Here is a 57,671-nt window from a genome sequence, read left to right as displayed (position 1 = left end):
TTCATTACTGGTTAAATCCACCACGCCGCCTGTTTTATGCCATGTTTTGGCTGCATGGTTGGCAAGCTTTGATAGGGTTTTAGTCGGCGCTATGCCAACACAAACAGTTATGCCTATACACTTTTGAATAGTCTGTCGTATCGTGAGGCCAAAGTCGGTTAGACCTTTGTGATAACTGACACCAGTCAAGTCCAGAAACGCTTCGTCTATTGAGTATACTTCAACACGGGGAGCCAGATTTTCTAGGGTACTCATGACCCGCTGTGACATATCAGCGTATAAGGCGTAGTTAGAAGAAAACGCCTTGATGCCGTGTTTTTTCATTAGCTCTCGCACCTGAAACAACGGCACTCCCATCTTGATACCGAGCTTTTTGGCTTCTCTTGAGCGAGCGACTACGCAGCCATCATTATTGGAGAGTACAACTACGGGGGTGTTTACTAAGTCTGGCCGGAATAATTTTTCACAGCTAGCATAGAAGTTATTGCAGTCCACCAGTGCGAACACATCAGGATTCATTTGCGTTTTAATTGCCGGACAATGTTAGTCACCACACCGAAAATATTTAGCTCATCACCATCACGTAACTTTATGGGTTGGTACGCCGGATTGCGAGGTAACAGCAGAAACTTTGGATGGGTGCATAGCTCTTTCACCGTAAATTCACTGCCAATGGCAGCTACTACTATGTCGCCATGTTCAGCATCTATTGAACGGTCTACTACAAGTACATCACCATCATAAATACCGGCCTCAATCATCGAGTCGCCTTCCACACGAACAAAGAAAGTCGCATTCGGATGGCGAATACACAGCTCGTTTAGATCGAGTGTGCGTTCAACATAGTCCTGGGCAGGAGATGGGAAACCAGCTTTAACAGGGTCACTATAAAACGGGATCGGGCGCTTTGGCCAGTTATCGGCATTGCCTATAAATACTGCTGACATACAAACCTCAAAACTGTATATAAATACAGTATATCAGTCGTGCAGAAATTGGCAATTTACGTTATGACATAAATTACTTCCGATTTTGAGCGCTAACTTGTCAGGTGGTAAAACAATTTGAAGATGGCTAAGGATAAGGGGTTGAGCTACTTGCACTTGCTTTGGCAAATATATAGCTGTTGGATAGGTGTTCATATCAGCTACACACCATCATTCGTTATTTATTTCAGAAGAGATTATGCGTGTTTACTAGTAGTCTAGTTTTGCTGGATTGGAGTGTGATGGTGACTTCTCAGGATGTTTTAACCACCAATTATGCGATTTTTAAAGCAATCCGTGCTCGTTAGTGAACTATCTCCGTTTTAATTTAATTTTGTATTTTCCCCATCGATTTTTATCTGCGGGTAATCCTTTTTGTCCGATGAGAGAACTGTTGACAGGATGAGCCTGAAGATATGAGTGTATTGCTGTGGGAAAATTATCTTCTGTTAAATGCTCATAGTTCAACTTTTGCACGTTCTGCTTTGGCGGCATACCCTTTGACAACTTTCCCAAGGGAATTTCTGCCCAATGCACAGCTTGGGCTTTTGATAGTAACCACCTTCCTTGTTCGTAGTTTACAAGTCTTCCTTTTTTGTTATTCCACTTTAATTTCCCGAAGACTTCAAACCACTCGATTATGAAATTTGGCTCGAGCATTTCGGATTTGATTACTAGCTCCACAAGTTGGTTTGCATACTGAATATTGCCCATGCGTCCTTGCTCTAACGCAAAGACAGCCAACTCTTGTATGTCATCAGTAAATTTCTGAATATCGTTAAATACTTCTTCAACTGACTGTCTAAAGTTTTTCGACATATTTTCAACTTTGATAAAATTAACGTCCGGTTTTTGACAGACTTGGAGCAGCACAAGGAAAAAAGGTGTCTCAGCCCTGAGAGGTAACAATACACCACTCAGGTACTTTTTAGCATGGTACGAATTGCAAAATTTTAATTTTCAAAGTTGCTTTTACTTGCCCTAAAGTAAGAGAAAATAAGCCTCATAAGTTTGTTAACTAAACCCTGTTAAAGATTCATCCTGCATCTCAATTGCCTCTACCTCTCATACAAATGCCGCTGAAAACCAATAAACGTTTCGCGGATAGCGGCCGTGGTACCTAACTCTTTTACTGCGTCGCCAATGGTATGGTATTTCAGTTCAATTAAGCTGCGCATTTTGCTGGTAGAAAGCTCTGCTACACCGTCTTCAACGTACTTACTCAGGACAAAATCGATAAATTGTTGCTGTTTATCGTTACTAAACGCAGCCTTAATTCCGGGTTTAGCCACCGCAGCACGCTGGTCACGGCTCATTGCTTCCCTGTTATAGGCCACATAGCGCAGCACGTCGTAAACGTCGCTGTCTTTGGCATCTATCAGATCTTTCATGCCTTCTAGCTTTTCTTCGTCGTAGCCGGCTTCTGAGAGGCTATTGAGAAGCTTTTCTCTGGTGGCCGGGTCACTCCAGATTTCACGTAGCTGATCTTCGTTCTCGAAATACTGTGGCAAGTCTGAAAACAGCCGTTCAACAAATTCTTTCGCGGTAATCGGTTTATCGCCAAACCAATACATTACCGATGAGATATGTTTTATTTGCCGGGTTTTGCCATCACTCAGTTCGATGGTGATTTTCTCGGTTTTTTGGCAAATACAAGGTGTGCTGTTACATACCTGGCATTCGATCGGCTCACAACTACAGGGCGCGCTACCACAAACAGTACAGGCCGGCGGTTCACACAGACAAGGCTCGCTTTCACATTCGGCACAAGGCGCTTTTGGACAACCGCATGGGCTAAAGCCACAAATGCTACACGGTACTTTTTCGCAGCTACAAGGCGTATTACCACATACTTCACAAACATTTTCTGGTGGCAGGGGCTCGCCGTCCCATTCCGGATCAGCAAAGTTATGGTGTGCTTTTACAAAATCATAAATGGTGAAGTAGTCCTTACCTTCATACATGCGTGTGCCGCGACCAACAATTTGCTTAAACTCGATCATGTTGTTACAGGGGCGCATCAGTACGATGTTACGCACATTACGGGCATCCACACCGGTAGAAAGCTTACGCGACGTGGTTAAAACGGTCGGAATAGTTTTCTCGTTATCCTGAAATATTTTCAGGTCGTTTTCACCGGCGGCACCGTCGTTAGCGGTAACGCGAACACAATAGTTGGTGTTAGTTGTCCAACCTTTTTGTTTGGCGTACTGGTTGATGAAATCACGAACCATACCGGCATGTTCCTGAGTGGCGCAGAACACGATGGTTTTTTCATGGGGTTTAAACAAATCCATCCAGTAGTGAACACGTTTCTCTTCGCGCGCCGGGATAGTAATAATACGGTTAAAGTCACCTTCTTTGTATAACCTACCTGGCTCTGGTTCACCTCGTACTACAACACCATCGCCCGGGGTATAGACATATTCGTCCATCGTTCCCACAATGGGATAAACCTTAAATGGGGTTAAGAAGCCGTCGTTAATGCCTTGCTTTAGCGTATAGCTGTATACCGGCTCACCAAAATAGTGGTAGGTGTCTACGTTGTCTGTGCGTTTTGGCGTGGCGGTTAAGCCCAGTTGTACCGCAGGCGAGAAATGCTTAAGAATATTGCGCCAATTACCTTCATCATTTGCACCGCCGCGGTGACATTCATCAATAATAATCAGGTCGAAAAAATCAGCAGGATATTGCTTGTAATAGGCATTTTCATCTTGAATTACTTCATCTTCTTCACTTTCTTCGACGTCTTGATTTGGGCCGCTCATAAAAGTTTGGAAAATGGTAAAAAACACACTGGCATTTTTAGGCACTGAGCCTTTTTTGCGTATTTCATCCGGGTTAATACGCACTAAAGCGTCTTCACCAAAGGGGCCGAAGTCATTAAATGCCTGATTGGCTAATATGTTGCGGTCGGCTAAAAACAAAATGCGTGGACGGCGCTTGGCTAACTCCGGGTTTTTCTGGGCGGTTAAGCTCCAACGGCTTTGAAATAACTTCCAGGCGGTTTGAAAAGCAATACAGGTTTTGCCGGTGCCAGTAGCTAAGGTAAGCAGTATTCTTTGCTTGCCACCTGCAATGGCTTCCAGAGCATTATTAATGGCGTTTTCCTGATAATAACGCGGCTGCCAGTCACCCTTTAACTCAAAAGGAATGGCGGTAAAGCGTTCGCGCCATACTTTTTTGTAATCGGGTGCATTTTCATCTTTTGCGCTAAAGGTAAGCGACCACAATTCATCTGGCGACAAGTACCGTTCTACCAGCTGCTCGTCACCAGTAACCATATCAATCTGGTAAATGTCGTGGCCGTTAGTGGCATAGGCCAATCGGCATTGCAGGCGCTCGGCATAATCTTTCGCCTGGCGCACGCCTTCGGTGTAACTTAAGGTTTCTTTCTTCGCTTCAATCGCCGCTAGTTTGCGGCCTTTATACACCAGCACGTAATCGCTGTTTACCGGTTGGCTGCGTTTACCACCAGTAAGAATACGCCCCGGGCAAATTACTTCCCGTCGAATAAAGCTCGCCGCTGTCAGGCCCCAACCATCATGTTTTAATTGCGGGTCAATTAAATCAGCGCGGGTATCGGCTTCGTTACGGTTTGCTTTGTTCTTCGGGATAAGTGTCATGCAGCAATTCCTTTGCTTTTAGTTAGCTCGCCAGTAAAGGCTTTATGCAGGATAGATTTTTTGAGTTCATCTAAAGACGAGAGCTTTTTTTGATATATCTCTGTTAGCTGTAAAACGTTATTTGCTAATTTATTTAATGTATCAACTACTAATTTTTGATGCCTGCTATCTGGTTTTTTAAACCTGAAACTCTGTATCTGCTTACCGCTGATATGAGGCACTCCAAGACCAGTTTGAATTGAAATAACGTAACTCTCGAAAAGCTTACTGCCAACCAGATGATAAAGATAATCTGAATTGAGAGACTTTAAACAGCGCAACCTTGCCACCCGTTGAACCAACAATGCAGGTAAGTCATCCTCAGTTATTCTAGAATATTTCATACCGGCTTTAACCCATGTGCGATCCATCGCTAAAACAATATCGCTTTCCGCAAGCAAATATTTTTCAAACTCTGACACTTTATCCTTGGGCCACAATTTAACTCCATCCCATCGCAACTTGCCTTGAACAATATTGTCACCACGAATCAAAGGCACGCTATCAGTATGTTCCACATATTCTCTACTTTTGAAAGCATATCCTGTCAGCAAGTCAGTTTCATCACCAATAGTTGTGTCTATCCAACCCTCACCACGCTGACTAAACACTTGCTGCAAGTAGCTTTCAAACAACTCACGGGCGTTTTTCAGGTTTGTTTCAGCGGTAGCGCGCGCTTGGTCAATATCGGCAAAGGCTTGGTCGAGAATGGCGACTATGCGTTTTTGTTCGGAGACCGACAGTATCGGGACAATTAGACTCTGAAGTTTTGAAATAGTTAACGTGTCGACTGTTGCACCATTTCCTACTTCAAGCTGCTCTCTCATTAAAGTCGATTTGAACCAGTAGTTTATATACTCGCTAACCACATCAGAAGTTCTTTTCAGCCATAAAACACTGGCGTCTTTAAAGTAGAACTTATCATTGTCTTTTACGATATATGTGTTACCAATGGTTCCAATCGCAGTTATGACGATATCGCCTTGTGTTGGAACGCCATATTTTTTTAAAAGCTGTTCGTACAAATCTTCATCGATAAACAAATCATTTTCGACACAACCATCTTGAGATAGCTTTGTTACTTCCCTTCCTCGATAAAAGGGAACGCCAGAATCACGCCACTGGGACTTCAAGACACGCTTGCTGGAGCCAATCTGAAAAAGAGCGCTAAGAGTGACCTTTGGAATCATCACAGCAGCTCCTGAATACTGGCCAAAATCGCTTCACTCTCTTTATCGAGCGCAATAATTTCTTGGATAATGTCTCTGGGGTCACGCAGAGCTGTTTCTTCTTTGGCATTAGGGTTTTTAACCGATAAGTCCCAGGTGCTGCTATCCAACTTACAGGTGGCTAATGACCAGGAGTTATCAGAATCAGCAAAACTGGCCTGCAACTGCACAAACTCTTTTAAGTCATTGTCATTTAGCGGGTTGGTTTTGCCCATATTACGGCCCACATTAAGCTGATAAAACCAAGTGCTTTGGGTCGGTTCGCCTTTGGTGAAAAACAACACTACTGTTTTAACACCGGCACCAATAAAGGTACCACCGGGGCAGTCGAGAATAGTATGTAAGTTGCAGTTTTCCAGTAGCTCTTTGCGAAGGGCTACAGCAGCATTATCGGTATTAGATAAAAAAGTGTTTTTAATCACGATAGCTGCGCGGCCACCCGGCTTGAGTGCCTTAATAAAGTGCTGCAAAAACAGGAATGCGGTTTCACCGGTTTTGATCGGGAAGTTTTGCTGTACTTCTGGTCGCTCTTTACCACCAAAGGGCGGGTTAGCCAGGATAATGTCATGCTGCTTGTTAGGCGTGATGTCCTGCAGGCTCTCCGCCAAAGTATTGGTGTGAACCACGTTTGGCGCTTCAATACCATGCAAAATCATATTCATAATGGCGATAACATAAGCCAGCGACTTCTTTTCTTTAGCGTAGAAAGTGCTTTCTTGCAGTACCGTTAAGTCGCTGGATTTAAGCTGGCGTTTTTCTGCGCCGCCTTTGCGTAAATAGTCAAAAGCTTCGCACAAAAAACCGGCCGAGCCTGCTGCCGGGTCATAAATGGTTTCACCAATTTTTGGCTTTATCACGTCAATCATGGCGCGAATTAATGGGCGGGGTGTATAATATTCGCCACCGTTACGCCCGGCATTACCCATGTTTTTAATTTTTACTTCGTACAGATGCGACAGCTCGTGCTTGGCTTCTTGTGAGCGAAATTGCAGCTCATCTACTTTTTCCAGTGCATCACGCAGCGAGTAGCCGCTTTGAATTTTGTTTTTTATCTCACCGAATATCTCGCCAATTTTATACTCAATGGTATTGGGGTGTTCAGCCCGTTGCTTAAAACCTTTCAGGTAGGGGAATAGTTCACCATCTACGTACTCCATTAAGTCTTTGCCGGTCCGGGCCAAGTCGTGATCAAAACTACCGTCGGCTTTTTTAGGGGCAGCCCATTCGCTCCACCGGTGTGCTTCATCAATGATGTAGCTGTATTCCTGCTCCATCAATTCCGCTTCCTGCGATTTTGCAAACTCCAGGTCATCCAAATACTTTAAAAATAGCATCCAGGAGGTTTGTTCGGTGTAGTCCAGTTCACTGGAGCAGCCAGCGTCTTTATGCAGTATGTCGTCGATATTCTTAAAGGTTTGTTCAAACATTGGTGGTTAATTCCTGATAGGCCTTAGCCTACAAATTCATCTCAAATCTGTAATCGCGTTTGCGCTGCTCAGCATGCCGCAGTGCGGTTCGGCGCATTTGGAATAGCATCATAACCCTTAAACGGAGTTCGCTTTTCTATATAAATGAATTTACGGTGTATTAAACATAGGGGCAAGTAGATTTATGGCGGTTAATTAACAGCCAGCATCTTTGTGCAGTATGTCGTCGATATTCTTAAAGGTTTGTTCAAACATTGGTGATTAGTCCCTGATAGGCCTTAGCCTGTAAATTCTTTTTTAAATCCGTCATCGCGTGAACGCAATAATGCTTTAATTGCTGATAATTAAAGGCAATTTAGCAACAATATGAGCATCGAAATGGTTAAATAGCGCAAAGTTTTTTATAGGTACGAATTTACGGCGTATTTAGCAGCGGCGCAAGAAGATACTATCTTTGTGCAGGCACCGCACCAGCTAATTGGTAATTGTGACAGCACACGGAGGGCTCGATATTTATTTGCTCAATAGCTGAGCTAATGTTTTATAAGTCGAATATTCACGAGTGATTAACTTATCTTCAGGATTAAGGGCGTTAGGGTTATATCTGGATGGCTTTACAACTTCTGAAATTAATACTTTATCTAATGGCACTGTAAACGGGTTGCTTGATTCCTCGTTACTACTTTTATATTTAAAAATAACATCGTAGGCTTCACTTAAGTGCTGTTTTTCGAATGTATTCGCCCCTGCGTTCAGTGCTATTTTTAACGATTCTACAAGTATATGTTTTAGCATCCTATTTTCACCTTTGCATGCTGCAAACAATGGAATTGCAAAATTTTTATCTTCTAGCTTTGGCGCTGAGTTAAAAGGCATGAATCTAGCCAGACTCATCAAGTATTGGCGAAAAAGCTTGCTGTCATTTTGGAGACTAAAATATTCAAGTTTTCTTCTTCGAACTAAACGCGACGACCATTGTGGCTCTTCAGCTATTTGCTCAGCCCAGGGCATTCCAACAAGAACAATTGGTACTTTTGCTTCTTCGCTTATATATTTCAGTCCATTGGCAATGTGTTGCCGTTCTAAACCGGTTTTAAACTCAATCAATTCCTGAAACTCGTTAATTACGAGAAGTTCGACTTGGGCTCTTGTTAAATTATCAACCAGCTTTTTCCTTAAATCTGTCCTGTAACCACGCCTTTTCTGTTGATGGCCACCAAAGCGATCTAAATCTGCGAGCATTTGAGTTAGAGTGGCGTCTAAACCCTTGCCGCTTGATATCCGGCTTACCAAGACTGGCATAGTCTCTCTGCCATAATTTTGGCTGGCTAAAGTACGCCTCCGGTATTCGTTTATTAAGTGACTTTTACCAACGCCTGTATCCCCGGTAAGTAACATACATTGCTGATCAGATTGAAATTTTCGATTAAACCTTAATTCATCAAAATCATTAAAAATATCTTTGACCAGAGGATATGCAACAAAGCAGTCGCTGAATATCTTTAACTGCTCAATTTGGTGAGGGGTCAAAACGTTCACTCAAAAGCCTCTAAATCATCATCCCAGCTTTCTAAAATGTTGCCAAATTCAGGGTGAGGTTGCTCAGCGGCTAAATTAATTGAAGCATCTTTTTTAACGTGAATGGTACCTTTACCAGTATTGCTAATATCTGCGAGTTGAGCTTGCTTTTTGGCCCCAGAAATTTTTACTTGTGCTTTGGATGCCATAAAAGCTTCTTGTTCTTGCTTTACTCGTGCGTGAATTGCCATACGAGCTTTTGCTAATCCCAAGTTGTCTCTTCCTTCGCGTATCTCTTCACGATTAAACTGCTTAATGACTTTGTGTTCATGCAGACTTAAGCCTTCGGTGTAGCCGCTTTTATCAGTACATGGGACTTTAAGATAGCCATCTAATTCTGCAAGGTAGACATGGATACTTGATAAATCATCAGGATCAACTTTAATGATTTTTTTTATTGAGTCAGGGGTTTGCGGATAGTGTTTTCTGTAATCTGATAGCGCAGTTGAGTCATACATCAACTCTTCAAATTTGATCCCATTTCTAGTAAGCGTTCTTTCATCAGAGGTGAACATAAGTACTTTAAAGCGTTCTTCCTCATCGGAACTCATTTCAAGTGGTGGAAAAACATCAAAACCTTGTTGCCACCGCTTTATTGGAATGCGAGTTTCTCTTGAATTTGTATCCTGATGATAGACATCGACAATCCAACGATGGAACTCTTCGACAAAAGTAGAAAAACGCATAATCGCGTCTTTTTCGGGCTTGTAGTCTTCTTTGGCGAGAATATTTGAAAAGGTTTTTCCTGGCATTTCAGTTAAAAAGGTTTCGTTAATCATTCCGAAAAAACGCTCTACAAACGGTTTCAGCCAAGGCTTACGAACGGAATTATATTGAATGTTTATTCCTGCCTCCCTACAGGCATGTTCCAGGCTTTTCGACCAAAACTCAGCGCCGTTATCTACAACCAAATTTTCAATTTTGCCAAAACATGGCCAATCATTTTGGAGTTCTATCTCCATACTTTTTAATGATTTAGGTTTTATTGCGTGTACGATTGCCTTGGCAGCTGAAACATATGAAGGTGACCGATAACTCAAGTGGAACCCCAAAACACAACCACTAAAAACATCAACCATTAAGGTTAAATAGGGCCGGCCAAGTGGGATAGATAATTCATCGTCAAGCAGGATTAAATCAAGAGGAGTATGGTCGATTTCTACCCGCTCTAATATTCGCGTTGGGGGTATATGAGACGAGCAGTATGCAAACCACTGATCTGCTATGAATTTACCGTGTCTTGCGACAGCCAGCGGATAAGGAGGCAAAGATTTTATTCTTTGATTAAAAGCCGTGTAAGAAATGAGCGGGATTTGGCCATCAATAATGCTTTGATTTTCTATAGTTATGGCATCTTTATAGTATTTGTAAGCAGTTGACACCGACGGCCGCTTTGCATCAAGAAAACGAGATAATGCAGCCTCAAAAAAAGCTTCGTCACCTTGAGTTCGACTCTTTCTGTTACCCATTTTGTGTCGTTTAGCAACCAATGACACAAGATCACCGTTACTATCGATGTAACTTTTACGCCAGCGGACTACCGTTCGCCAATTTGGCCGCTTGTCTGTGGTGTCATTAAAAAACTCATCGAGAATTGGATCTAAGTTTTTTTGCGTCCATCCACCTGTTACTCTTTTCTCCAATAAGGAGATAAGCTGATACTTATCGAGCGCACTTTCTTTTAAAGAATCAGCAAAGGTATCTAAATCTCGATTGAGTATTCTTGCATCATCTAACTTCACATATTCAATAGGTGTGTCAGGTTTGTTAGTTAGTGCTGACTCTATAAATTCATCTTCAAAACTCATCAAGTTAAACACCATACTGAGGGATTACAAACTAGATCATCATGGTTTAAGTTGGTTTTAATCAGCCCTCTATTTATTAGGGAATATAAGTGTGAGCGAGTTTCACCCACTGTCAATGAATGCTTGCTTGCAACATCATTAACACTGATCCTGCCCGCTTTCTTAATGAGATTAATCAGTTCAATTTGAATTGTATTCAAACCGTAAATTCCAGAGTACCTATGCAAAATTTTAAGATTGTTTAGAAGAGGATTTACACGAATCTGGCGTTCCGTTATCAACAAAAGGTCAATACCCAAGGACTGGGCAGCTATTTTTTTGGCTAAAAATTTAGCTCTAAAGATGGGATCGAAAGTTTTGCTGTAAGGTTTGTACTCATGGAGTTTTACAGACCCATCATAAAAGAAAATTATGGCATCGGGTGTATAGGGTAGTTTTTTCTCTTCAAAATCGTAATAAAACCCTTCAGGCTGGCTACCGAATGCTTTTATTTTTTCATTGTACTCGTGGTGAAAGCAAGCATCAAACTCCAATGAGCTCTCACACATAATGGTTTCACCAACTTTGGCGCTAGCGAATTTAAATACGTTTTTATTGGGTGAGGGTTTACGCAGGCTTCTAATGTACATGAGTAAAACTCAAGTAATTTAAGTTTATCTATAGTACTTGATGCTGGAAAATTGTCAAATTTGTCAGACTATGCTTATATTTTCAGGTAAGTCAATGATATTAATGCATATTAATTATGTTGTAAAGTTACAGAAGTCTATTTTATGTCAAGCTATGCTTTAAATTTGTCAGACTATGGTTATATTATGTCAAAGTATGGTTTCAGCGACACTTGCTCTGCTCTGGTAGCAGCATAACATGGCAAAAGTGACTTTGCTGCTACAACCAGCCTTTCTGCCGCGCAATACGGGCGGCGTCTATGCGGTTGGCAGCATTAAGTTTGCTGATGGCGTCGGATAAATAATTGCGCGCTGTGCCCTCGGCAATATACAGCGCGCCGGCAATCTCGCTGGTGCTTTTGCCTTCGCTTGCCAGGCGCAGTGCCTGGCGCTCTTTGTCGCTGAGCGGGTCTTGTTCACCCAGCGAGTTAAGTAACAATTCACTGTCTACCACCCGCTTACCGGCCATTACCTGCTGAATAGCCTGTACCAGTTGCTCTACCGGGGCATCTTTTAATAAAAAGCCGCCCACACCGGCATCCATTGCCCGTTTCACGTAGCCTGCGCGGCCAAAGGTGGTAACAATAACGACTTTGGTCGCCAATTTGTGCTGCTGGATATACTGTGCCAACTCAATACCACTTTTGCCCGGCATTTCAATATCGCTTAGCAGCAAATCAAAGCTTTGTTGCTTTAGCAGCGTAAGTGCCGCATTGCCATCGGCCGCTTCTGTTACCGTAAACCCCCCCTCCAGACGCAACAGGCTGGCCAGTGCGGTGCGGATCATGGCCTGATCTTCAGCCAGTAAAATGTTCATTGCGTAGCTTCCTGTCATAGTGCGTTGTCTTGCAGTGGCAGTTGAATACGGGCTGTTACGCCATCATGTTGCTGCAGCGCCAGGCTGGCACCGATAGCGGCTAAACGCTCGCGTAAGCCAGCAATGCCATTACCTTCTTTAATCTCAATGGCCTGGCCGTTATCGCTCAGGCAAATGGTAAACTCATTAGCTTGCTGCAAAAAGCTCAGGCTACAACTGTCGCCTTTGCTGTGCCGAATCACATTGGTAACCAATTCTGTTAGTGCCAAAATCAGTGCCGTTTCCCGCCTGGCATCTAACTGCGGTATGTCGCCCTTTAGCACTGCCTGAAAACCGGCATCACGCAAACGGCTGAGCAATTTAGTGACTTCGGCGGCCAACCCCTGATGTTTATAACCCGACACACTTTGCCGCACCTGGCTCAGTGCTTCACGTGCTATCTGGCTCAGTTCGCTCAGCTGTTGTTGCGCAGCATCTGTATGCTGGCGTGCCAGCAGTTTTTCCGCTAAATCGGCCTTTAAAATAATGCTGGATAAGGTATGGCCAAGAATATCGTGTAAATCGCGGGCAATGCGTTCGCGCTCTACCATGGTTGCCAGTTGTTTAATTTCATCTTCGCTTTGCAGCTCTGCCAGGCGGTGCAGCTGCTTTGACTGTTCGGCACGGCCCAGCCAACTGACACTTAGTACAATCGGCACACCCATGATCAGAAACAGGTTCCAGTGAATGGTCAGTGTCAGCTCCAATACTACCAACAAGGCGATAAGTAGCGTCATCAATACTAAAAAGCGTCGTACCGGATAGGCATAGCCGATAAAAAAACCGGCATAGGCGAACATTGAGATAGCGCCGGGGTTTACCGGGGTGATCAACGTTGCCACCGCTATTATACCGGCTATCGGCCAGTGCATGTCGCGGCGACTGCAGCGATAGGCCCAAAAGTAGCAAAACAGAAACAACAACAAGGCCGCCGCCATACTTAAATACTGCCATAGCGCAAAGCGCACGGTAAATAGCGGAATAATATAGAAAACAAGGTTTATCAGATAAACCCAGCTCAGTTTACTTTCCAGTCTATCGTATGGCGTCATTGCTCGCTCCCGCTATCGGCAGGCGGTCAGTGTAATCAGTATCACGCCGTTAGCGCCAGTGACAAAGGTCATATTACGCGGTGGCATTTGTCATGGCCAACTGATGACAAGCGTTAGCTGTGCCAGCTGCCGCCACAACCTAAACTGGCCCTATCAACATTGCAGACATAACAACACTGACGGGGCTTTTAACATGAAAACACTTAACACCTCTATCCGCACTTTGGTTCTGGCACTGGGTTTAACCGGCAGCGTAGTTAGCCTGACAGCCACAGCAGCGCAAACGCCAGAGCCGGTGGCAGCAACACAGCAGCAACAAAGTTGCGCCTGCTTTGACGTTAAAGTGCTCGGCCAGGGGCCGGCAGTTATTTTAATTCCCGGCGTGGCGTCGTCCGGTGACGTTTGGCAAAGCACTGTCGAGACACTACAGGGCGCTTATCAGCTGCATATTTTTACTTTGGCTGGTTTTGCCGGTGTTAAGCCTATACCCATGCAAAGCTGGGGCGAGGGCTACCTGGCAACACAGCAACAGGCCATTCTGCGTTATATCAGTGAACAACAGCTGGACAAACCGGTGGTAATTGGCCACTCGCTGGGCGGTTATCTGGCACTGGCATTAGCCGCTGGGGCACCAGAGCAAATTGGCGGCGCGATTAACGTCGATGGCTTACCGGCGTTGGGTGCACTGTTTGCGCAAAACCGCGCCGGACAAGACGCCGCCCCGTCTGGCAACGCAGCTACCGCAGACAAACCAAGCCAGCCACAGCGTGGCAGTTTCGACCCTATGGGTATGGCGAAAAGCATGGCAAACAATGAGCAATGGCAACAGCGTATAGTGGCCGATATGTACCGCTCAGACGGTGCTACGTCCGGCCGGGTAATGGGCGAGCTGATGCGGGCTGATTTACGGCCTCAGCTTGGCAAGATCCGCGTACCGGTGCTAACCCTGGGTGCACTGCAACATGGCGCGCCTTACAGCACGCCAGAACAGGTGCAAAAAAACTATGAAAATCAGTTAACTAATGCACCGACACAATATCACAGCTTTGCGTTTGCCCGTGAGTCTAAGCATTTCATTATGGCTGATGCGCCAGAGTGGTTAAACCAGCACATTCAGCAGTTTCTGAAAAACAACCGCAGAGGAGCTTTGTAATGAATACGCTGCCACTGCAGGTAACCGGGCTAACCAAATGTTATGCCAACGCGACGGTGCTGGCCGGTCTGGATATGACAATGGCTGCCGGTGAGGTGCTGTGTATTCTGGGGCCGAACGGCGCCGGTAAAACCACGCTGATATCCATTATTTTAGGCCTGGTAAAGGCAGACAGCGGTGAGGTCAGGCTATTTGAGCAGTTGCAAGCCGGTAGCAACCGCAGCACTGCGTTGCGGCAAAAATTGGGGGTGATGATGCAAATCGGCAGCTTAAGCGCCAATTTAACCGTTTTTGAGCAATGCGATTTATTCAGCAGTTACTATACCAACGGCTACAGCGCGGCAGAGCTGGTTGCGCTGGCCGGGCTGGAGCAACACAGCCAGCAGCGTTTTGGCCGTTTATCAGGTGGCCAGAAACAACGGCTGTTATTCGCGCTGGCACTGGCCGCCAAACCACAGCTGGTGTTTCTGGACGAGCCTACGCTGGGCATGGACGTAGCCGCACGGCAAAGTTTATGGCAGCAAATACGCCAACTAAAACAGCAAGGTGTCGCCGTAGTACTGACCACCCACTATCTGGAAGAAGCCGAACAACTGGCCGACCGCATTATGGTGCTACATCATGGTCAGATTATTGCTCAGGGTAGCCCAGCTGAACTGAAAGCCTTAACCGCTTATAAGCTGATCCAGTGCCAAAGCCGCTTAACAGATGAAGCTCTGGCTGCTCTGCCAGGTGTGCAGCAGCTTAAGCACGACAAAAACCTGGTTATTTTGCATAGCAACCAGGCTGAGCACACTGTTAAAGCGCTGCTGCTGGCTGACGACAGCGTAACTCAGCTGGAAGTGCGGCCGGTCGCGCTGGAACAGGCGTTCTTGCAGCTTACTCAAGCTAGCCAAACAACAGAGGAGCAAGCCGCATGAACACAGCCGCAATCTATCGCAAAGAAGCCTGGTACGACTTAATCAGTGTTTGGCGCACACCCGGCTTTGTTATACCGTCGCTGGCTTTTCCAGCGGTATTTTATCTGTTTTTTGGCGTGGTATTTAACAGCGGTGCCGCCAGTGGCTATATGTTAGTAACCTATGGCTGTTTTGGCATTATGGGCCCGGCCATGTTTAATTTTGCCATCAATATTGCCAGTGACCGCGCCCACGGCTGGTTAACCTTAAAGCGGCTATCGCCGATGCCTGCCGCGGCTTACTTACTGGCTAAGTTCACCACATCGCTGGTGTTTGCTCTGCTGATCATAGTGGCATTATTCAGCATCGCCGCAGTGTTTGCCGATGTGCGGTTACACAGCAGCCAGTGGCTACTGCTGGCGCTGGTATTATTGCTGGGCACGACACCTTTTGCGCTTATTGGCCTAACTTTGGGTTTAACACTCAGCGATAAAGCCGCGCCGGGTGTGGTTAACCTGATTTACCTGCCAATGGCGCTGTTATCCGGTCTCTGGTTGCCCATTCATATAATGCCCACGCTATTGCAGCAAGCCAGCTGGATCTGGCCCAGCTACCACTTGTCACAAATTGGCCTGAAAATTATTAATATGGGCCAGGGCCATGCATTGTGGCTGCATTTACTGTTTCTGCTGGTCAGCAGCCTGTTATTGGCGGTACTGGCGGCGTGGTCGTTTAAACGTATGACAGGAGCCAAAGTATGAAGCTGTTGATTAGCCTATGTATTGCAGCATCGCTGGCACTGTTTTTTTATCTGCTACCGCAGCCTGAATTCAAGCCGGAACAACCGTCAGGACCAGCAAACAGTTTTGTTATAGGCCCGGTACAGTTATTTGACGGTGACAGCTGGCATGCCAACCACTATCTGGAAGTTCGGGATGGTTGGATAGCGCAGTGGCATAAAGCGGCGCCCAACAACGACATGACCGTGATCGATGGCAAAGGCTATTGGCTGGTGCCGGGGCTTATTGACGCGCACGTGCATATCATGGCGTTTAGCAACGATTTGCAGCAAAATCTGCAGTTTGGTGTCAGCACTGTGCTGGATCAATTTAGCCCGCTTGATTTGCTTACAGCACAGCAAGCGCAGCACTTAAGCACCGCCAAGACAGCCAACGCGGACATGTTTGGCGCCGGCTTGCTGGCTACCGTTGCCGGTGGTCACGGTACCCAGTATGGCATCGCAGTACCTGTGCTGGCGGGGCCCGAGGACGCAGAGCCATTTGTGTTAGCACGTAAAACCGAAGGCTCCAACTGGATTAAAGTTGTCTACCGTAGTGAAAAAGCCCGTAAGGCCGGACAGGCATCACTTGATTTAGCCACTGTGACCGCCATTATTCAGGCAGCAAAGCAACATGGCTTGCTTGCCTTGGTGCATATTGAAGACCAGCAATCGGCATTGGAGGCCATTAAAGCCGGTGCCAACGGTTTGGTGCATGGCTTTTATGATGCGCCGGTTTCAGATGAGTTGATTGCCGCAATGCAAGCCAATGACAGCTTTATTATTCCAACCATGGTGGTAATGGAAGGCTTTTTACAGCAAAAAATTAATCAGCAGCTGATCTTCGAAAAACCAGCGGATTGGTTAACCCCGGGTATAAAAAGCCAGCTGCAACAGCAGTTTAATTTTGGTGCTAAAAACCCGCGCGGCTTTGCTCAGTTACAACACAATGTGAAGCGCTTGTATGATGCCGGTATTCCTATCCTGGCCGGCACTGATGCACCTAATCCAAACACCGCCCATGGCGTGAGTATGGTGGTAGAAATGGAATTACTGCGACAGGCTGGTCTTCCTGTGGATGCGGTGTTGCACAGTGCCACTGGTCAGACTGCCAAAGCTTTTAACTTGCCTGCGCATGGCCACTTAAGGGCCGGTGCAAAAGCGGATTTCCTGCTACTGGCAACTGATCCAAAGGAAGACTTAACCACACTGTGGCACCCCATCGGTATCTGGAAACATGGCTGGCGTCAGTCTGAGAGAGTGGCTAACACAGCTGACGCTATGCTGCCTGGCACGATTGCAGATTTTCGCCATAGCGAGCAACCACGCCAGGGCAGCTTTTTAGCCAGTGATGACAGAGTCATGTTGGGTAACTCCTTTGCAAAATTACACTGGCAACCCCGGCAAGCCATGCATGTGCAAGGCACTGTGCAGGCGGGCTTCACTCACCCTTGGGCAGGTTTTAGCTGGCAGCTTGCTAGAGCAATGGGGCAAGGAAGCGATCTAAGCGCATTACAACAACTGCGCTTTCGTATTCGTGGCACGCCCGGACAATATCGGCTGGATGCCTTTAGCACAGGCAGCTGGATGCCAGCCACTCAGGTTTTTCCCGTTACAAGTGATTGGCAATGGGTGACGCTACCTCTGAGTGGCTTTACCGGGCTCGATACCGCCAACGTCAGCATGTTTAGCTGGATTGGCCCTCAGGGCAGCTTTGCTTTTGAATTGGAAATAATAAAGCTGGAACAGCAATAGACTGCCGCGCCAAGCACGGCAGTCTTTAATGCAATTAAGCCCGCATTATTAGCGGCCAAACTCAGGCAGCAAACTGCAGGCCGTATTGGTTGCCTTTTTTCCACACGCATTGGGCACTGTGTTTGCCTAATTGCTCGCATTCAATACTCAGGCTGTCACCTTTGTTTAATTCGCCATTGTACTGAATACGGGCACCACCGCCGTGGCTGAAATCCAATAACTGACACTGTGCGGCAAATTCTTTTATTGTTAGCTGCACCAGCGGTGTATCACTGGCAATATAGCGGTTCCGGGCGCGCCGGTCGGTCGGTTTATCCGTTGATAGCGCAGCCGGAGCGTTGCGCTTATTTAGCGCTCCAGCTTTATCAATTGAGGGGAAGTCTGGATTACTTGGCTGGTAATTGCCAATAGCAATGCGCTGATACACACTGTCGTGAATACTGACATTGAGCGGCGGGTTGGCAGGGTCACCGTACAGGCGGCGAACCACTTCTTTGCTACCCAGTTTTTTCATTATTTTATAGCCCAGCCCAAAAGAATCATGTGGTTGCATCTGCATATCCGGCTTGAAGTGCTTATCCAGGTACTCCTGATTAAAATCCAGCCCCAAACTACGTGCCTTACCCGCCATCCACTGCAGAGTAATATCTGATAAACCGCATTGCTGATAACCGCCACCGATATCTGAGTGAGCACCAACAAACCAGCACTGCTCCATATGTTGATCGTCATTTAAACTGCCGGTCCATAAATCCGGCGCAAAAGGGCCGCGCCGCTCGTCCAGTGCTAAAGCATGGTAAGCATGCTTAACCAGCGGGCTGATATGGGTATTATAAAACCCCACCCAATGCCGGGTTAGTTTACCCAGCAACGGGGTAGGCGCGCCCAAAGCCCCGACAGTGTCAAACACGCCAACCATGTGAATGTCTGGCCGGTAATTGTTGTCAAACTCTAAAGCGGGCCTTTTGTCTGGTGGTGTGCGGTAAAATTTGTAGGCATGTTTCAACTGGTCTAGCTGGTGTTTTTCAATAAGGCCTATGCTATGTATCAGGCCAACCAGGGCACGGGCGGTAAACGCGCCGCGGCTAAAGCCAAAAAAGTACAGCTGATCACCCAGTTGGTAGTTATGTACCAAAAAACGGTAGCCCTCCAGCACATTGTGCTCCATACCGTAGCCAAAGGCACCACCGATGTATTTGTCTATCATATCGCCGGTGCCGATACCCTTATCGTAAAATACCACCTGATGCATACCATCAGCCGCCTGTGGTCTGATACTACGCACTAGTTTGGTTACGTTGGTTGGATCTTCATCCGGCTCATTCCAGGTGCCATCACAACATATAATAATCCGTTTTGCCGCTGCCATAGCAGTGCTCCTAAGCAAAGTAGCGCCGTATCACAAAGCGACTATGGCGCAGGTTCAAAGCTCCAGTATAGCTTATGGTTGAGCAAAAAACGTACGGAAGAAGACGTGGAGGCTTATCGTACTGTTACCACGGTAACACGCTGCCGTCCCAGTGCAATAGCTGCCCGGTTTGAGTCGCTGTCAACTGAGCTGCAACTAAAGCTAACCGTTCTGCCGTCATAGCTGGCGTTTGCAATTGCCCTTCGGGCAGGTTAGTTTGAAATGGCGCAGACAACCTGGTGTCAGTGGTGCCGGGGTGCACGCTGACAATAGCTGCGGTTTTATTGAGTCGGCCTACTTCAATACTCAGGTTTTTAATCAGCATATTCAGCGCGGCCTTGCTGATACGGTAACTGTACCAGCCGCCCAGGGCGTTGTCGCTGATACTGCCAACTTTAGCACTGAGCGCCAGCAGTTTTACTGCTGGCTGCTTGCATAAGTAGCTAAATAGCAGCTTAAGATACAGCGCAGGCACCTGCACATTGCTAGCCAGACGCGCTGCCAGTATGTCGATATCCAACTGGCGGATAGTTTTTTCCGGCATGGCTTTGTCATCATGCAGCACGCCATTACAGATAAAAATAGTATCGGGCTTCTGCTCTAATGCCTGCGCTACTATCGCTGCGCTATGCTTTTCAGCGGTTAAAGGGTCATGCAACCATTCAACCCCCGAAATAGCAGTTAAATGCTGCCGGCTGATTAGGGTTACTTTCGCTCCACTATTAAGGTAATGCTGTGCCAGCGCCAAACCAATACCACTGCCGCCGCCAATAATTAACACTGCCTGGCTCATAACATCAGCTCCTGCGCCAGTTGCCTGCCGCTTAGCCAGGCATTTTCTACCCGGCCACCATTTAACCAGTCGCCGGCAAACCCCAATGCCAAATCTGGGCGGTAAAGCATACCGTGCACCGGGAAATTCGGGTTTTGTTGGGCATAACGCCAACGATGGCAGTGACTTACCCGGCCATTAAGTTGCCTACCAGTCAGTTGTTGCAGCGCCAGCATAGCTTGCTGGCCGATCCAGGCTGAATCTGCTTCGAGATATTGCTGTGAGAACGACGGTGTAAAATGCAACAACCAATTCTCGCCGTGACAACGGCCCGGCTTGGCACTTTGCCGCGCTAACCAGTTAACACACTGATCACCTTTTACGAAAACACCATCATAAGGCCAGGGGTCTTGCTCAAGCTGCAGATTAACCGCCCAACAAGGTAACAAAGCCGGCATGGCAAATAGCGGGTTAAATTCAGTACCAACGCTAATAGCGGTGCTGAGCAGTTGCTCTGCTTGTTGTTGCGGTAATGCCAGAACAAGCTGGCTAAATTGCCCCAGTGCAGCGCCAGCACTAAATAACGTCCACTGTTTACCATCGAACGCCAGCTGCTCTACCTGGCAGCGGGTATGTACAGTTTGCGAATCGAGCATAGCCACAACCGGCGCCTGCATTGACGGCACACCAACATAACGCACAGTATCATCAGGTGATGCGGTGACTGTGCCGGCTTCAGCCACAGCTAAACGGCACTGCCATTGTGTTATCAGCCCACCGTGCAGCCAGCGCTGACACTGCGCAGCAAAAGCCGCGTCGCGGGCAGTAAAATACTGCGCACCCAAGTCAAGATAGCCGGGCTCTATGCGCTTACTGCTCATACGGCCACCGGCACTTCGGCCTTTGTCAAACAGCACAACCTGCCGGCCTTGCCGGGTCAGTTGCATGGCGCAGGCCGCGCCAGCCATACCGGCACCGATAATTGCAATGGTCACGCTGAGTTTCCTTACATAATGTCGAATATCAGCAAGGGTTACGTTGGTGCAACACAGCGCGATCAGCCTGACGTTAGTTTTGCTGCAACAACGTTGCCGGTAAGTCCCAGCTGGTAATCAGTAGTTCGCCCTGCCAGGTTTGCAGCGTTAGCCAGACTTTATCGCCGGCAGAAAAAGCTACCGGTGCTATGGCATGCACATGCTGGCTATGACGGCTGCCATGCATTATACCCTCTTCGCCTTGTTGCAACTGCGCCAGCGGCAAAGCCGTAGGGCCGATATTTAAATAGCCCTGACGTATAGCGCTGATGTCGCCTTTGTTAAACATCAGCATAAAGTCTTTAACGTATTCGTCGTGGTGAGCATAAGGCGGCTCCAGATTAAGCGGCATAGGGGCTATTTCAAATTCACCGGCCTGCTTTACTGGCCAGGCAGCTGGAAATTCTGGCGTCAGTGATTGGTATAAAAACCAAAATGGTAATAGTAACACCAGGCCATTTAGTTTGTATTTGTGGCGTTGCCAAAAACTGTTGTTACGCGCCATGGTTAACCTCCTGTAACGCAGCAGCGCTATTGCTCTCACGCACGGCCTTAACAGTACGGCTGCCCCAAATCATAAAACCGGTAATGGACATGCCGGATAGCAGCAGGCCAAACAAAAACCAGATAGCTTTAGTCCAGATGCCGCCTATCGTACCGTAGTGTAACGGGTCGGCAATATGCGCTATCGTTTGCAAAGTGGTCATGGTTTCAGGCGATTTTTCGTGGGCTATGTCGCCCGTCCAGGGGTTAATGCTCAGATTGTACGAGTACTTATCGTAAAAGATATGCTCGCCGCCGCCTATCAGGTTATACATGCCGCGATTATGCTCGGGTAACATTAAATAGCTGGGCTGAAAGTCTGGGAAGCGCTGCTGCACAATCTGCATAGCATCGGCAAAACTAACCGGAGGGGCGCTTTGCTGCGCCGGTATATCTGTTACCGCTACCAATGGTGCATGCGGTTCTATATCAATATCGGCATGCCACATCACAGCCTGCACCAGATACCACAGACCGGTCGCGCTCATCACCATCAAAAACCAGATAGACCAAACGCCTGCTAAGCGGTGTAAATCGGTAAGGATGGTTTTTTTGCCTTGATTAAAGCGGATCTTTGGCTGAGTAAAGCTGCGCCAGAAGTTTTTGTAGATGATAAGGCCGGTAACCAGCGCGCCCAGCATCACCAACGCCATCGCAGATACCAGGTAATAGCCGACGCTATAGCTGCTCTGCCACGGAAACAGCAACCAGCCATGCAGGCTGCGCATAAAACCGATAAATGTAATGCCTTGATTTATTTGCTGGATCTCGCCGCTGTATTGGTTCACATAAGCAATCGCTTGTGGCTTGTCGTGATCGGAAAAAATAACCGCATTCACCAGATAGGGTTCAAGCACCATAACGCTGCCGACATCTGCCGTCGGATGAGCACGCTCAACTGCGGCGACCAGTTCGGCCACTGGTTTTGCTGGCAGGTTGTCCGGGTTACTAGCGCGCGAGGCCGGGTTGGTGAGCCAGGTTAACTCATGACTAAACACGGCGATAGTACCGGTTACACAAACAAAGCAGAAAATCAGCCAAATGGGCAGTGAAAACCAACCATGTAACTGAAACCAAAAACGATTGCTGAGTTTTGCCATTATTGCCATGCCTAGTGAGAAATTAATGTACTTTAACCAATGCCAAACATACTAATGTTAACAAGAACAATTATCAACACGTATTGCAATTGATATATATTCTCATTTATGATGTTGCGCCATTATTCTCCCTAGCCACAGGATCTGCCTATTATGAAGTACTCGCTGCTCGCTGCCGGTATCGCCGTCGCGCTGACATCTCCGCTGTATGCCCAGCAACAAACTGCCACCACTGAAGATGCGGTTGAAGTGATCACGATAAAAAGCTCACGCGGTTTAATTTCTTATGTTAGTGCTTCAGGCGCAAAATCCGATACACCGATTATTGAAACGCCGCTGTCGGTGTCGGTACTGACTGAAGAGCGTATTGCCGATCTGGGCGCCTTAACGGTGCAAGATGCTTTGGGTTATGTTTCTGGTTTGTACAACGGCCCTTATGGCCTGGATACCCGTGGTGATTGGGCACAAATTCGCGGTGTGTCTCCGGTGCAGTATCTGGATGGCTTAAAATCGCTGTTTGGTTTTTACAATAATGTGCGTATTGCGCCCTATGCGCTGCAGCAAATTGAAATCTTAAAAGGCCCAAGCTCAGTGCTGTATGGCCAGGGATCGATTGGCGGTATTGTTAATCTGGTCAGCAAAAAGCCAGAACCGGTCACCAGTGGCCAATTATGGGCGCAATTGGGTAACTATTCACGTAAGCAGTTAGCCGGTGACATTACCGGCGCGTTAAATGACGATGCCTCACTGCAGGGCCGCATGGTGGCGCTGTGGCGTGACAGCGATACTCAAACAGACTACGTGCCGGATAACAGTGTGGTACTGGCACCTTCAGTTAGCTGGCAGGCCAGCGACGCCACTAAAATTACGATTCTGGCCAATTATCAGCAAAATGAATCCGGCTCCAGCACACAGTTTTTCCCACACAAAGGCACTATATTGGCCAACGAATTTGGCCAGATCCCCAGTAACCGCTTTGTCTCTGAGCCAGGCTTTGACAAATACGACACTGAGCAAACAGCCTTAACCGCGATTATTGAACACGACCTAACCGCTGATTGGCAGTTACGTTTAGCCAGTCGCTACAGCGACAGCCACGCCGATTACCATACTATGTACGGCTGGCCACCAAGGCTCCAGGATGACAACCGCAGCGTAAACCGGGTGGTGTATCTAAGTGACGCAGACGCACGCGCCCTGACCAGCGATTTACAGCTGCACGGCAAGCTGCAAACCGGTATGGTAGAACATACGCTGGTTGCCGGTTTTGATTACCAGCATGCTTATACTGACAACGACAGTTTCTATGCGGCAACAGGTGGTTTACTGGACTTGTATAACCCGGTTTATGGTCAGGTAGACAACCTGCCAACCGAAGCGAATATCGCCGATAACCCCTCCAGTACCACTTATCAGGCTGGCGTATATCTGCAAAACAATATGAAAATCGCCGATAAGTGGCTGGTATCTGCTGCTTTGCGCCGCGACCGTGCAACCACTAACCCGCAAATTGCCGCCAGCACCACGCAGTATGCGACTACTGGCCGCCTGGGCTTAATGTACTTATTCGACAGCGGTATTTCGCCTTACTTCAGTTTCAGCGAATCGTTTGAACCCCTGCTGGGCACCGATGCGTTTGGTAAGGCATTTGCGCCGAAAAAAGGCCAACAGTTGGAGGCTGGCATAAAGTATCAACCCAAGGGTACTGAGCACTTAATAACCGCTGCGGTATTTGATATTACCGAGCAAAATCGCACTACGACCTTATCGGCGGCGCAGGCTAACGATCCGGCGGTGATTAACCCCAACGGTCAGGTGCAGGATGGCGAAGTTACCTCTAAAGGTGTCGAGCTTGAAGCCCAACTGGCCTGGGACCAGCTGGATATTTACGCTAGCTACGCCTATATCGATGCCTATGTCAGCCACAGTAACCGGCTGGGCGAGTTGGGGGCAACCCTGTCAGCACAGCCAGCGCATTTAGCCTCTATATGGGCCACCTGGCGCCCGGCAGTGTTGCAAAACTGGCAGTTTGGTGCCGGCGTGCGTTATGTCGGTGAAACCTCAGACGGTACGGCTTTTGTTGAACAAAATGACGTGGTGTTAAACCAACCACTAACCACCGACAGCTATACGCTGGTTGATGCGATGGTTGGCTACAACTTCGGTGATTACAGTTTAAGCCTGCAGGCACAGAACATCACTGATAAAACCGTGATTACCTCCTGCCTGGCACGCGGAGATTGCTTCTACGGCCAGCGCCGGGCTATCAGTGCAAACCTGCGATATAACTTCTGATATCAGATACGAGGGCGGCGCTAGTCGCCCTCTGTCCTACGCCGGTGATAATCGCTGATTCAGTTCATCTTTATAACGACGTGATAGCGCTACTTTAACGCCATTTTTCTGGCTAATTTCACCATCACCACTGCTTTGAAACTGCATACTGGCAATCTGGTGTTAGCTCCCAACTTGCCGGCTCCCACCATAAAATGTCGGCTACATTACTGCGCTGTAAGTCAGCCCAAACAGAACTGGCATTCACCGCGGCGTTTATCAGCAAAAACAGCGCGAACAGTGAGTATGCGTAACGCCGCAGATGCTGTATCAACCGCACAGTCAGGTTACTAGTTGTTTGTTTTGTCACGCTTGTGCCACCTGTCGTCCCTGAACGCCACCGCTGGGCTATTCTGCGCTGCCGTCAGTCATTGCAGAACAGCATACTAGAACACACTGATTCAACTCAACTATTCACCAGCGGTTATGGAGATCACATGTTCGAAACAGATTGGATAATTTGGCTACAGCAGGGCCCGCAATGGTTACTGCCGCTGATGCAAGCTATCAGCTTTATGGGTAATGATGTTATTTATATGCCGGTTATTGTGCTGCTTATTTTTGCTGTTCGGGTTAAACCCGGCTTACAGGTAATGCTGGCTCTGGTCGTGGTCGGCGCAATGGTGGTAACAACCAAGGAAGGGTTTGCCCTGCCCAGACCGGCTGATATTGACGCTGGGGTGCTCAATAAAGGCGAGCCTAACCAACCGCTGGTTGCAGATGGCGCAGCTAAATCCTTCTTCGCATTGCCTGACGCCGATGCTATTGCCACAATAAGATCAGTCAAACCCGACAGCTATGGCTTTATTAGCGGCCATACGGCGAATGCCGCTGCGCTGGTGCTGGCTATGTTGTACTTTTATGGCATACGCTCTTATCAGATTTGGCTGTTTGCTCTAAGCTGGCCATTGCTGATGCTAATGTCACGTATGTATCTGGGTCGCCATTTTCTGGCTGATGTCTTAGCTGGCCTGGTCGCGGCGATAGCGGCAGTTGTGATAACTATCATATTAAGCAGGCAGTTGCTGCGTCCCAAGCCACAGTATTTTTCCGCTTATCTTCTCGTGCTGCTTTGTCTTGCTGCCATTAGCCTGTCACCTTATTTACCCTGGTTGTCTGCTGCAGTATTCGGCTCTGTTATAGGCGCATTGCTCTGCCTTCTTGCTATATACAGATTTAATTTTCATACAGATACGATAAGGCTTTGGCAACGTCCGGTGCGGTTTGTGTTGGCCCTTATCTGGGCAGCCAGTATTGATGCCCTGCTTGCCAGCCTGTACCAGGCGACAGGCCTGGCTGACAAGAATATGCTGGCAGCAATATTTGCCATTGTCGGTTACCCGTTGGCGATTGTGGGCGCGCTATGGCTGTGCCGGCACTGTAGGTTATCGCAGCAGGTGGAGCAAACAAGGTGATGGCTCAAGCAATTCCTGTGCAAACGACATCGCGACGCTATGATTTAGACTGGCTAAGGGTGCTGGCGTTTGGTCTGCTGATTTTTTACCACACCGGCATGTTGTATGTAGAGCACTGGGGCTTTCATTATAAAAGTCAGTACCTATCCTCCACGCTGGAGTATCTGATGCTGCTGTCGTCACCCTGGCGCATGTTACTGATCTGGTTTATTTCCGGCTATGCGCTCGGGGTGGTGCTGCAGCGTATAGCTGGCCTGCGTCAGTTTGCTCTGTTCGCTGCAAGGCGCAGTGTACTGTTACTGTTGCCACTCATGACCGGTTTATGGCTGATAGTGCCGCCACAGCTGTACGCTGAAATGCTGCAGGATGGCGTGCACAACCTTAGCTACTGGCAGTTTTATCAGGCGTTTTTTGACCTGCAGCACCCGCTATTTACGAATTACCAAAGCGGTGTCTGGCCGCATGTTGATGTGAATCACCTGTGGTATTTACGCAGCCTGTGGCAGTTTACCCTGCTGTTGTTGTTGTTATTACCGCTGCTAAATCTCCGCCTGGTACAGCGCGTTGCCGGGCGCTTATTGCAACTGGCTTTACCATGGCAACTGCTGTTACTAACACTACTGTTGTTACTAATCTATGCCCGTACCGAAGGCGATAGCAGCCGCGAGCTGGCCGGATTTTGCTTTTTACTGCTGGGTTTACTCAATGTACGCCATGTTGGGTTATGGCAACAACTTAGCCGGTCGGTAAACTGGCTTGGTGTGCTTTGTCTGCTAAATTACCTGCTATTGGTGGCCAGTTATTTTCTCAATCGGCAAGAACTGCCCGCGCCCTGGCAAACGCTAAACCAGCAACTACTGCACCTAAGCTATGCCTTACAAGCGGCAGCAATGACCTTCTGGTTGCTGGCAATAGCACAGCGCTATTTAAACCGGCCGCAGCGTTATTTAGCGCTGGCAAACCGCGCTGTTTTTCCAGTGTATCTGCTGCATCAGAGCCTGATTATTATAGTGGCACTGTATCTGACCCCCTTCGCATTAGGTGGCCCAGCCGAAGCCTTACTGGTCGTGCTGTTTACATTGCTGGGCAGTGCGGTGTTGCTGCTGATGCTGTGGCGGCTACCACTGCTGGCGCCATTTTTTGGCCTGAAGGTAGAACAATATTACAGTTCACGCTGGAGGCTGACCGGTTTAGCTATTGCCTTGTTGATAGTGCTGCCATTAGCGATGGAGTTGTTGCTGTAGTGGTGGAAAACCAGCGGGTGCATTGCACCCGCTAACAAGCTTACACTTAGAACGCCCAGGTCGCGCCCAGACTAAGATTACGTGGCGCACCGTAGTTGTACTGTTGGGTTAAACCGTTGTAGTAGGTTTTATCCAGCAGGTTGTGTACGTTCAGTTGTAGCGCAAACTGCTTATTGATCTGATAACGTGCCATCAGGCTGGCCAGTGCAAAGCTGTCTTGCTTTATCTGATAGCGTTGTCCGCTCAACTGCAGTGGCAACTCATCGCTGTACGACTCGCTCTCCCAACTTAAGCCGCCGCCCACGGTCAACCCGGCGAGCCTATTGGAGAACTCATAAGTTGAAAACAGGTTCAGCTTTTTACGTGGATGGTTAACGTTAATATCAACGCCATTGCGGTCTTGTGCACTAAACTGCGAATAGCCGGCGCTAATATTCCAGCTGTCATCTACACGACCAATTACTTCCACTTCAAAGCCTTTGCTTTCTGAACCACGGGCAGCAAACGACGGGAAGAAGTTGTCGCCCGGTCTCTTATAAGCGGCATCAGCCTGAGCCAGGTTATCCTGCTCGATACGAAACACTGCAACCGCCGTTTGCACAGCGCCATCGAGAAAGCTGCTTTTTATGCCGATTTCCTGGTTGCTACCCACAATGGCATCAAGGAAGTTGCCGTTACGATCGTAAGCATTTTGCGGCGTAAAAATTTCGGTATGGCTGGCATACAGCATATGGTTGCCGGCAACCTGATAGGTTAAACCAACATAGGGCACAAACTTGTCATCACCAAAATCCAGGGCGGCACCATAGTTTAAACCGGCGCGTTGCCATTCAGTATAACGGCCGCCGGCGATCAGCTTAAGCTGCTCAGTAACGGCAAAGCGGGTAGCGGCGTAGAACCCTTTTTGATCGGTATTCAGGTCAACCGCCTGCTCTGGCGAAGTGGCCCAGGCCGGCTCGGCCACACTGCCATCCCATTGATAAAAGTTACCGGTGGATGGCCATGCCATCGCAGCATAAGTTTGCACTTCTGATTGCTGGCGGCTTTGCAACGCGCCAACAACAAACTCATGCTCGCGGCCCAGCAGGCCGTAACTGCCCTGCAGCTGAATATCAACGCTGGTTTGTTTGCTGAAACCATCACTATTGTACGGCCAGGCGAATAAACCAGTACCACTGTCTTTATCGGCCGCGCCATAGATATATAGCAAGCGGGTGTCGGCGGTGTTTTTATTGTGGTTCAGGTTTATTTTCAGCTGCCAGCCGTTATTAAACTGCTGGGTTAAGCTGACAAAGTGATTTTTCGCTGTTGAGTCCCAGCGCGTCCAGTTAGCGGCAGTAGTAGTGCTGATGTCCCAATTAGTTGGTGTATCATCAGTAAACAATGGTGGCAGTGCTCCCCAGGTAGAGGCCGTAGGGTTATTGTCCTGATAACTGCTGCCAACGCTTAACGTCATACTGTTGCTTAAATCAGCATCCAACACACCGTACAGTACTGTTTTATCGTCTTGCGCCAAATCACGGAAGCTGTCGCTAAGCTCCTTTTTTGCCACGATACGGGCACGCACATTGCCGTCGGCTGTCAGCGGGGTGGTCACATCGGTGGTGACGAAGCGTTTATTCCAGCTGCCGATACCGCCATTGATACTGCCACTTAGTTCACGCGCATTAGCATGCTTGCGTACTAAGTTAATTGATGCAGACGGCTCACCGACGCCGGTTAACAGGCCGGTAGCGCCGCGCACTACTTCAATGCGCTCGAAAATGGCAACATCAGTAATGGTTTCACCCGAGTCACCAGCTAAACTCCAGGCCATAGGTACGCCGTCGAGCTGAAATTTATCAATATCGAAACCACGTGCGCTGAACGTATTACGGGTGCTGTCGAAGGATTTTGACGTCAGCCCAGGCGTTTGCGTTACCGCATCAGCAATAGAGCTGATGTCTAAATCTTTAATACGTTGGGCCGTAATTACACTAACCGACTGTGGCGTTTCCAGTAGGGTTAACCCTAAACCGGTGGCAGTATCGATGGTTTCATTAACCGTGTATTGGCCGCGTACGGTAATGGTTTCCACGGCTTTTTCGCCACTTTTCTGCGTATCAGCCGCATTAGCGGCGACCGGTAAACACGCCAGCTGCACTGCCAGCGCCAGTTTTAGTTTTTTCATCGAATACTGCATGACCACCTCCAAAAAGTTCCGACGATCATACATTAATGATAACCATTATCAATAGCATTAAGTTTGGCTTGCGATAAGCAGCTCCTGTTGACCGTTAGTTTTGCTGCCGGCAGAAAATAATGGTGGACAGCTTTGTCGGTGAACAATGCTACTAACCTGAGGGCAAAGTTTCGTTTAGCCTCAGTTAGCCGCAGTTAATATTTACTTGTATCAGTTAAGGCTGCTTTGCCGTTTTTCTGTGTTTGTTGTTTGTCATACTGCTTAGCAGTGTTAACAGTGCTGCAACTGATACTGCTTTAGTGGTTGTCGGTGCCGGTTGCAAAACAAGGAACCTTAAACCGGAGTGCAAGACATGAGCCAAAATAACCACCTGAGCCGCCAACCGCTGCGCCAGCCCCAGCCACGCAACATACTAAAATATTTCTGTGTATCGGCAACAACATTGCTGCTGACAGCCTGCATATCTACCAGCCCGCAAATGGGCAATTCTAAGGGTAATGTGGTCAGTGGCGGTGCCGGCGGAGCTAACAGTGCCGGCGCCAACAGCGCGCTGGAAAGTTGCGACGCTGCACTGGGCACCCTAGCGGTGTTTGAAGATACCAGCCTGCCCTGGTGGCAAGAGTATCGTGGTCGTTACCCTACGCTGGGTAGCACCCTGCCAGTGATCCGCTTAATGATCCAGCAGTCGAACTGCTTTGTGGTGGTTGAGCGTGGCAAGGCCATGAATGCGATGAACCGCGAACGTGAGCTGATGCAATCCGGCCAGTTGCGCCAGCAAAGTAATATTGGTGGCGGCCAGATGGTAGCCGCCGATTATACGCTAAGCCCGGAAATTCAGTTTGCCGCTAAAGGTACTCAGGGTGCTAAGGCACTGGGCGGTGCTTTTTTAGGTTCTATCGGCGCTTTAGTCGGTGGTGGCGTTAGCAAGAACGAAGCTGCAACTACCCTGCTGCTGGTAGATAACCGCTCCGGCGTACAGGTATCTGCTGCCGTAGGTAATGCCGGCAACTACGATTTTAATATTCTTGGCGGCTTGTTTGGCGGCGGTATGGCCGGTGGTGCCAGCGGTTTTTCTAACACGCCGGAAGGTAAAGTTATTACTGCGGCCTTTGCTGATTCATATAATCAAATGGTGAAGGCGTTGCGTAATTATAAAGCGCAGCAGGTAGACGGTGGCTTAGGCAAAGGTGGCAAGCTGACGGTTGGCGGTGCAGAAGATGCTACACCCCAGGCAACCACTAACTATACTGTCACTGCGGCACCACAAGCTGTCAGGCCGGTAATGGTCACACAAAGCCAGACCAAGGTTACAGTATCAGATCGCGATGAGTACAATTTCAGAGTCAATCAATATGATGAAAGAGCTTTGGAGAAATACTATGACCACCTGAAAAACGCCGCCAGTTGGATGTCAGGTTTAGCCACAGCCGCTACGCTGGATGATAAAACCCGCACTGGCATGGTGATGGCAATTAACATGTTTACCGGCCAGTTGGAATCCCACCGCATTGAGCTGGAATCCTGGCCGATGCCTGCCAAACAAAAAGCCTGGGCAACCCTGGGTAAACGCATAGAGCAACACAACTCGTTGTTTGAACGCCACCGTCAGGCGGCATTGAAAAACACAGATCTGGGTAACGATTTGTCCTCCCTGCTCAGTACTATTCAGTTGGTAACCAAAGCCAGTTTACTCGGCGAGTAACTGCAGGTTGTGGTCTTTAAACACCAGGCTAGCCAGCGTTAGCATGGTGTTTTGTTACGCGCTGATAAAATGTTTTGAACAATTCCCTGTTTTTACGCTACTCTGCTAACCTGATTGTCTCTCGTTGTATGCATAGACAGCATTCCGTCTCTCAAGAGGATGTGTTGATGGAACCGGTTGCAGACAAAAACAACGGCCATGGCAAACGCGCGCGCGGGGTACAGGCATCCGCTGCCAAACTCAGAGCGGCACAACTTTCTGCCGGCATAAAGTCACAGGCCGAACTGGCCAAACGCATACAACAACTCGAAGGCCTTGATAAGCCGCCACGTTCTTTAGTTAACCGTGTCTGTAGTGGCGAGCAGGTTGATTTACTCAGCCTGGAACGGGTGGCAAAAGCGTTGAACACCGAAGCCTGGACGCTGTATTTAAGTTCTGACGATCAACAAATCGTAACAGCTGGCACAGCTCAGCCTTCAGCCCCTACCGTAACAAAAAACACCAGGCAAATACCTCTACTGTATGTACTGGCCGCCTTAACACTGCTGGTCATAATCGTTAGCCGATACTGGCCTGCAGCCGAAACAGACCTGCCCCAACTTGCGGCAACACCACCGGCACTGCAGTTAGAACGCAAAGTGATCACGGTATTGCCATTTCAGGGCGACTACAGTTCGTTATTGACTCCAGCGCTGGAGCTGGCATTAACCAACTACAGCAGCAGCTTGCCCGGCAGCGCTGCCCGTTTTGCCAGTGCCAATCCGCTGCAATTATTGGCTGACAAGCAAGCAGACATCGTATTTACCGGTGAAAGCCGGCAATTTGGCCGCCATTTGGCGATAAGATTATTCGTTTATCAGCGCCACGGTATGCAGCAAATTTGGGCCGGTACTGTTGCTGCGTCTTCATCCCACACTCTGCTGCTAAGTTACTTTAGCCGCACCATTGCTCAGAGCAGACAAAATTTAGCATTGATTAGCAATCCGGACTGGGATCTGGTACTGCGTTACACCGACAGTCTGAACTATTTTGAGCTTGACCGCACTGAGCAAAATTTACTACGCCTGAACAATGAATTATCAGCCATAGTCCGGCTGGATGCAGGTTACACTGATGCGCATGCAGCCTTGTGCTCGGCCCTGGTGCAGCAAAGTATTCTCAGTGGTAGCACTGACACACTGCAAGAAGCCCGGCTGGCTTGCGACCAAGCCGCTGCGCTAAGCCCTGATGCCATTAGTGTATTGCAGGCGCAGGCTAATCTGGCGAGAAAACAGGGCGATACGGCGCTCGCTGCTCAGCTACTGCAGCAAATTCTGAGCCGCGACAGTGACAACGTTACCGCTAAATTTGTGCTGGCTGAAGTGCTGCTGCAACAATACCGCAAAACCGGCGATAGCAGCCATATTAGCCAGGCAGTAAGCTTACTAAACCAGGCTGCCACTACCGAGCCGGATAACTGGAAATTGCCCTACACGCTTGGCCGGGCTTATTATTTTAGTGGCGATGTGGATAACGCTATCACCTGGTCTGCCAGGGCGACAGAGTTAAGGCCGGAGTTTCAAACGTATAACAACCTCGGCACGCTGCACTTTTGTAAAGGTGATCTGCTGGCCGCTAAACAACATTATCTGGCCGCGCTGCAGTATCAACCTGGCCAGGAGATTGTTATCGCCAATGTTGCCACTGTGCACTATTACCTACAGGAATATCAGCAAGCTATAGATATTTTTACCCAGCGTATACAAACACTTGAGCAGCAAGGAGCAGATCAGCAGTACATTATCTGGATGAACCTGGCCAATGCTTATCGCCATGCCGGTGAAGCAGACAAAGCCATAGCGGCTTATCAAAAATCTTTGCACTATATCGAACATACCATTGCCAAAGGCGAAGCCAACCACTTACAACGGGCTATAAGGTTAGCGATTTATCTGGATTTAGCCCTGTTGCAGCCAGAGCTGGTTTCCGCGCAATTGCATTTATCACTGCGCGGGGAGGCTGAGGCGCTGGATAGTGCGGCAGAACCTGCTTCGTTGCATATTATGGCGCTGGTGTGGATGTATCTGGGCGATATGGACAAGGCCGCGCAGCTAAAGCAACGGCTGGCCGGTAACTGCCCGGGCTTTGTCGCCTCGCCGGATTTTGCGCCGTTAAATGCTTATCTAAATGCAGTAAAAAAATGACACAAATTTGTTTGACTAAAAAACATGCGCTATCCTCTAAGGACAAATAAGACAAGCTTAATAATTAAGGTAGGAAATGCTATGCCAGCAAAGCGTGTTATGTGTGTCGATGATTCGCCTATCATGCTGGCGAAGTTAAAACAGCTTATCGAATCTCTGGGGTATGAAGTTTGTGCGACGGTTCAGTCAGGCACAGATGCTATTAAACGTTACCCCGAGCTTTTACCAGATGCAGTGACCATGGACATTACCATGATGGGTTTAGATGGTATAGAAACCGTTAAACATTTGCTGGCCAGCTATACTGATGCGCGCATAGTGATGGTAACGTCACATGGCCAGGAAAACATGGTGGTTAAAGCACTTAAAGCTGGCGCGCGCGGTTACGTTATGAAACCGCTTGACGCAGAAAAGTTAAGGGAACATTTAGCCTTAGCAATACAGTGAGGATTAACCAATGACCAACACTACGCATTTTGATCCTGAGCAAGTGTTTACGCCGTTATTGAAGGTGTCTTTTTCGCAGTTTATTCAGCCCCACGTCAATTTTAGCGCCTTTGAAACGGTTAAGACTATCTCGCCAGTCCGTGATGTGACATCAATGATTAACCTTACCGGCCCAGTAAGCGTCATGCTGCTGCTGGTATTAGACCATAGCCTGGCATGGCAGGTGATGCAAAGCGAAGTACTGGCTCTGGGACTAGAAGAAAATGAAGAAATGCTGGATGCAGTATTGGGTGAAATTACCAATATTATTGGCGGAAACGCTACCGCCAGCCTCACTTTTAATGGGCAGGCTGTTCATCTGTCGCTACCTATGATAATTCGTGCAGCAAGCCTGCGCCCTGGCGTTTCGCAGGTGTCTATTCAAAAATCCAGCCTGTCGCATCCGGGAGGCATATTAGATGTGTACTGTGTGATGCCGGCAATACCGGGCATCATAGGCTCAGACGAGAGCACCGGGACTTGATTCAACCTTACCTGAAACGCTGGCTTAAGCTGTCTCAAGCGCTAAGACGGTTTTACTGCGCACTATGGCTTTTTATTGCAGCTTTATCAGGAACAGCTTTGCATGCTGCACAAACAAACACTAACCTGGCATTTAATTTATCTGTTTTCGAGGATACATCAGCCCAGCGTTCCGCAGACGAAATAGCCAAAACTGTTCTTCAACAGCAATTCAGGCTTTTACCGTCGTCCCATTTAAGCGCTGGCTATAGCCGTTCGGCGTTTTGGCTACGCATTGAAATAGCGCCTGCGCCGACAGCGCTGCCTGACAAGCTCTTCATCGAGCTGGATTATCCGCTACTGCAATACATTGAGCTGTATCAGGTGTCAGGCTCTGATGACAGCCCATCAATTGTGTATCTGGGCAGCGGAGGAAGTGCAATCCCCATACAACAACGGGTGTTGCCCGGTACAGTGCATTACTTCCCCATCACGCCAACTGACTCAGTCGGGTATTACTTACTTCGCGTTGTCAGCAAGACCAGTATTTCTATACCAGTTGAAATCATTACAGCTCAGCAGCGAGAGGACAAGATACAAAAAAAATACCTGTGGTCAGGCTTTGTCATTGGCGTACTGCTATTGTTGATCCTGTACAATGCTTTTGTCGCTCTGCTAGCTCGCCAAAAAGGCAACGCCATTTACCTGTGTTTCCTGGCAGCAATATTAGCGATTTTTATCTCAATAACCGGTATTGGCAACATGTATTTTTGGCCAGATAACGGGCCCAATATGCTATGGATCATGCCGGTATCACTGCATATCATCAGCATCTCCAGTTATTTTTTTGCTTTGGCCTATTTTCACAAACACACTTTACCCCCTACGTTAGTGAACGGGCTGAAATATCTCGCTGTCTTGTCTGTATTGCTGCTGTCGCTAACAGGCCTGCTAGGCTATAAAACGGCAGTGTTACTGGCTGTGCTTAATACCTTATGTATGGTATTTATTTTGTTTGGCGTAGCACTATGGGCGTATGCGCGAACAAGCTTCAGTGATGGCTTATTCCTACTTGGCCGTACTTTTGTACTTACAGGTGGCTGCATTCAGTTTTTAAAAACCTATGGCTATATTCCCGCCTATCCGGCAACTGAATACATTTTGTTCTTTGGTGCCATTCTAGAAGGCCTGGTGTTATCTACCGGGCTAGCGCTAAAAACCGGAAGACTAGAAGAAGAAAAAGAGTTAGCCCAACGCAACCTGCTAGTAAGCAAGGAAGCTTCTCTTACTGCCCTGACGGCAGCAAATAGTCAGCTTGCCCGTGAAATAGCTGAACGGGTACAAGCAGAGCGGGTGCAAAAAACACTATTTAACATCAGCGAATTATCGACCGGCGATGCTGATATGCATCTATTTCTGAAAGAAGTACACCAATCACTATCAGCCTTGATGTTTGCCCGAAACTTCTATGTCGCTTTTTACAACAAACAGCAGCGAGTAATTCAATTCCCTTACATCGCGGATGAAATGGATACTGATCTGCCAGCCCCTGATGACATAATTTCCGAAGACACGCTGCAGGGTAGCTGGACACTGTGGATTTTACAGCATGGTGACGCTTTGTTTGGCGATGTTGAGCATATAGTGTCTAAAACAGGCTTACCACCCAGGTTTGGCAGTGTCGCGAAATATTGGCTTGGCTTACCCTTGTTTAACGAACAGCAGGTTTACGGTGTACTTTGCCTGCAAATTTACGATGATCAGCCAAGTTACACTGATGAGGAAATTCGCCTGCTGGAATATGTTTCCAGACATATATCTCAGGCGCTACAACGCAAGCAGTATCGGGCACAGCTCGAAGCTCAGGTGCAGCAGAGAACTCAAGCATATCGTGATAGCTTAAAACAGCTGGAAGCCGTAAACGAGCAGCTTAGTCTTACAGATCAACAAAGACAGCAGCACTTAGAGCAAGTTAAAGCACTGTTGGACAATGCGGGCCAGGGGTTTCTTACTTGTAACGAGTTACTGCAACTGGAGCCTGATTACAGTAAAGAATGCCTGAATATATTCAACCAAACCCAACTCAGTGGTGCAATTGTCCGGTTACTTGTTCCCGACAACATCCCTCTTCAGGAACTTTATACTGAAGTATTTTCTGAGGTATTCAATCCAGAACAACCTGCAGGCATGGTGAGTACCTACTTAAGCTTACTGCCCAAAGAACTTACAATTAACGAACAAAGCTGTCAGGTGCAATACAAAAAAATATCTGACAAACAGATCATGGTCATATTAAGTGACATTAGCGAACACAAAAAGCTACAACAAGCCCTTTTAAAGCAGCAAGAGCAATCAAATTTTATTGTATATGCACTAATGCATGCTTCAGAAGTCCGTGATACCTTACTGGCGCTACAACAGTTCTTGGATAAACAATGTGTCGCAAATGCTGATTTGAGCAAGCCATCTCAGTCCACTATAAATTGGGTAGAGCGATATAGGGACGTTCACACATTTAAAGGAATACTGGCTCAAATTAACTGCCCCAGCCTGCCTGAGCTCTTACACAAACTGGAAGACCAATTACAGTTGATAATCCGGCAAGATACTCATCTTACAACGCCCCCACGCTACGACTTTAATTTCAATGAAGTGGCCGACAAATTGGCAGAAGTCATCGACTTGCTGAAACAACATTTGGGCGCGCATTTTTTCAAGCAAGAAAAAACTTTGCCTGTATCTTTGAGTTTAATAAAACAATTACATACAGCTTTGGCCGGGCAAGGTAATACCGTACTGGCTCATGCCTTGTTGCAACTGCAGTTCAAAACACTTAAAGAAGCACTTTCAACGCACTTCTCAACAACGGAAAGGCTTGCCGGCCAGCAAGGAAAAATACTGCACAATGTTGTTTACCAGGGCGATGAAATTTTCCTAGACACACACCTCTACCAGCCTTTATTTAATGTATTGGTGCATTTATTTCGCAACGCTGTTGACCATGGTATCGAAACGCCAGAAGAGCGTATAGCATCAGGTAAGCCTGCCGAAGCAAAAATACTTTGCACCGCTAACATCGACGCTAATCAGCTCAGCATCAGCATCTGCGATGACGGCAGGGGTATTGCCGTGGATAATGTAAAAGAGCAAGCTCTGCGAAGAGGTATATTGGATGATAGTAGTCTGGACAGCCTGAGTAACGAAGAGGCTCTGCAGCTCATTTTCAATGATGATCTTTCAACAAAATCAGAAGTGACAGAGTTGTCTGGCAGAGGTATGGGTTTGGCGGCAGTAAAAGACCAGTGCAACCAGTTTTCGGCCAGCATTCGTGTGTCCTCGGTATTAGGTGAAGGAGCAAGATTTGACATTAGCCTTCCGCTACAACAAGGGGCTTATTTTATGCGTACATCCGATATTTAACCGATAAGCAGCGCTGCTTGTTAACTCAGGCAAAACTCAGCACCAGGCTGATAATTACTCTGGTTATCGCCAGTTGCACCAAACAAAAACCCATATTATCTTTGGCTTTTTATGCTGCCGTTTCAGCGCTTAACACTGGTCGGCTGGCAGCAACTGGGGCAAGTTTTACTGGATGACAACATAGCTATGTTTTGCCCCCCGGGGAGGCGAGCTGGCGCTGGAGCTGCTGCCGGTGTTTGCCGGCAGCTTGTTATTGGGATGTCGGCTATAAGCTAACACTATCGCCTTCATTTAATATCAGCAGCGGCACCTGGCTATCCAGTTGCTGCTGCATATGTAACAACCGCAGTAATGGCGAGTGCGAGCTAATATCGCCCATCTGCCAACTGGCATTGCCATAACCCCAGGGGATCATGACCTTGCAGCCCAACTCTGCTGCAGCCACTAACGCATCTTCCGGCGTGGTATGTACATAGCGATACCAGTCGCCGTCTTTTTCATGATGATAAGACGCTATCGGCAACAGGCAGATATCAATATCGCCGTAGCGTTGCTGAATGTCTTTAAAATGCGCGGAATAGCCGGTATCACCGGCAAAAAACAGCGTTTTTCCACCATGTTCCAGCAACCAGCCACCCCAGAGCGCGCGGTTATCGTCATTAAACAGCTTGCGGCTGTTAAAATGGTGTGCCGGCATTAAATGGATATTCAGTTCACCCTGTTGGCTTTGGCTGTACCAGGCTTGCTCTATAATGTTGTAGCCGCCTTTTGGCATGTAATCTGCCATGCCCAGTGGCAGATAATAGGTAGCGCCAGTACCAATTTGCGCAATACTGGCATGGCTGAAATGATCATAATGCAGGTGTGAATACAGCACTGCATCGGTTGCCGCCAGCTGTTCGGCCGTGAGTTTTGGCATGTAAGGCCGCGTTATAATGCCGGCAAGATGCTGCGCCCAGTTCACCGGCCAGTCAAACTGGCCAAATACCGGATCAAACAGCAGTTGCTGACCATCGGGCGTGTTAACTAAAAAACTGGCATGGCCCAACCACTGCAAGCTGTAACCGGTTTTAAGCTCCGGCGCCCGTTGCGCGCCGGTGTACTGACAATCCTGTGCCGGCGCCTTGCAAGCCACTGCCGGGTGTGTCGGGTAACAGTCACCGCTGCAGGTTACCGGGTAATCGGGGTAGCCCTTTTTTGGGCGGTACAAATTGCGGTACATACCCTTGTACTCGCCATCTGCTATCTGCTCTATTACCGCCTGATCGCCAACCTGTTGCTGCACGCTATTGGGCGTGCTGCAGGCGCTGAGTAACACCGTGCTGCCAAGCAGCACGGTGGCTGAAACTAAGGTTAACTTCATTAATAATCCTTTATGCATTGTTATTTTGTTCGTCTTTATTGTTGCCTTAATACCATGGCGGGTTTACGCCCGGCAACCTGCCACGCCAGCGCAGCAACGGTACACCAGCAAATGGCAAAGGTAATTACGGCCGCCAGCAGATACCACAGCGGGCTTTGGCTAATACGCACAGTAAAGGCACTTAGCCAGTTATCCAGCGCCCAAAAGGTAGCGGGTATTGCCAGCACGGCACTGATGGCCATTAGCCGCAGATATTCGCTGGCCAGTAAATTCACCAGATTAAAGCGGCCGGCGCCCAGCACTTTGCGCATGGCGACTTCGCGTGAGCGCTGTTCGGCACTAAAGGCAGCCAGACCAAATAAACCCACACAGGTCAGCGCAATCGCCAGGCCGGCAAAGATAGCAATCACTTCGCCCTGGCGCTGCTGGTTCTGGTACATGGCGATATAATCGTCATTTAACCAACTCAGTTGTAAATCCTGCCGCTGCAACCGTTCGCTCAATAATTGCTGTACCTTAGTCCGGGCTGCTAAGGCCTGCTGCGGCTGCATTTTTAGCAGAATATTGCTGTAGGTCATCGGTGAGCGACCGCAAATCAGTATTAGCGGTTGTTGTTGTTTTAACGCTGAACCTACCTGAATATCAGCTACCACGCCGACTACCTGCATCCGTAGCACCGGGTTATCATCCGGCAGCAACCATTGCTGGCCAATAGCGTCCTGCAACTGGCTGTAACCGGCCTTGCGCGCCAGGGATTCGGTAATAATCACTGCGGCAGTAGCATGATCGTCATGGCGTTGATACCAGTCAGTTTGATAGGTTTCACTAAAGTCGCGCCCGGCCAGCAGTGTCAGACCAGCGGTTTTAGCAATATTAAAGCCGGCACCCAGCTGTGAAATAGGTGGCAGTGCAGTGTCCTGCGTTTGGCCCGGTAGCTGAATTTCCATCGCCTGGGAGACGGTGTCGGTAAGCAGCATATCCATTATCGATACAGTATTAACACCTTCCAGCTGTTGCAGGCTTTGTAACAGACTGCGGTTGCTTGCCCAAAATAGCTGCTCGTTCTCAATGCCCTTTACCACTAACCTGGCATCGCGCTGATAACCAGTCGGCTGGTTTTGTAACAGCTGCAGTTGTTGCTGCAGCACCACACTGGCCACTAACAAGCCTATAGTAATAGCGCCCTGTAACACCAGTAAGCCTTTACGCAGCCAGATAGCCGTGTTGCCACGCTGAAAGTGACCGCTGAGTACTTTTTTCGCATCAAAGGCGGAGATAAACACCGCCGGATACACGCCTGCCAGCAGGCCGACACTGACAACACTGCCCAGTAAAATCAGACCAAAGCTGCCGGCATAATCCAGGCTAAGCGGGCGGTTTACCAGCACATTAAACTGTGGCAGCAGCAACTCTACCGCTACCGCCGCCAGTAAACCGGCGCAGCAGGCGATTAACAATGATTCCAGCATAAACTGCACAAACAACTGGCCCCGGCTGGCACCCAGCGCCTTGCGCACGCCCACTTCTTTGGCGCGCATAGCGGCACGGGCGGTGCTCATATTAATAAAGTTAATCGCTGCAATTAAAAGTAATAGCGCCGCCAGCAATAAACAGATATTCACCGTAGTAGCCGAGCCATTCACTTTAAATTCATAGGCTAATGCCGAGTGCAGATGAATATCTGTCAGGGCACGCAGCTCCAGTTTACTCACGTGCTGGCCGTCATACGCCTGCTGGTTTAACTGAGTAGTCAGTTGCTGCAGCATAGCGGCTTGATCAAGATCGGCTGGCAAGCGGATATAGCTATAAACGTTGTTAGTTGCCAGGCGACCAGCGGCCGCTTGCTCACTGATACGGCGCAATGAGCCGGCCTGAAAATGGCTTTGCTCAGGTAAACGATATACTGCGCTAACGGTGTAACGCTGCTCGCCCAGTTGTAAATCCTGGTTAAGCACATCAAGTTTGCCAAACAGCCGTAAAGCTTCTTGCTCAGATAGCGCTATCTGGTTAGGTTGCGCCAGCGTGGCGGCTAAATCGCCCTGCAGCACGTCAAAATGGAAAAAATCGCTAATATTGCTATCTACTGCCTGTGGCCATTCCAGTGTCAACTCCTGGCTGGAGCCCGCCAGACGCAGCGCGGGCGCACCGGTATTAATCCGCGTTACCTCAATACGCGAGTCATAGTTTTTCAGTAACACCGCCATCGCAGGGCTGGAAATCGGAAAGCGCTGGTTTAATGGCAGAAAAAATTGCTCCAGTCGGTAGCTGTTAGCAGCGTCGGGCTGCATATTGTCAAAACCGCGCTCGTAGCTGACATACAGCAAAATCAGTAGCGCCGAGGCCAGGCCAACCGTTAAACCCAGTAAATTCAGCGCTAAATGGGTTTTATGCCGCAGTACAGCGCGCACGCCGGTAGTAAGGTAATTACCTAACATGGCTATTGAATTAACAGCAGGGGAGTTAAGCATATTTCGCCTCCTGCTTTGCTTCCATGGCCCGTTCGGTAATAATCTGGCCGTCTAACATCCGCACAATACGGCTGGCGTAGCGCGATTCATGCTCAGAGTGGGTTACCATCACTACTGTGGTGCCGTCGCGGTTCAGCTGGCGCAGCATCTGCATCACTTCTTCGCTGTTTTTCGAATCCAGGTTACCGGTGGGTTCGTCGGCTAAAATCAGCGCCGGGTTAATCACCAACGCCCGCGCGACAGCCACCCGCTGTTGCTGACCGCCGGATAACTGCAGTGGCAAATGATCAGCGCGATGATCAATCTGCATCCGTTTTAATATTGCTTCCACCCGGGTTTTACGCTCGCCGGCGGCAACGCCCTGATACTGCAGCGGCAGCTCAACATTCTGAAATACCGTCAGCTCATCAATCAGGTTAAAGCTTTGAAACACAAAGCCGAGTTTGGTTTTTCTAAGCTGCGCCAGCTGTTTTTCGCTGTAGTTTGCAATATCGGTACCGTCAAACAAGTATGCGCCTGAGCTGGGGCTGTCCAGCATGCCTAAAATGCTCAGCAGGGTAGATTTACCGCAACCGGAAGGGCCCATAATGGCGACGAAATCACCTTGCTCAATGTGTAAATCAATGTGGTTCAGCGCCGTGGTTTCCAGCTCGGCAGTGCGAAATACGCGGTTTAATTGTTGTAACCGGATCATAGGACAGTCCTTATTGTTGTAGTTGAATAGTATCGGCTTGCGCGAAATCGCGATAGCCGGAAATGATCACCTGATCACCGGCCTTCAGGCCGCTGACAATTTCAATTTGATTAGCGCTTTGTTTACCTAACGTGACCGCCTGCTTGCGCGCTAAGGCGCTGTTGCTGTCCAGCACATACACGTACTGGCCTGCGCTGTCGGCTAAATAGGCACCGCGCGGCAATACCAGCGCAGTGCGCTGCTGCGCTTCCAGTTGCAGGGTTAAATTCACTGACTGGCCACGGGTAAGGTTGTGCTCGCCCGGCAGGCTAAACTCGAGCTGAAACTGGTTATTCACTACCCGGCTGTCAACGCGGCTCACGGTTAACGGCAACTGCTGCTGGTTCAGGCTGACAATCGCCTGCATGCCCGTGCTGACACGGCTTAGGTAAAATTCATCGACATTAGCCACCAGCTTATACTGGCCCGGAATATCAATCTGGCCCATACGGCTGCCCGGCGCACGCGACTCGCCGGCTTCAACATTAAACTCGCTCAGGTAACCGCTAACCGGCGCCTTGACCAGCAGGTTTTTTACATTCAGCCGCGCAAATTCGAGGTTCTTTGTCAGCATGGCAACACTGTCACTTAACTGGCTTAGTTGCTGCTGGCGAATGGCCTCTTCTTGCTGCTGTTGCTGCCGGGTAAGCTGCAGCCGTTGCTGTTGATAGCCTAAATCCTGCTGCAGGTTCAGCAGGTGCTCTTGCGCCAGCACGCCGGTTTTTACCAATGGCTCGCTTTGCGCCAGATTGCGGCTTAAGGTGGCTATCTGGTGTTCAATATCCAGTACGTCGCGTTTCAGGTTTAAGCGGTTGGTTTCAATCATCATTTGCGTATTGCGCAGAAAATTCATCTGCTCGGTCACCTGGGCTTCACGGCTGATTAGGTCCAGCTGCAAGGCGGTGTTACTCAGTTTTACCAGTGGTCGACCCTGCTCAACAAACTGGCCCTGTTCGGCCAGTTTTTCTTCTACCCGGCCACCTTCAATCACATCCAGAAACACCGTTTGCTGTGGCAACACATTGGCGCGCAGCGCTATGCTTTCCTGCAGACTTTGTTGCTGCACTATAGCGGTACTAACCGAGCTTAGCGGCAGCAGTACCGACATTTGCGCACTGGCCTGCCAGTTGTTGCCAAACCAGGCGGTGGCTGCCAGCAACGTAACCACCACAGCGGGCTTGACCAGGCGCTGCTTTACAGGGCGGCTTATTTTCTTATCCATTTGTATGCTCCAAAAATAGCAATCCGGGTTGACGTCATTAACGCAAAGCACATGCCAACAAATAAATCTTTCAAATTCAATGCGTTGAATTTTTAACACTGGTAAAGATGTCCGCTGGTGGTACAGCAGACTGTCCATTAATGGACACTAAAAAAGACTGTTAACTTGTTGGATTTAAAAGCTTGTTGCGTGCGAATACGGTTTTCGGTAGGGTGCTGTGATAAACCGCTAGGAAGAGAACATGAAGCAGTCGTACGCTGTGCTGGTGCTGGATGACAATCAGGATATTCTCACCGCCAGCCGCATTTTCCTGAAACAGCATTTTGCTCATGTCAGTACGCTGCATGAGCCGGCGCAGCTATTGAGCGCCCTTAGCAGCCAGCCATTTGATCTGCTGTTGTTGGACATGAATTTCAGCCGCGATACGCAAAGCGGTGAAGAAGGCCTGTTTTACTTAAAGCAGGCGCTTCAGGCGCAGCCACATTTAAAGGTGGTTATGATGACCGCCTATGCCGCCTTGCCGCTGGCAGTGCGGGCGATGCAATTGGGTGCCGCTAACTTTATTGCCAAACCCTGGCAGAACGAGCAACTGCTACAAAGCTTAAGGCAGGCGCTGCAACATAAAGCACCGCTCACGCCACACAGTGCACCTAAGGTATCAGACGCCATACCGCTACTGGGCAATAGCCCGGCAATGCAGCAGGTGCTGCGCACCATTGAAAAAGTCGCTGCGACCGATGCTAATGTATTATTGCTGGGGGAAAGCGGCACCGGTAAAGCGTTAGTGGCGCAGGCGATTCATCAAGCATCAAAGCGCGCTGCTAAGGCTTTTGTCAGTGTTGATATGGGCAGTTTGAGCACCAGCCTGCTGGAAAGTGAGTTGTTTGGCCATAAAAAAGGTGCCTTTACCGATGCAAAAACCGATTACCCCGGCCGCTTTGTCGAAGCCAATGGCGGTACCCTGCTACTGGATGAACTGGCAAACCTTGCCTTACCACAACAAGCCAAGCTGTTAACCGTACTACAAAACCGTACTGTGGTTCCGCTGGGGTCCGGCCAACCGGTTGCGGTCGATATCCGCTTAATTTGTGCCACTAACGACAATTTGTATCAGGCGGTTGCAGCAGGTAGCTTCCGTCAGGATTTGCTATATCGGATTAACACCGTCGAAATTGTTTTACCGCCGCTACGTGCGCGCAAAGACGATATTCCTCTGTTGCTAAACTGGTATCTGCAGCATTACAGCCAAAAGTATCAGCGTGACGGTTTACAGATCAGCAACAGCGACCTGCGCGCGTTGCAGCAATACGACTGGCCGGGTAATGTGCGCCAGCTGGCGCACGCGGTAGAGCGCGCTGTGGTGCTAGCTGACGGTAATACGCTGGATTTCAGTCAATTGCAGACAAAAGAGCTCGCTGCGCCTGAGACTACTGCGCTGGAAGCGGACACTGATTTTCTGCTGGATTTTGTTGAACAGAAAACCATCCGTCAGGCGCTGCAATACTATCAGGGCAATGTCAGCCACGCCGCGAAGGCGCTTGGTTTAACCCGCGGTGCGCTATACCGGCGGTTGGAGAAATATGGCCTATAATCTGCGTTTACTGCTATTGCTCAGCAGCTTTGCGCTACTTACGTTGCTGGCATACCGGCAATGGCTGGCCGGGCCATCAGCATTGGCGCTGCTGTTGACGCTTAGTGCATTGCTGCTGGTGGGGTTGGTTTGGCACCACAATCGTGCGCTGCAGCGGCAAACGGCATTGGTACTAAAGGCACTGGCCAATCAGGATACCTCACTGACGCTGCGCGGCCAGCCGCTACTGCAGCACTTATTAACGCAGGTACAACAGCAACTGGGCAACAGCAGGCAGCAGGCCGAGGCCAAAGCGCAATATCTGCAAACGTTGCTTAGTCAGCTGGATATTGCTGTACTGGAGTTTGCCGACAACAACCAGCTATTACAGGCTAACCCCGCAGCGCAGCGGTTGTTATCGGCAGCGCAATACCAACAGTTGCAGCTCGGCCGTTTTGATGACGCCAGCTTGCAGCCATTGCTGGCGATACTGAGCCAAACCAGCACGCATTATCAAGGCCAGTTACACTGGCAGCAAGCAGGCTACTCCGACCGGCTGGCGCTGAGCATTGTTTGCAGCCGTATTCAGGGCCAGCTGCGTAAACTCGTGACATTACAAAGTATTAATCAGGCCTTGTTACAACAGGAAGTGCAGGCGTATCAGCAGCTGACCCGGGTACTAACGCACGAAATTGCTAATTCGGTTACGCCTATGGCATCACTGGCGCAAAGTTGCCGGCAAATTTTACCACCCGCTGGCGCCGTGCTTAGCCAGGATGACCATGCGGATTTATCCGAAGCGCTGGTTACTATTAACCGCCGTGGCCAGCATCTGACTGAGTTTATCCTCGCGTTTAAGCAGCTAAGCCAACCACAACAACCGCAGTTACAGCATATTGATCTGGTAACCATCATCAATAATTGCCTGGTTTTACAGCGTCAGGCTTTGGCTCAGCAAGGGGTACTGTCTGATATTCAACTACCGGCACAGGCGATGCTATGGCTGGATGAAGCACTGATAGAACAGGTGCTGATTAACCTGCTACAAAACGCGCTGGATGCTATGCAACACAGCAAACAGCAACAGCTTAGTGTGGTGCTGCAACGCAACGCACAACAGCAATGGCAGTTAGATATTATTGATACCGGCCCTGGCATCAGTGAGCAGGTTGCGCAGCAGATGTTTATCCCGTTTTTTACTACTAAGACAACAGGTTCTGGTATCGGTTTAAGTTTGTCGCGGGCATTGTTACAGGCGCAGGATGCACAGTTAGAGTACGTGCCGGGTGAAACACCCGGCAGTTGTTTTCGTATCCGCTTTACTCAGTAAACATGGAATTTAACCGTGGGTCGGAAGCTTTACTGTCCGCTAAGCTTTTTCTCTAACTTTTCAATTTTTTCCTGTGCCTGTTCACGATAACGCGTTAAGCGTTCGATAGTTGCTGCTGCGTTGTCTTTAACAAAGCTAACTTGTTGTTCAAGCTGAGATTTGTGCTTTCTAAGTTTATCCTGTTCCAGTTGCATATCCGCTACCTGATCGCGTTGTTGCTGCAGCTCTTCGCGTAGTTGACGGATCATTTCACGTTGCTCGTTCTGGTGATTAGCTGTTATCGCAGCCTGCTCTTTTAGCATGGCATTGTTGGCTCGTAGCTGCTCCAGGGTTGCCTGAATATCCTGCGACTCATCGATATCATCGCTATGTGCTTTTTGCATTGCATCCAGCTGCTCCTGCGCTTTTTCTGCACTATCGCGCTGCACATCAGCGTCACGCTTGCTATGATCCAGCTCTTTATTCAGCTCGCTTAGTTGTTTGCTTAGCTCTTCCAGCTCTTTTTCCAGCCGGGCAATGGTGTCAGCAGCAACTTTGGCCTGAGCTTCATATTCTGCAGATACGGCTGAGTCTAATTCCGCACTTACAATGCTGTTTTCTATGCCAGCCGGTGCAGATTGCTTTGCCAGCTCAAGCGCTTTTATCGCTTCATCACGTTCTGCACTGAGCGTGGCAATTGTTTGTTCAGACTCATCAAGCTGCGCCTGCGCTTTATTAAGCTCAGCTTGCAACGCGTTGAGCTGTTCTGCGTTGTCGCTATGCTGTGCTGCCGCATCTGACATCTCGCCACTGCTGTTCTTTAGCTGCTCAATTTGCGCCTGCAGACGTTTGTTTAAGGCCACCGCCTGAGTTTCAGTTTTAGTTGCTTGCTGCAGCTTGCTTTCAAACTCGTCCAGCATAGCTTGTAATTCGGTGACATCATGATCACGGGTTTGTAAATCATCCAGCGCTTTTTTGCTATCCTGGCGAGCTTTATCCAGCTCTGCTTTAACTTTTGCTTCAGCGTCCTGCAGCTGTTTAAGCTGCTGTTGTAGTTTTTCAGCGTCGCCCACTTTAGCCTGAAGCGGCTCTAATTCTTGTTCAGCAGCGGCCAGTTCAGCCTGCAGCTGTTGCAATCGCAGCTGATTTTGTTGCTGTTCACTTTGTAATTGCTGCTCAAGCTCTTCCTGTACCTGCTGCGCGGCAATCAGTTTAAGTTGCAGCTGTTCTGCCTCAGCACTAGCCTGCTCAGCTTTTGTTTGTGCGCTGTCAGCTTGTTTTCGCACCTCATCTAACTGGTTTTGCAGTTGCGCCAGGTTGGTTTTGCTGTCGTTTAGTTCCTGATCGGCTAAGGCCAGTTCAGAGCGAAGTTGCTCCAGTTCTACGGTACTTTTTTCCAACTCGGCACCGGTTTTCTGCAGTTGTTCGCTTTGGTAGCGGTTTTGGCTTAACGCCTCATCGCGCTCGTCACCTAGCAGTGCAAATTTTTCTGATTGGGTAGCCAGTTGCTGCTGTTGCTGCTGTAAGCTGTTTTCCAGTTCGGCTTTGCGCTGTTCCAACTGGTCAACCTGTCGCTGCAACTCGCGATTGTGTTCTGCCGCCAGCACTTCGGCTTGCATAGCCTGCTGTAACTGCAGATTAAGCTGATCTGTCAGTTTCTTTGAATGCGCTTGCGCTTCGCGCTTAAACGCAGCTAAAAACTCTGCACTCAAGGCCAGAGTTTCAGACTCTGTAGCCTGTTCAACCTCCGTGGTGTTGTCGCTCTCAGGTGCTTTTTTAGACTCTGACATATTTTTAACCTTAGGTACGCCGACAGGCTCCGGCTCCGGCTCCGGCCTGGCACGATTGACCTGTTCATTACGCCATTTCTGGTAATGCACAACTAAGCTGGCTTGAGCACCGGGTACCTTTGAAATTAAATAATCCAGCGAAACTGCTTTGCCGGTTTTCTGCAACTCATCACAGATTTTCTTAACTTCACTATATTGCGTCATCGTTCTTGTTTCCAACAGGCGAGGTGAAAGTACAACAAATACTGGTTAAAACCAAAGCGGATATTCTAAAAGGTTTTTCGCTAAAGCCAAATTTTAATTACATTTATTTTTCATTGTATCGCTTAACCAGCAAGACAAAACGGCTTTAAGCTACTCCGGCAAAATGAACATCAGCTTAACATTTAGCTATAAGCGTAATTAATTGTTATGCCGCTGGCTTTCGACCACGCGGCTCCTTTATGCTGCTGCGCACTAAACAGGAGAACCGATAACATGACCGGAAAATTATGTAATACCCTGCTGGCAACGCTTGCTTTAGGCTACACCAGTCTGGCTCAGGCTACCATAGTAGAAGTAACAACTAACCTGGGTAAGTTTGAAATTAATTTGTATGACCAAAGCACCCCGGTCACCGTGCAGAATTTTCTTAGCTACGTAAACAGCGGCAAGTATAACGGTACGGTAATGCACCGCTCAGAGCCGGGCTTTGTTATTCAGGGCGGCGGTTTTGTTTTTGATCAGGCGTTGCCATTAAAAGCAGTGACACCTAATGCACCTATAGTGAATGAACCGAAATGGTCGAATGTGCGTGGCACTGTCGCTATGGCTAAAGTGGGCGGTAATGCTAACAGCGCGACAAATCAATGGTTTGTTAACCTGAGCAACAATGCCGCCAATCTGGATTTCCAAAACAGCGGTTTTACTGTGTTTGGCCAGATCAGCAGCAGTGGTATGGCAGTTGCCGATGCTATTGCCGGCTTACCGCGTTTTTCCTTTAACGGTTTAACGAACGTGCCGCTGCGCCAGTACAGCGCTGATGATTTTAGCGACAACAAACCGCTGGTAGCAGAAAACTTTGTTGTGATTGAGTCTATCGTAGTGGTTGACGCCCGGCCTAATACGGTAGCAGGTCTGACATTAGTCCCGACTACCAATACCGGTGCCGCCGGCGGCAGCGACAGTAGTGGCGGCAGCAGCGGCTGGTTGTGGCTGCTGTCGTTGGGCGTGTTAGCACTGCTCCGGCGGAAATAAGCCCGGATAAACTCACAGACAAACGGGGCTTCAGGCTCCGTTTTCGTTTATTGATGCCGGCGTTATCTACAAAATACACTTTGATTTTAGCTGTTTTTTTATTGTCATCTACACTTAGTGCTTAGGCTGAAGCTGTTACAGTAATAGCGGCCGGTTGATGAGGGTACGGCAATGATTTTGTTAGTGGGTGGAGAAAAAGGCGGCAGCGGTAAAAGCTGTCTGGCGCAGAATATAGCAGTGTATTTTTCACGCGAGAAAAACGCCAATGTAATGCTGGTTGATTGCGATCCACAGCGCACCTCCTCAGACTGGGTGCAGGAACGCCACATGGACCCGGCCCTGCCATGGATTAACTGCGTGCAAATGTACGGCAAAATCCGCTATGAGCTAAAAAGCCTCGAAATGCACTATGATGTCGTAATAGTAGATTGCGGCGGCCAGGACAGTGTTGCGCTGCGCTCTGCCATGGTGGTGGCCAGCCATGTATTGTTTCCGCTGCGACCAAAACGGCGCGACTTAAAAACACTGGAGCATCTGGAAGATTTAGTCAGCGCCTGCAACGTGGTTAACCCTGAGATGATTGTCGGCTGCGTTATCACCCAAAGCCCTTCGTTGCCCAATCAGGCCAGTCGCATTCTGGATGCCAAAGATGTATGTAGATCATTTAATATCCGCGTGCTGGATGCCATAACCTACAACAGAAACACCTATGACGACAGCGAAGAAAAGGGCTTGTCGGTAATGGATGTCGAGCCTGACGGCAAAGCCGCACAGGAAATCCGTGATATAGTCACTGAACTTATGGCAATGAAGGCGATACAAGAAGATGGCGCTGACCGATCTGAAGAAAAAGTCGCAGCCAACCGCTAATACCAAAATTAGCGCTGACGACTTTATTGATGACGCAAATGACTATGCGATGGGTATGCCACGCATAGTTCGCTTGCGTCAACAATTACCTGAAGAAGATGACACCACACGGTTACCGATGCGTCATGCCACTTTTACGCTGAGTCAGGAAGCAATAGACGCGCTAAACGAGCTTAGCCAGCTTACCGGCGAGGCCAAATCCAAATTGCTCCGTAAACTTATTCTACAAGCAAGCCGGACAAGCAATGTCAACGTTAACCTGCCGGCAGATAAACCGCTAAAAAAGGACGATTAAACCAGGTTATTTAGCTAAGCTGGCATAGGCCGTAATAAAGGCCGTTTCCTGAAATACTTTTAACCCTGTGGTTTTAAATTCAACCGGCAACGGCGAGCGCTTTAGCTTTTCTTTAATCTCATTCGCTGACAACAACGTGCATTGACAGCCTGGGATCAATTGCAAGGCCGCTTCAATCTTAAAGCCCACTGCACCACCGGCAAATTTGCCTTTTTGCGGCCGCTCTTTGATTACCAGCTGAGAAATTTTGTAGTCTTCAATAAACTTAGCAAAGGTAAACTGAAAGTGACGCATTTGCTCCTGATCCTGATCTTTGCTCAGCGCAAAACGATTTTGCCGGCAATCAGGCAGTTCAAACAAACCATCTTTTAATATCATCAGGCAGATAATTGCTTCGCTGCCTTTTATTTCTATTCCACAGGTGCGCATTGGCCATTCCTCGGTCAGGGTCTGATCAGGTTTTCATAGTTCTGTTCAATCACTTGGCAACTTTGCCGCAGCGCTTCGCCAAACAGAATCGGATTAAAATCGTTATTTAAACAGTAACTGCGACGAAATTTTTGCAAGCTATCGATGCTGGCAGTATGCTTCTGCAAATACTCGCGTTGGCTGTCGCCCCATTGCTCTGCTAACTGCAACAACTGCTTACGCGTTTTTCGCAGTGCCGCCTCCTGGTTATCACCCGCTATTGCTACCTTATCTACTAATAAGTCATAGGCCATATCCCGATAAGGTTTAATAGTCTCGTGGTCTGAGAAGGTCAGCACCAATAGCACTATCACTACTAACCAGAAAAACTTCTTCATTGCTGGTAACTCCGCTAATGCAATGGCGCTATTGTAACGGATTCCGGCCAAGTCTGCATTGCAGACGTTACCAGCTTAAAAGTGTAAACATTGGTTACAGATTGCCAGCTAAAATCGTAAACCTTGTTGACAAATCTGCGATAAAACCTGTGAATTAACGCTTAATTACGGCAGGCACAGATATTGCTTTGCTTCAGGTCAAATAATTTAGCCCGCCAACTGTTATACTTGGCGGCATAGTCAGCAGTAACGGGGCAAGCCGTGGACCAGAAAAATAGAATAGATATTAAAAATATACCGGTACATGTTGAGGTACACCAGCCTAAAGCAACACACAGCGGCAGCTATGCGCCTCGCGATCGTATTTATGTGCGGGCAGTAAAAGGTCTGCATCAGGCGATCCGTCGCTACATGGGTTTTGTGTTTATGGGTTTGTTTATGCTGCTGCCCTGGCTGCAATATGACGGCCATCAGGCTATTTTGCTGGATATTACCGAGCAAAAATTCAACATTTTCGCCCTGACCTTATGGCCGCAGGATTTTACCATCCTGGCCTGGATCTTTATTATTGCCGCGTACGCCCTATTTTTTATCACCGCCTTTTACGGCCGGGTGTGGTGTGGTTATTTGTGTCCACAATCGGTATGGACATTTATCTTTATCTGGTTTGAAGAAAAAATTCAGGGCACGCGCAATCAGCGAATGAAACTGGATAGCGATGCCTGGTCTGTCAGCAAGTTTATGAAAAAAGCCGCCACCCACTTTTGCTGGTTGGCATTTTCGCTGCTAACTTCGCTAATTTTTGTTGGTTATTTTACGCCGGTCGGGCCCTTATTTATCGAATTTTTTACCTTACAGGCCGGTTTTTGGGCGGTGCTATCGGTGTTGTTTTTTACTCTGTGCACCTATGGTAATGCCGGCTGGATGCGTGAAATTATGTGCACCCACATTTGCCCCTATGCCCGTTTTCAATCAGCGATGTTTGATAAAGACACCTTTACGGTAACCTATGATGAAAAGCGCGGCGAAAACCGCGGCCCGCGTAGCCGTAAAGATAAAGATTATAAAGACAAAGGGCTGGGCGATTGTATCGATTGCAACCTCTGTGTACAGGTATGCCCCACTGGTATCGATATTCGTAATGGCCTGCAGTATGAGTGTATTAACTGCGGCGCCTGCATAGACGCTTGCGACGACACCATGACCAAAATGGGCTACCCGACCGGGCTCATCAGCTACACTACCGAGCACAGCTTAAACGGCAAGCCGACCAAAGTATTGCGACCGAAGTTATTGGGCTATCTGCTGGTGCTGATAGTGGTATGCGGCGCCTTTGCCTGGACTCTATACAGCCGGGTACCGTTTGAAATGAATATTATCCGTGACCGTGGCGCGCTATATCGCATTAGTAATGATGGCCTGATCGAGAACACCTATACCCTTAGTATTTCCAACAAATCGCAACACAGTGTTAGTTATCAGTTGGCGGTAAATGCCGATATCGCCGTCAGTTGGATTGGCCCGCAGCAGGTAACACTGGAGGGTGGCGAAACCCGCAGCGTGCCAATAAGCCTGGTAATGGACCCATATGCCACGACAGCGAAATCGGTTAGCATCCACTTTAGTGTAAGCCAGGCTGATCAGCATCAGCTGCTGCAAGACAGCACGTTTTTTACCGGGAACTAAGATGGCCAACTTTGATTTTAGTGGCCTGCAGCCAGATACTATCGTAGATGCGTTAAGCCAGTACGGCCTGGATGTCAGCTCTGGCCTGCTGGCACTAAACAGCTATGAAAACCGGGTATATCAGTTTAGTGCCTATAACGCTGACGCCTTAAGGCCGGAAAAGTTTGTGGTGAAATTTTACCGGCCGCAGCGCTGGACCACAGCGCAATTGCAGGAAGAGCATGACTTTGCCTTTGAGCTGGCAGCCGCTGAAGTACCGGTTGTAGCACCGCTGCAGTTTAACGGTCAGTCAGTACTGCAGCACCAGGATTATCAGTTTGCGCTGTTTCCCAGCCGTGGCGGCCGCACACTGGAAATCGATAACGACGAGCAGTTGGCGATGTTAGGGCGTTTTCTTGGCCGTATGCATCAGGTTGGCCGCAGCAAACCCTTTTTGCACCGCCCGGCGTTTAGTATTGACAGCCACTTAGTGCAAAGCCGCGACGTATTGCAGCAATTAACGCTGATCCCGGATTATCTGCAAAGCGCCTTTTTTACTGTACTCGATCAGGTAATTGCCCTGGCCAGCACCCAGTATAAACCGCAACAACTTATCCGTTTACATGGCGATTGCCATGCCGGCAATCTGTTTTACGCTGGCGAAGCACCGTTTTTTGTCGATCTGGATGACTGCCGCATGGGGCCGGCAATTCAGGACTTGTGGATGATGTTATCCGGCGATCGCTATGAGCAACGCGATACGCTGCAATTGATGCTGGACGAATACGAGCAGTTTTGTGATTTTGACCCGGCAGAGTTGCAGCTTATAGAGCCACTGCGCGCCATGCGTATGATCCATTATATGGCATGGTTGGCCCGGCGCTGGAAGGATGGCACCTTTGTGCTGAACTTTCCGTGGTTTGCTACAGACAAATACTGGGAACAACAGTGTCTGATGTTAAAAGAGCAACTATCAGCACTACAACATGCACCATTATCATTGGTGCCGGATTACTGAGAATTTGTTAAGCTGTGGCCATCCGGTCTAACTAAGGACAATCGTTAAAATGAAAAAGCTGTTATCTGCCGCTGTACTGACATTATTATTGCCGTTGGCTGCCTGCGCCAATGATAAATTTGAGCAAGGCAAACACTACGACGTTATAGCCGAAACCACTACCGCCAAACCAGAAGTAAAAGAATACTTCTCATTTTATTGTGGTGGCTGTGCGGCCTTTGAACCGGTGGCGCAAAGCGTGGCTAAAAAGCTACCAGAGGGCGTAGAGTTTAAAAAATCGCATGTCGACTTTATCCGTGCCGCCTCGCCCGAAATACAAAATGCATTGGCCCGTGCTTATCTGGTAGCCAAAAATCTGGATAAAGGCGATCAGGTTGCCAATGCCATCTTTAATCAAATTCATCGCGCACGCGCGCCTTTTGCCAATGAAAATGATATCCGCAACCTGGTGTTAATCCATGATATCGACGGCGAAACCTATGACAAAGCCATGAAAAGCTTTTCTGTCCGCGGTGGCGCCAATCAAATGAAGAAAGAGCAGGATGACTTATCCGAGCGCCGTGTACTAACCGGTGTGCCTATGCTAGTCGTGAATGGCAAATACCGTATTAACAACGAAGCGCTGGACCGGCGCAATATGGAAAGCCAATTACAGGAACTGATCAGCTACTTGCTGGAAAAAGATGCCTGAGCAGGCTGAAAAAACCCAAAGGCAGCCACGGCTGCCTTTTTGTTTGCTGCGCCCCTAAGAGTATTTAGCCATGACATTATCCACTACACCTGCTTCTGGCTTCGGCGCTGCTGCAGCCATTATCCGGGTCTATATTGCCAACCGGCCACCAATGGCCGAATATGCTGATTTAACGTCGATACAGCCACTGCAGAGCGGCGAAATAGAGCTAATAAACCGCGCCTGCGGCAATGGCTGGCGTAAGGTGTTTAATGTCTACGCCAAGCTGCTGTTTGCGCTGGATGTTAAGCAGTTTACTTTTACACAACAGGCCAGCAGCTGGCAGCTGTATCGTGAGCAACATTTGCTGCAGGCTGCCAGCAACACGGCGTTACTGTTTAGCGCGCCTGAGTTTCAGCCTCTAGCGAAAACGGTGCATATCATCGCCGGGCGCACGCATGCCAAAGCACTACTGGACGCCGGCCTGTCAGCCCAGCTTAGCTGGTTGAATCATGAGTTTGCCATTGATCAGCACCACCGCGTGATAGTATGCCCTTACTTTGATTACCGGCAGTTGAACAATGAAAAGCTGGCTTATCTGGCCGGGTTAATAAAGGTATTAGCTACGCCGCCATAATGTACGGCGGCGGTTAACCAGCCTGGCTTAATCGGCTATTTCTACTGCTGTCGGCACCAGTTGATACGCATCTGGCTCATCTTCGCCCTGTGGCCATAATCGCACAGTGCCGGTAGCGTAAGCTGTTTTGCCTTTGGCACTGAGCGGAAACACCATATCACCATCACGCACTTTAATCCGGAACGGCCCGGCAGCACTTTCTGCAGTGAACTTCATCCAGCAGCCCTGCTTGCTGCACACCGAGTCTACGGTGCCACTAATGGTTACCACTTTATCCAGATAGCTTTGCGGCTCTGTCAGCAGTTGTGCAACCGGTAATACGGCGGTTTTATCTACGCTATCGCCAAAGAGGGTCGCAGCCTGAGCGCTACAAATTATGCCGGCCATTACCAGCGCTAAAAATGCTTTCATTGTCTTTACTCCCTGTGTTGTCAGCGCTCATTTTTGGCACAATTAGCGCCAAAGGCAAGACAAAGTTCAGCCACTCTGACAGAGACTGCCAACCACAAAAGCGGCTTCAACTCCGGCCAGACTAGTTGGTTATTTTCTGCTTCAGGTCAGAAAGTAAACATTTGGAATAGTTATTGTGAAATTATTGACACTATTATTTTACAAATACCTATACCAGCTGTAGTATGCGCGCCGCAAAGACTAACCAGGAGAAGTAAAACAATGACGTTAAAATATATATTACCCGTTATCGCGCTGGCGGCCTCACCATTAGTATCTGCTGAAGAATATCAGATATTTACAGATTTGAGGTTTACTCATGAGCGCTTTGACTATGTGGACCTGCAAGACGATATCTGGCTAACCCGCACATTTATGGGTAATAACTGGCAATTAAACGGCACCTATTTTATCAACAAAAAAGTGACGTTAGGCCCGTTAGATCAGTTTGAATACATTAACAAAGTAACCAATATCTCGGCATCTTATAACCGTGTATCCGACAACAATGCCTGGAGCATTGGCGGTGAATATTTCGCTGAAAATGGTTTGGTCGTTTCAGCCAATCACGGCCGCGTAAGTGGCAGCTATGTTAACCAGCTGGGTTTGGGCTATCTGGTTTCTAATAATGTTATCGTGCGCGCCGAAGCCTTTAAAACAGAAGACAGCAGCACCGATTATCGCTTTTCTGCCAGTTACAACCACCAGCTGCAGGGCAGCGATTATGTTGGTTTTACTGCCTACACCGATGATGAATTCGATTACTTTGGTATCAGCAGCAAATACTTCGCCAGCCTGAATGAAGGCCGCTATATTGCTGCCGGCATTTCAATTGACGACAACGATGGCAGCACAGCCTGGGCAGCAACAGCCGATTATTATTTCAGCAAAATGACCTCTGTTGGCCTTGCGTACAACAAAGCCGACAGCTACAGCCTGAATGCCAAGCATTTCTTCACACAAAACTGGGCAGTAGAAGCCCGTTTTGCCAGCAACACAGACAATTCAGCGCTTAAGACATACAGCTTAGGCGTTACCGGCCAATTCTAAGTTTCCTTGGTAGCTACACTAGCGCTTCGGGGCAACAGTTGTTGCCCCTTTTTTATGCATCCGGTTTAGATATCTGCCAGCAACTTATTCAGCAGCTCAATGTTAACGGCATCCGGGTCCCACTTGCCTGATTTTACACCCAGCTCGCGGCAACTGGCTTTATGCTTAGCGGCTGTTGGATCGGCGGCTCGTTCGCGTAGCTGGTTATAGCTATAAATACCGCCAGTATCTTCCGGCGGGCAAGCCCCGCGCGCTTTTATTATTTGCGTTTTGCAATTGCTGCGTTGTGCCGGCAAAACTTTCTGCAAACTAATGATATGGCGCCAGTTATCACCAAAATCGTAGTCATAATGCATTTTGTCATTCACCTGCTGCAGCAA

General features: G+C 48.5%; 48 protein-coding genes (2 of these 48 running past the window's edge). 22 read left to right on the top strand and 26 right to left on the bottom strand.

The genetic code is table 11. The features are described from left to right. The 11 genes from umuC to ACYVIC_RS04915 form a co-directional block, all read right to left on the bottom strand. Positions 1 to 519, bottom strand: partial view of a translesion error-prone DNA polymerase V subunit UmuC gene (umuC, locus tag ACYVIC_RS04965; RefSeq protein ID WP_460857810.1) — the beginning only. It extends 759 nt beyond the left edge of the window; only the first 519 of its 1,278 coding nucleotides appear in the window; the start codon lies at positions 517 to 519; its stop codon lies beyond the left edge, outside the window. Then, positions 516 to 947 carry a translesion error-prone DNA polymerase V autoproteolytic subunit gene (gene umuD / locus ACYVIC_RS04960; RefSeq protein ID WP_460857809.1) on the bottom strand — a complete coding sequence of 144 codons (432 nt, stop codon included), beginning with the start codon at positions 945 to 947 and terminating at the stop codon, positions 516 to 518. The genes umuC and umuD overlap by 4 nt, the downstream gene beginning before the upstream one ends. Positions 948 to 1,298: 351 nt before the next feature. Continuing rightward, positions 1,299 to 1,805 carry a hypothetical protein gene (locus tag ACYVIC_RS04955; RefSeq protein WP_460857807.1) on the bottom strand — a complete coding sequence of 169 codons (507 nt, stop codon included), beginning with the start codon at positions 1,803 to 1,805 and terminating at the stop codon, positions 1,299 to 1,301. A 239-nt stretch (positions 1,806 to 2,044) separates the two neighbouring features. Next, entirely contained in the window at positions 2,045 to 4,612 is a 2,568-nt protein-coding gene (gene hsdR / locus ACYVIC_RS04950) for an EcoAI/FtnUII family type I restriction enzme subunit R (RefSeq protein WP_460857806.1), read from the bottom strand. After that, entirely contained in the window at positions 4,609 to 5,841 is a 1,233-nt protein-coding gene (locus tag ACYVIC_RS04945; RefSeq protein ID WP_460857821.1) for a restriction endonuclease subunit S, read from the bottom strand. Before ACYVIC_RS04945 ends, hsdR begins: the two co-directional genes overlap by 4 nt. Beyond that, the gene (locus ACYVIC_RS04940; protein ID WP_460857804.1) at positions 5,841 to 7,307 is read right to left on the bottom strand and encodes a class I SAM-dependent DNA methyltransferase; all 1,467 of its coding nucleotides are present in this window, start codon (positions 7,305 to 7,307) and stop codon (positions 5,841 to 5,843) included. The genes ACYVIC_RS04945 and ACYVIC_RS04940 overlap by 1 nt, the downstream gene beginning before the upstream one ends. 513 nt (positions 7,308 to 7,820) lie before the next feature. Beyond that, positions 7,821 to 8,846, bottom strand: a complete 1,026-nt coding sequence (locus ACYVIC_RS04935; protein ID WP_460857802.1) for a TniB family NTP-binding protein — start codon at positions 8,844 to 8,846, stop codon at positions 7,821 to 7,823. Further along, on the bottom strand, positions 8,843 to 10,693 hold the full coding sequence (locus ACYVIC_RS04930) for a transposase (protein WP_460857800.1): 1,851 nt from the start codon (positions 10,691 to 10,693) through the stop codon (positions 8,843 to 8,845). The genes ACYVIC_RS04935 and ACYVIC_RS04930 overlap by 4 nt, the downstream gene beginning before the upstream one ends. Further along, positions 10,693 to 11,322, bottom strand: coding sequence for a TnsA endonuclease N-terminal domain-containing protein (locus ACYVIC_RS04925; RefSeq protein WP_460857798.1), 630 nt, complete (start codon positions 11,320 to 11,322; stop codon positions 10,693 to 10,695). Before ACYVIC_RS04925 ends, ACYVIC_RS04930 begins: the two co-directional genes overlap by 1 nt. 259 nt (positions 11,323 to 11,581) lie before the next feature. Continuing rightward, on the bottom strand, positions 11,582 to 12,178 hold the full coding sequence (locus ACYVIC_RS04920; protein ID WP_460857796.1) for a response regulator: 597 nt from the start codon (positions 12,176 to 12,178) through the stop codon (positions 11,582 to 11,584). Positions 12,179 to 12,192: 14 nt separating this feature from the next. Next, on the bottom strand, positions 12,193 to 13,269 hold the full coding sequence (locus tag ACYVIC_RS04915; RefSeq protein WP_460857794.1) for a sensor histidine kinase: 1,077 nt from the start codon (positions 13,267 to 13,269) through the stop codon (positions 12,193 to 12,195). 193 nt (positions 13,270 to 13,462) lie between these two features. Here ACYVIC_RS04915 and ACYVIC_RS04910 point away from each other — a divergent pair, with 193 nt between their 5' ends. Genes ACYVIC_RS04910 through ACYVIC_RS04895 form a run of 4 tightly spaced genes read left to right on the top strand, consistent with a single transcriptional unit; the run spans position 13,463 to position 17,854 of the window. Next, the gene (locus ACYVIC_RS04910; RefSeq protein ID WP_460857792.1) at positions 13,463 to 14,422 is read left to right on the top strand and encodes an alpha/beta fold hydrolase; all 960 of its coding nucleotides are present in this window, start codon (positions 13,463 to 13,465) and stop codon (positions 14,420 to 14,422) included. Further along, complete coding sequence (locus tag ACYVIC_RS04905) at positions 14,422 to 15,342, top strand: ABC transporter ATP-binding protein (protein WP_460857790.1); 921 nt, start codon at positions 14,422 to 14,424, stop codon at positions 15,340 to 15,342. Before ACYVIC_RS04910 ends, ACYVIC_RS04905 begins: the two co-directional genes overlap by 1 nt. Beyond that, positions 15,339 to 16,082, top strand: coding sequence for an ABC transporter permease (locus tag ACYVIC_RS04900; protein ID WP_460857788.1), 744 nt, complete (start codon positions 15,339 to 15,341; stop codon positions 16,080 to 16,082). Before ACYVIC_RS04905 ends, ACYVIC_RS04900 begins: the two co-directional genes overlap by 4 nt. Beyond that, on the top strand, positions 16,079 to 17,854 hold the full coding sequence (locus tag ACYVIC_RS04895; RefSeq protein WP_460857786.1) for a CIA30 family protein: 1,776 nt from the start codon (positions 16,079 to 16,081) through the stop codon (positions 17,852 to 17,854). Before ACYVIC_RS04900 ends, ACYVIC_RS04895 begins: the two co-directional genes overlap by 4 nt. A gap of 61 nt (positions 17,855 to 17,915) precedes the next feature. Here ACYVIC_RS04895 and ACYVIC_RS04890 read toward each other — a convergent pair whose 3' ends face one another. The 5 genes from ACYVIC_RS04890 to ACYVIC_RS04870 form a co-directional block, all read right to left on the bottom strand. Next, positions 17,916 to 19,223 (bottom strand): DUF2235 domain-containing protein, encoded by a 1,308-nt coding sequence (locus ACYVIC_RS04890; protein ID WP_460857785.1) that lies wholly within the window; start codon positions 19,221 to 19,223, stop codon positions 17,916 to 17,918. Positions 19,224 to 19,347: 124 nt separating this feature from the next. Further along, positions 19,348 to 20,055, bottom strand: a complete 708-nt coding sequence (locus ACYVIC_RS04885; protein WP_460857783.1) for an SDR family NAD(P)-dependent oxidoreductase — start codon at positions 20,053 to 20,055, stop codon at positions 19,348 to 19,350. Then, positions 20,052 to 21,029: an NAD(P)/FAD-dependent oxidoreductase gene (locus ACYVIC_RS04880; protein WP_460857781.1), complete on the bottom strand. Its 978-nt coding sequence runs from the start codon at positions 21,027 to 21,029 to the stop codon at positions 20,052 to 20,054. Before ACYVIC_RS04880 ends, ACYVIC_RS04885 begins: the two co-directional genes overlap by 4 nt. 73 nt (positions 21,030 to 21,102) lie before the next feature. Continuing rightward, complete coding sequence (locus tag ACYVIC_RS04875; RefSeq protein WP_460857779.1) at positions 21,103 to 21,573, bottom strand: hypothetical protein; 471 nt, start codon at positions 21,571 to 21,573, stop codon at positions 21,103 to 21,105. Beyond that, a complete protein-coding gene (locus ACYVIC_RS04870) occupies positions 21,563 to 22,711 on the bottom strand; it encodes a PepSY-associated TM helix domain-containing protein (protein ID WP_460857778.1) in 1,149 nt (382 codons plus the stop codon). Before ACYVIC_RS04870 ends, ACYVIC_RS04875 begins: the two co-directional genes overlap by 11 nt. Positions 22,712 to 22,864: 153 nt before the next feature. Here ACYVIC_RS04870 and ACYVIC_RS04865 point away from each other — a divergent pair, with 153 nt between their 5' ends. From ACYVIC_RS04865 to ACYVIC_RS04855, 3 genes are all read left to right on the top strand, one after another. Then, the gene (locus ACYVIC_RS04865; protein WP_460857776.1) at positions 22,865 to 25,006 is read left to right on the top strand and encodes a TonB-dependent siderophore receptor; all 2,142 of its coding nucleotides are present in this window, start codon (positions 22,865 to 22,867) and stop codon (positions 25,004 to 25,006) included. 476 nt (positions 25,007 to 25,482) lie between these two features. Then, positions 25,483 to 26,460, top strand: a complete 978-nt coding sequence (locus tag ACYVIC_RS04860) for a phosphatase PAP2 family protein (RefSeq protein WP_460857775.1) — start codon at positions 25,483 to 25,485, stop codon at positions 26,458 to 26,460. Next, on the top strand, positions 26,460 to 27,704 hold the full coding sequence (locus tag ACYVIC_RS04855) for an acyltransferase family protein (RefSeq protein ID WP_460857819.1): 1,245 nt from the start codon (positions 26,460 to 26,462) through the stop codon (positions 27,702 to 27,704). The genes ACYVIC_RS04860 and ACYVIC_RS04855 overlap by 1 nt, the downstream gene beginning before the upstream one ends. A 46-nt stretch (positions 27,705 to 27,750) precedes the next feature. On the opposite strand, the gene ACYVIC_RS04850 is transcribed toward ACYVIC_RS04855, so the two are convergent. Next, positions 27,751 to 29,874: a TonB-dependent siderophore receptor gene (locus ACYVIC_RS04850; RefSeq protein ID WP_460857773.1), complete on the bottom strand. Its 2,124-nt coding sequence runs from the start codon at positions 29,872 to 29,874 to the stop codon at positions 27,751 to 27,753. 364 nt (positions 29,875 to 30,238) lie between these two features. On the opposite strand from ACYVIC_RS04850, the gene ACYVIC_RS04845 reads away from it, so the two are divergent. The 5 genes from ACYVIC_RS04845 to ACYVIC_RS04825 all read left to right on the top strand — a co-directional run bounded on the left by ACYVIC_RS04845 (position 30,239) and on the right by ACYVIC_RS04825 (position 38,139). Then, positions 30,239 to 31,588: a CsgG/HfaB family protein gene (locus ACYVIC_RS04845; RefSeq protein WP_460857772.1), complete on the top strand. Its 1,350-nt coding sequence runs from the start codon at positions 30,239 to 30,241 to the stop codon at positions 31,586 to 31,588. Between the two features lie 167 nt (positions 31,589 to 31,755). Continuing rightward, positions 31,756 to 33,771, top strand: a complete 2,016-nt coding sequence (locus ACYVIC_RS04840; protein ID WP_460857770.1) for a tetratricopeptide repeat protein — start codon at positions 31,756 to 31,758, stop codon at positions 33,769 to 33,771. 81 nt (positions 33,772 to 33,852) lie between these two features. Beyond that, positions 33,853 to 34,218 carry a response regulator gene (locus ACYVIC_RS04835; RefSeq protein WP_460857768.1) on the top strand — a complete coding sequence of 122 codons (366 nt, stop codon included), beginning with the start codon at positions 33,853 to 33,855 and terminating at the stop codon, positions 34,216 to 34,218. A gap of 10 nt (positions 34,219 to 34,228) precedes the next feature. Next, positions 34,229 to 34,741, top strand: coding sequence for a chemotaxis protein CheX (locus ACYVIC_RS04830; RefSeq protein WP_460857766.1), 513 nt, complete (start codon positions 34,229 to 34,231; stop codon positions 34,739 to 34,741). A gap of 98 nt (positions 34,742 to 34,839) precedes the next feature. After that, a complete protein-coding gene (locus tag ACYVIC_RS04825; RefSeq protein ID WP_460857765.1) occupies positions 34,840 to 38,139 on the top strand; it encodes a 7TM diverse intracellular signaling domain-containing protein in 3,300 nt (1,099 codons plus the stop codon). A gap of 265 nt (positions 38,140 to 38,404) precedes the next feature. Here the strand turns inward: ACYVIC_RS04825 and ACYVIC_RS04820 are convergent, their stop codons facing one another. The 4 genes from ACYVIC_RS04820 to ACYVIC_RS04805 are packed head-to-tail and all read right to left on the bottom strand — an operon-like array spanning position 38,405 to position 43,925. Further along, complete coding sequence (locus ACYVIC_RS04820; protein WP_460857763.1) at positions 38,405 to 39,502, bottom strand: MBL fold metallo-hydrolase; 1,098 nt, start codon at positions 39,500 to 39,502, stop codon at positions 38,405 to 38,407. A 35-nt stretch (positions 39,503 to 39,537) separates the two neighbouring features. Then, positions 39,538 to 41,970 (bottom strand): ABC transporter permease, encoded by a 2,433-nt coding sequence (locus ACYVIC_RS04815; protein ID WP_460857762.1) that lies wholly within the window; start codon positions 41,968 to 41,970, stop codon positions 39,538 to 39,540. Beyond that, positions 41,963 to 42,664 carry an ABC transporter ATP-binding protein gene (locus tag ACYVIC_RS04810; protein ID WP_460857760.1) on the bottom strand — a complete coding sequence of 234 codons (702 nt, stop codon included), beginning with the start codon at positions 42,662 to 42,664 and terminating at the stop codon, positions 41,963 to 41,965. Before ACYVIC_RS04810 ends, ACYVIC_RS04815 begins: the two co-directional genes overlap by 8 nt. 10 nt (positions 42,665 to 42,674) lie before the next feature. Further along, positions 42,675 to 43,925, bottom strand: a complete 1,251-nt coding sequence (locus ACYVIC_RS04805) for an efflux RND transporter periplasmic adaptor subunit (protein ID WP_460857758.1) — start codon at positions 43,923 to 43,925, stop codon at positions 42,675 to 42,677. Positions 43,926 to 44,166: 241 nt separating this feature from the next. Between ACYVIC_RS04805 and ACYVIC_RS04800 the strand changes: the two genes are divergently transcribed. Together ACYVIC_RS04800 and ACYVIC_RS04795 are read left to right on the top strand one after the other, a co-directional pair. After that, positions 44,167 to 45,516: a sigma-54-dependent transcriptional regulator gene (locus tag ACYVIC_RS04800; RefSeq protein ID WP_460857757.1), complete on the top strand. Its 1,350-nt coding sequence runs from the start codon at positions 44,167 to 44,169 to the stop codon at positions 45,514 to 45,516. Then, positions 45,506 to 46,825 carry a sensor histidine kinase gene (locus tag ACYVIC_RS04795; RefSeq protein WP_460857755.1) on the top strand — a complete coding sequence of 440 codons (1,320 nt, stop codon included), beginning with the start codon at positions 45,506 to 45,508 and terminating at the stop codon, positions 46,823 to 46,825. Before ACYVIC_RS04800 ends, ACYVIC_RS04795 begins: the two co-directional genes overlap by 11 nt. 29 nt (positions 46,826 to 46,854) lie before the next feature. Here the strand turns inward: ACYVIC_RS04795 and ACYVIC_RS04790 are convergent, their stop codons facing one another. Further along, positions 46,855 to 48,798: a coiled-coil domain-containing protein gene (locus tag ACYVIC_RS04790; RefSeq protein ID WP_460857753.1), complete on the bottom strand. Its 1,944-nt coding sequence runs from the start codon at positions 48,796 to 48,798 to the stop codon at positions 46,855 to 46,857. Between the two features lie 273 nt (positions 48,799 to 49,071). Here ACYVIC_RS04790 and ACYVIC_RS04785 point away from each other — a divergent pair, with 273 nt between their 5' ends. From ACYVIC_RS04785 to ACYVIC_RS04775, 3 genes are all read left to right on the top strand, one after another. Further along, entirely contained in the window at positions 49,072 to 49,830 is a 759-nt protein-coding gene (locus ACYVIC_RS04785) for a peptidylprolyl isomerase (protein WP_460857752.1), read from the top strand. Between the two features lie 171 nt (positions 49,831 to 50,001). After that, positions 50,002 to 50,700 (top strand): nucleotide-binding protein, encoded by a 699-nt coding sequence (locus ACYVIC_RS04780; RefSeq protein WP_460857750.1) that lies wholly within the window; start codon positions 50,002 to 50,004, stop codon positions 50,698 to 50,700. Then, positions 50,657 to 50,995 (top strand): replication protein RepA, encoded by a 339-nt coding sequence (locus tag ACYVIC_RS04775; RefSeq protein ID WP_460857749.1) that lies wholly within the window; start codon positions 50,657 to 50,659, stop codon positions 50,993 to 50,995. The genes ACYVIC_RS04780 and ACYVIC_RS04775 overlap by 44 nt, the downstream gene beginning before the upstream one ends. A 6-nt stretch (positions 50,996 to 51,001) precedes the next feature. Here the strand turns inward: ACYVIC_RS04775 and ACYVIC_RS04770 are convergent, their stop codons facing one another. Together ACYVIC_RS04770 and ACYVIC_RS04765 are read right to left on the bottom strand one after the other, a co-directional pair. Then, on the bottom strand, positions 51,002 to 51,424 hold the full coding sequence (locus ACYVIC_RS04770; protein WP_460857747.1) for a DUF3010 family protein: 423 nt from the start codon (positions 51,422 to 51,424) through the stop codon (positions 51,002 to 51,004). A 14-nt stretch (positions 51,425 to 51,438) separates the two neighbouring features. Next, complete coding sequence (locus ACYVIC_RS04765; protein WP_460857746.1) at positions 51,439 to 51,801, bottom strand: hypothetical protein; 363 nt, start codon at positions 51,799 to 51,801, stop codon at positions 51,439 to 51,441. Positions 51,802 to 52,062: 261 nt separating this feature from the next. Between ACYVIC_RS04765 and ccoG the strand changes: the two genes are divergently transcribed. The 4 genes from ccoG (at position 52,063) to ACYVIC_RS04745 (ending at position 55,791) form a co-directional block, all read left to right on the top strand. Further along, a complete protein-coding gene (ccoG, locus tag ACYVIC_RS04760) occupies positions 52,063 to 53,487 on the top strand; it encodes a cytochrome c oxidase accessory protein CcoG (RefSeq protein ID WP_460857744.1) in 1,425 nt (474 codons plus the stop codon). Between the two features lies 1 nt (position 53,488). Further along, entirely contained in the window at positions 53,489 to 54,484 is a 996-nt protein-coding gene (locus tag ACYVIC_RS04755) for a serine/threonine protein kinase (protein ID WP_460857743.1), read from the top strand. A 49-nt stretch (positions 54,485 to 54,533) separates the two neighbouring features. After that, positions 54,534 to 55,175 carry a thiol:disulfide interchange protein DsbA/DsbL gene (locus ACYVIC_RS04750; protein WP_460857741.1) on the top strand — a complete coding sequence of 214 codons (642 nt, stop codon included), beginning with the start codon at positions 54,534 to 54,536 and terminating at the stop codon, positions 55,173 to 55,175. Positions 55,176 to 55,245: 70 nt separating this feature from the next. Then, positions 55,246 to 55,791, top strand: a complete 546-nt coding sequence (locus ACYVIC_RS04745) for a DUF6942 family protein (protein ID WP_460857740.1) — start codon at positions 55,246 to 55,248, stop codon at positions 55,789 to 55,791. Between the two features lie 27 nt (positions 55,792 to 55,818). Here the strand turns inward: ACYVIC_RS04745 and ACYVIC_RS04740 are convergent, their stop codons facing one another. After that, entirely contained in the window at positions 55,819 to 56,202 is a 384-nt protein-coding gene (locus ACYVIC_RS04740) for a DUF4920 domain-containing protein (RefSeq protein ID WP_460857738.1), read from the bottom strand. 261 nt (positions 56,203 to 56,463) lie between these two features. Here ACYVIC_RS04740 and ACYVIC_RS04735 point away from each other — a divergent pair, with 261 nt between their 5' ends. Beyond that, entirely contained in the window at positions 56,464 to 57,291 is an 828-nt protein-coding gene (locus ACYVIC_RS04735; RefSeq protein WP_460857737.1) for a putative porin, read from the top strand. A gap of 65 nt (positions 57,292 to 57,356) precedes the next feature. On the opposite strand, the gene ACYVIC_RS04730 is transcribed toward ACYVIC_RS04735, so the two are convergent. Continuing rightward, positions 57,357 to 57,671, bottom strand: partial view of a plasmid pRiA4b ORF-3 family protein gene (locus ACYVIC_RS04730; protein ID WP_460857735.1) — the 3' portion only. It continues 1,878 nt past the right edge of the window; 315 of the gene's 2,193 nt are visible here — the last part of the coding sequence; its start codon lies beyond the right edge, outside the window; it ends in the stop codon at positions 57,357 to 57,359.

Source organism: Rheinheimera gaetbuli (assembly GCF_054781935.1).
The sequence above is the reverse complement of the archived record's forward strand: the minus strand, read 5'-3'. Positions and strand labels throughout refer to the sequence as shown.

What these genes read in the sequence shown, in the direction of transcription:
- umuD (WP_460857809.1), bottom strand. Translation starts at nt 947, where the DNA reads ATGTCAGCAGTATTTATAGGCAATGCCGATAACTGGCCAAAGCGCCCG.
- ACYVIC_RS04955 (WP_460857807.1), bottom strand. Translation starts at nt 1,805, where the DNA reads ATGTCGAAAAACTTTAGACAGTCAGTTGAAGAAGTATTTAACGATATT.
- hsdR (WP_460857806.1), bottom strand. Translation starts at nt 4,612, where the DNA reads ATGACACTTATCCCGAAGAACAAAGCAAACCGTAACGAAGCCGATACC.
- ACYVIC_RS04945 (WP_460857821.1), bottom strand. Translation starts at nt 5,841, where the DNA reads ATGATTCCAAAGGTCACTCTTAGCGCTCTTTTTCAGATTGGCTCCAGC.
- ACYVIC_RS04940 (WP_460857804.1), bottom strand. Translation starts at nt 7,307, where the DNA reads ATGTTTGAACAAACCTTTAAGAATATCGACGACATACTGCATAAAGAC.
- ACYVIC_RS04930 (WP_460857800.1), bottom strand. Translation starts at nt 10,693, where the DNA reads ATGAGTTTTGAAGATGAATTTATAGAGTCAGCACTAACTAACAAACCT.
- ACYVIC_RS04925 (WP_460857798.1), bottom strand. Translation starts at nt 11,322, where the DNA reads ATGTACATTAGAAGCCTGCGTAAACCCTCACCCAATAAAAACGTATTT.
- ACYVIC_RS04920 (WP_460857796.1), bottom strand. Translation starts at nt 12,178, where the DNA reads ATGAACATTTTACTGGCTGAAGATCAGGCCATGATCCGCACCGCACTG.
- ACYVIC_RS04915 (WP_460857794.1), bottom strand. Translation starts at nt 13,269, where the DNA reads ATGACGCCATACGATAGACTGGAAAGTAAACTGAGCTGGGTTTATCTG.
- ACYVIC_RS04910 (WP_460857792.1), top strand. Translation starts at nt 13,463, where the DNA reads ATGAAAACACTTAACACCTCTATCCGCACTTTGGTTCTGGCACTGGGT.
- ACYVIC_RS04905 (WP_460857790.1), top strand. Translation starts at nt 14,422, where the DNA reads ATGAATACGCTGCCACTGCAGGTAACCGGGCTAACCAAATGTTATGCC.
- ACYVIC_RS04900 (WP_460857788.1), top strand. Translation starts at nt 15,339, where the DNA reads ATGAACACAGCCGCAATCTATCGCAAAGAAGCCTGGTACGACTTAATC.
- ACYVIC_RS04895 (WP_460857786.1), top strand. Translation starts at nt 16,079, where the DNA reads ATGAAGCTGTTGATTAGCCTATGTATTGCAGCATCGCTGGCACTGTTT.
- ACYVIC_RS04890 (WP_460857785.1), bottom strand. Translation starts at nt 19,223, where the DNA reads ATGGCAGCGGCAAAACGGATTATTATATGTTGTGATGGCACCTGGAAT.
- ACYVIC_RS04885 (WP_460857783.1), bottom strand. Translation starts at nt 20,055, where the DNA reads ATGAGCCAGGCAGTGTTAATTATTGGCGGCGGCAGTGGTATTGGTTTG.
- ACYVIC_RS04875 (WP_460857779.1), bottom strand. Translation starts at nt 21,573, where the DNA reads ATGGCGCGTAACAACAGTTTTTGGCAACGCCACAAATACAAACTAAAT.
- ACYVIC_RS04870 (WP_460857778.1), bottom strand. Translation starts at nt 22,711, where the DNA reads ATGGCAAAACTCAGCAATCGTTTTTGGTTTCAGTTACATGGTTGGTTT.
- ACYVIC_RS04865 (WP_460857776.1), top strand. Translation starts at nt 22,865, where the DNA reads ATGAAGTACTCGCTGCTCGCTGCCGGTATCGCCGTCGCGCTGACATCT.
- ACYVIC_RS04860 (WP_460857775.1), top strand. Translation starts at nt 25,483, where the DNA reads ATGTTCGAAACAGATTGGATAATTTGGCTACAGCAGGGCCCGCAATGG.
- ACYVIC_RS04855 (WP_460857819.1), top strand. Translation starts at nt 26,460, where the DNA reads ATGGCTCAAGCAATTCCTGTGCAAACGACATCGCGACGCTATGATTTA.
- ACYVIC_RS04850 (WP_460857773.1), bottom strand. Translation starts at nt 29,874, where the DNA reads ATGAAAAAACTAAAACTGGCGCTGGCAGTGCAGCTGGCGTGTTTACCG.
- ACYVIC_RS04845 (WP_460857772.1), top strand. Translation starts at nt 30,239, where the DNA reads ATGAGCCAAAATAACCACCTGAGCCGCCAACCGCTGCGCCAGCCCCAG.
- ACYVIC_RS04840 (WP_460857770.1), top strand. Translation starts at nt 31,756, where the DNA reads ATGGAACCGGTTGCAGACAAAAACAACGGCCATGGCAAACGCGCGCGC.
- ACYVIC_RS04835 (WP_460857768.1), top strand. Translation starts at nt 33,853, where the DNA reads ATGCCAGCAAAGCGTGTTATGTGTGTCGATGATTCGCCTATCATGCTG.
- ACYVIC_RS04830 (WP_460857766.1), top strand. Translation starts at nt 34,229, where the DNA reads ATGACCAACACTACGCATTTTGATCCTGAGCAAGTGTTTACGCCGTTA.
- ACYVIC_RS04820 (WP_460857763.1), bottom strand. Translation starts at nt 39,502, where the DNA reads ATGAAGTTAACCTTAGTTTCAGCCACCGTGCTGCTTGGCAGCACGGTG.
- ACYVIC_RS04815 (WP_460857762.1), bottom strand. Translation starts at nt 41,970, where the DNA reads ATGCTTAACTCCCCTGCTGTTAATTCAATAGCCATGTTAGGTAATTAC.
- ACYVIC_RS04810 (WP_460857760.1), bottom strand. Translation starts at nt 42,664, where the DNA reads ATGATCCGGTTACAACAATTAAACCGCGTATTTCGCACTGCCGAGCTG.
- ACYVIC_RS04805 (WP_460857758.1), bottom strand. Translation starts at nt 43,925, where the DNA reads ATGGATAAGAAAATAAGCCGCCCTGTAAAGCAGCGCCTGGTCAAGCCC.
- ACYVIC_RS04800 (WP_460857757.1), top strand. Translation starts at nt 44,167, where the DNA reads ATGAAGCAGTCGTACGCTGTGCTGGTGCTGGATGACAATCAGGATATT.
- ACYVIC_RS04795 (WP_460857755.1), top strand. Translation starts at nt 45,506, where the DNA reads ATGGCCTATAATCTGCGTTTACTGCTATTGCTCAGCAGCTTTGCGCTA.
- ACYVIC_RS04790 (WP_460857753.1), bottom strand. Translation starts at nt 48,798, where the DNA reads ATGACGCAATATAGTGAAGTTAAGAAAATCTGTGATGAGTTGCAGAAA.
- ACYVIC_RS04785 (WP_460857752.1), top strand. Translation starts at nt 49,072, where the DNA reads ATGACCGGAAAATTATGTAATACCCTGCTGGCAACGCTTGCTTTAGGC.
- ACYVIC_RS04780 (WP_460857750.1), top strand. Translation starts at nt 50,002, where the DNA reads ATGATTTTGTTAGTGGGTGGAGAAAAAGGCGGCAGCGGTAAAAGCTGT.
- ACYVIC_RS04775 (WP_460857749.1), top strand. Translation starts at nt 50,657, where the DNA reads ATGGCGCTGACCGATCTGAAGAAAAAGTCGCAGCCAACCGCTAATACC.
- ACYVIC_RS04770 (WP_460857747.1), bottom strand. Translation starts at nt 51,424, where the DNA reads ATGCGCACCTGTGGAATAGAAATAAAAGGCAGCGAAGCAATTATCTGC.
- ACYVIC_RS04765 (WP_460857746.1), bottom strand. Translation starts at nt 51,801, where the DNA reads ATGAAGAAGTTTTTCTGGTTAGTAGTGATAGTGCTATTGGTGCTGACC.
- ACYVIC_RS04755 (WP_460857743.1), top strand. Translation starts at nt 53,489, where the DNA reads ATGGCCAACTTTGATTTTAGTGGCCTGCAGCCAGATACTATCGTAGAT.
- ACYVIC_RS04750 (WP_460857741.1), top strand. Translation starts at nt 54,534, where the DNA reads ATGAAAAAGCTGTTATCTGCCGCTGTACTGACATTATTATTGCCGTTG.
- ACYVIC_RS04745 (WP_460857740.1), top strand. Translation starts at nt 55,246, where the DNA reads ATGACATTATCCACTACACCTGCTTCTGGCTTCGGCGCTGCTGCAGCC.
- ACYVIC_RS04740 (WP_460857738.1), bottom strand. Translation starts at nt 56,202, where the DNA reads ATGAAAGCATTTTTAGCGCTGGTAATGGCCGGCATAATTTGTAGCGCT.
- ACYVIC_RS04735 (WP_460857737.1), top strand. Translation starts at nt 56,464, where the DNA reads ATGACGTTAAAATATATATTACCCGTTATCGCGCTGGCGGCCTCACCA.